This is a genomic window from Streptomyces sp. NPDC051104 (assembly GCF_040682835.1).
Classification (GTDB): Bacteria; Actinomycetota; Actinomycetes; order Streptomycetales; family Streptomycetaceae; genus Streptomyces; species Streptomyces cynarae.
Genome location: NZ_JBFBBS010000009.1, coordinates 1 through 43,828 on the forward strand (window position 1 = coordinate 1; position 43,828 = coordinate 43,828).

Consider the following 43,828-nt stretch of genomic DNA (forward strand, 5'->3'; position numbering starts at 1 on the left):
CCCCCCCCCCCCCCCCCCCACCCCCCCCCCCCCCCCCCACGCCCCCTTTCCACGTCACTTCCATGGCCCGGCCCTCACCCGCCTGTTTGAATGGGCGACGGATGGGAGGGTCGCGCATGGTGTCCACAGACCGCTTTCTGGCCTTCGCCGCGATGTCCCTGTTGGTGATCGTGATCCCCGGTCCCAGCGTGCTGTTCGTGATCGGCAGGGCGCTCGCGCACGGCCGCCGCACCGCCGTGGCGACCGCGCTCGGCAACGTCTTCGGTTCGTATCTGCTGGTGGTGGCGGTCGCGGTCGGCATCGGCTCGCTGGTCGAGCGGTCGGTCGCCCTCTACATGGCGGTGAAGCTGGCGGGGGCGGCGTACCTGGTCCTCCTGGGTGTGCAGGCCTTCCGGCACCGGAAGGAGCTGAAGGCGTCGGCGATCAGGACCGTGCCGACGGGCCCGGCGCGCGGCGATCTCCGTACGGTCCTGGACGGAGTCCTGGTGGGCGCGACCAACCCCAAGGGGGTGGTGTTCTTCGCCGCGGTACTCCCCCAGTTCGTGAACCACTCGGCGGGTCATGTGCCGTTGCAGATGCTCCCGCTGGGCCTGGTCCCGATCCCGATCGCGATCGGCCTGGTCACGGACACCCTGTGGGGGCTGACGGCGTCCGCTGCCCGCACCTGGTTCGCCGGCTCGGACCGCCGCTTGTCCCTGATCGGCGGCGCGGGCGGGTTCACGATGATCGGGCTGGGGCTGACGGTGGCGGTGACCGGGCGGGCGGATTGAGGCGCCGCGGGACCGCGACGCGGACCGGGCGTCAGGGGCGTGGGGGGACGACGGTACCGAACCGGACGTCGTACGACGTGCCCTCGTGCATCACCTTCAGCATCCGCGCCCCTTCCTCGGCCACCTCGTCCCGCTCGGCCCTGGTCATCCCGCGGAACGGCTCGATGACGAGCGAGTCCTCCTCCAGCTTCCACACGCCCGCGAGGAAGCCGTCGACGAGCAGGGTGCGGTAGGCCTGGTTGCCCGCCGCGTTGCGGCCCTTGAGGCCCGGGGGCACGACGCGGGCGCGGTCGGCGTGGGAGAGGAGCAGGTTGTCGTACTCGGGCAGGAAGCGCGGCGGGGCCGGGGTGTCCGGGTCGGGGCGGGGGGCGTCGGGCAGATCGAAGAGTTCGGCGCCGTGCTCGTCGCGGAAGGTGACGAGCCGCGGGCGCAGCCGCTCGAAGGCGTCCCGCAGCCGCGTGAGGCCCGCCCAGGTCTGCATGTCCTTCACCGAGGCCGGGCCGAAGACGGCGAGGTAGCGCAGGACGACGGAGTCGGGTGCCGGGGCGGGCTCGGCGGGGCGCCCGAGCCAGTGCCCGGCGGTGGTGAGAGCGACCTGGCCGCTCAAGCCCCACAGGCCGCGTGGGGTGACCTGGACGAGGGGCAGCCGGCAGCGGGCGGCGAGTGCGAGGGCCTGCGGGTCGGCGTCCGGCCACTCGACGAGCAGCGCGTCCCGCAGTTGGGTCATGGTGCGCGGTTCGGTCTCCACGAGGTCGCGGGCGAGGGCGGCGAGCCGGTCGAGGTCGACGCCGGCAAGACCCTTGCGGAAGGCGGTGAGTTCCCGGTCGCGGGCGGGCTGGACGAGCGGCCGCAGGGTGAGGCAGTCGTCGGCGGTGTGGGTGTGGATGGTGGACCGCAGGGTCACGATTCGGACGACCTCGCGGTCGGCCATGAGCCGCGACAGACGCTCGGGCGCGAAGCCCTCCAGTCGTGCCGCGAGCGCGTAGTACGGCGGCTTGACGTTCTGCGCCTGGAGGCCGACCAGGTGCGCGACGGCCGCCTTCGCGGACAGCGGCGAGCGGCGGAGCAGCAGCTGACGGGCGAGGGTGGCGCGGTTGAGGGCGCGGGGAGGGAGGACGGGAGCGGTGGGTGTGGACCGGTCGGCCTTCCGCGCCGCTGGGCTCGTCTTCGTCATGCCAGGACGGTATCGGGGCTTGCGGACATCCGCTGTCCGCAAGGGCCGAGCGGCGCACCACCGGGCTTCCGGCGGGGCCGCGCCCTGCCGCTACGGGGCGACGGCGGACGCCGAGGCGTCGCCGATCCGCCTCTACGGCGCGCCGCCTCCTTGCTTCTTCGCGCCCTCGATCGCCTTGAGGTAGTCGTCCGGCGACAGTTTCGCGCACTGGGGCAGGCCGTTGTCCGCGGTGTCGTCCTTCGCGGCGACGATCGCCTTGGTGCACGTGGCGATCAGCTCCGCGTGGGCGGCGTCGTCGGCCGCTCCGACTGTCGCGGAGGGGCTCGGCGCCGAGGATTTGTCGCTGCCCGAGCCCAGGTTGGAGCATCCGGTCAGCACGAGCACGGCTGCGGCGAGTAGGGAGATGGTGTGGCGGCGCATGGGTCTCCTTGGAGGCCGAGTGGTGGCCGAAATCATGCACCCGAAGGCGCACTTTGAGTGATCTTCGAGTGACGCTGTGTCCGTGTTGTGATCTGCGGCTGGGGCTCTCACCGGCGCCGCCTCCTCGGGTGTGCGTCCGTGTGCTCGCGGATCTCGACGTTGCAGTCCGAGACCTTCGAGTAGTCCGCAGCCGCCTGCGCCTGGTCGCGCTGGACGGCGAGCGCCTGGCACACCTGGCACCCGGGGTGCGGGGTCGGCCACTCCGGCGGCGGCAGAACGTGAACGGGCTCGCTCATCGCCTTGTTGCTCATGACCGGCGCACCGCCACCCATGCTCGCCGCAGCCGCGTGCCATCCGCGCACGGAGCGGTGGCGTGGGCACAGGCGTGGCAGTCGCCGTCGTGCTCCAAGTCACCGGCTCGCTGACCACCAGCCGCACATTGCCCATCCCCCGCACTGACACGGGCAACCAATGCAAGGCCGGTAGATCCTGCAGGAACGACCGGGCGTAATCACGAGCCTCAGCGATCGCCTCCGCGCCCTCGAAGGCGGCAGACACTGAGATCGACTCATCGGACGGAGCATCCCGCCACGAACGTGGCCAATGGGTGATCTTGGTCATTACTCACCGTTGTCGCAGGAGCGGTCAACGGTGGATCGGATGCCGCGCGTCGTACTCCGTGGTGACAGGATCGACGCATGGACACCGAGACGGACTGGGTGTACCGGGTGTTCGAGCCGCACGGCTCGGAGGGGTGGCGTCCCTACGGCAGGGACCCCGAGCGGTGGCGGGGCATGATCACCACCGATGACTTGAGCGAGGGCCCTCGATACGCCGTCTCCCTCGTCGTCGCCGACCTGATGACCGAGTGGCAGGCGCTCGGCCTCCCTCGGGCGAGGCACGTACGGGTCTTCCTCTGGCGCGACGAAGAGGGCGACGAAGCGGACGCGGACATCATCGTGGAGGTCCGGCCGAGCATCCACGGTGAGTTACCGGCGAGCGACCGAATCGGCACACAGACGGGATACGCCCGGGTCCACGCCGAGGTGATGCAGCACGTCGTCGATGCTCCCGCCCGTCCTTCCGCAGTCACCCCGGGGCATCCGCAGCGAGCACGCCTACCTCGCAGGCATGGCCTCCACAGGGCTCAGCATCGCCTCCTGGATCACCAGCCTCCAAGCCGAACCCGGCAAGGGCATCGATCGTGCCGACCGCTGGGGAATCTTCATGGTCCACCCGGCGACGTCGGGCTGCCGAGCATCTGCCGGCCGCCGTTGAGGCGGGCGAGGTGGTCCGCCGCCGAGGGGCGCACGGGGACCTTGCCGGTGAAGATCCGGGAGAAGGAGATGGCCGGGGTGCCCTTCGGCGCGCGCCGGCCGTACTTGCGGGCTGCGCTGGGCACGGGGCTCCCGGGTGTGCGAAAGCCCCCGGGCCCGGTGGCGCGGGAGCGGTGGAGGGTGCTGGTGCGAAGTGAAGTTACGCGAGGTCAGTTGAGCTGTGAGGGCAGAGCGGTGATCCTGTAGCGGTGCCCGTCATATCCGACAGACCCTCAGCCGTCCACCGAGTCACGCCCCTCCACCGGATACGGGCGGGCGATCCGGTGCTGTGGGCGATCGTCACCGTGGTGTTCGGCCTGTACACGACGCTGTCCGTGGCCCGGTACCTGACCGGCAACCCGGCCTCCTGGGACCTGGGAATCTTCACCGAGGCCGTGGCCCACTACGCCAAGGGCGACGCGCCCATGGTGGCGATCAAGGACATGGACCAGCGGGGCGACCATTACTCGCCCGTCCTCATGGTCCTCGCACCGTTCTTCCGCGTGTTCCCGTCTGCGGTGACGCTGCTTGTTGCCCAAGCCGCGCTGGCCGCCGCCTCCGTGGTGCCGGTATACCGGGCGGCTGAGCAACTACTGACGCGGAACGAAGCCCGGCTGATCGCCGCGACCTACGGCCTGTCGTGGGGCCTGGCCGACATGGTGTGGTACGACTTCCACGAGATCGCCTTCGCCGTGCCGCTGCTGGCCTGCTCGATGTCCGCCCTGGCCCGCCGCCTTCCGTGGGCAGCCTTCTGGTGGGCCGTCCCTCTGGTGTGGGTCAAAGAGGACCAGGGCTGGACGCTCGCCACGATCGGCCTGATCGTGGCGCTGCTCCACCGGCAGAGGCTCGCAGGAGGGCTGCTCGCCGCGTGGGGAGTCGGCTGGGCCCTGCTCGCCACCTACATGCTCGTACCAGCGATGAACCCGAGCGGCACCTACCCGTACTGGAAGGACAGCCCTCACCACCTTGGTGTCCTCGCGACCAGCTGGGAGGCAAAGGGCCCGCTGCTCGCGCTGCTCCTGCTGCCTACGGCCGGTCTTGCTCTGCGTTCGCCGCTGGCGCTCGCCGCCGTGCCCGCCGTGGCCCTGCGGCTCGTCTCCTCCAACCAGGCCTACTGGGGTACCAGCTGGCATTACAGCGCGACCGTCATGCCGATCCTGTTCGTCGCGGCCATCGACGGTCTCCACCGTTTGCGCGCCCGGCCGTCGTGGGCGCGGCGCAGCTTGTCGCCCTGGCTTGGCGCGCACGGTCCGGCGCTGATGGTGGCCGTGGCCGCCGCCATGGTGTTCCAGTCGCCCCTGCATGAGCTGTGGCAGCCGGGCACCTACCGCACTCCTCAGCACATCGAAGCGGCGGCGCAGGCTGAGCGGATGATCCCGTCGGGCCAGACAGTGGCCGCGACCATGGGCCAGTTGGCGTCGCTGGGTGCCCGGAACGACGTGTGCTGGAACCAATGCCCGGCAGCACCTCAGTGGATCCTTCTGGACCAGGCGAAGGGCACCTGGTGGCAGTGGCAGGTGGAGCCCTCCGCGGTGACCGGCAACTATCGGCACGCCACGTACCGGACGGTGTTCCACGCGGACCAGGTCTGGCTGCTCAAGAGGGTTCGTTGACGCCGGCGGGCTCCGCTCCCCATCCGGCACCTCCCAGCCGGGGCGGCGGAACGCGCGCGGCAGACGCCGTGCCCGGAGTGCGGCATCGCATGACGGCGGCCCCACCCGGAAACTTCTGGCGGGGCCGCTCTGGTCCCGGCTCAGCCCGGGTAGTCGTCGCCGAGCACCTCACGCCGCGCTGCGTCCCCGCGCCTGTTCAGTGCGCTCGTCATCCGAAACACCGCGACCGTCAGCGCCACGAACACGACGAGGAGCAGGAGCTGCGTGAGCACGGAGACGATGGGGATGTGCTTCGTCGTGTTGGCGAAGAACGCCATGATGACGTTCCCCGCCAGCCAGCCGAACCACAGCCTGAACTTCTCCACGCGCACGGCCTTCTGCGCGTCGCTGTAGCTCGGCATCGCGTCCCCCAGGGGGTTGGTGTGCTACCGGCAGCATGCAGGTCCGCACGGGCCTTGTGGAGGTGTTGTGTCCACGCTGTTACCGAAATTACTCATTCCGCTTGCCTGTGCCATTCCACCGGCGAAGACCCCGTCCGGGAACAGCCGGCGCCCTCTGGTGCCCGACTAGCCGAGTGTGCCGCCGAACTGGCCGTTCTCTGCTTCCTCGGCGGAAAGCTGCAGCGTGCCCCGATGCGAGACCTCCACTTTGTAGAACTTCTCGCCGTTGGGGACGTCCTGGACGGCGACATCGAAGGAGCAGTTGTAGGTGTCCTCGTCGTAGCTGGAGTTGCTTAGCGCTCCAGTGGCGACGACGCTTCCGGCGGCGTCGTAGACGGTGACGGAAGTGCCGTCACGAATGTCGTCATAGCCGCGGGTTCCAGCGCAGCCTCCGTCCCCGTCCGGCACGGCGCTGTCGGTAAAGGACCCGTATGGTTGCACGGTTCACGTAAAAAAGCGGAGGGGGTGAAGCAACCCACGCTGCCGAACTTGCGTCCGCTCTCGCATGGTACGTCCGCTCCGGCTACGCCAGCCTGCGTTCGGCGAGCACGACCGCCGGCTCCTCCGGTGAAAGAGCCGCATCCCGCAGCTGCGCCCGCCAGACAGCCACCTCCCGCAAGTGGGCGCGCAGAGCGGACTCGTCGAGCCACCCCTCCTCGGCCACCAGCAGCTTTGGGCGGTGCGGGACTCCCGGCGGGAGCTCGGGGCGCGGCCGTCCATCGCCGAGCCCACCCCAGGCTTCACCGTTGTGCAGGGGCAGCTCGGCGCGCACAGGCCGTCTGAGGACTGACCCAGGCGGGCAGCGTGGCGCCGATCAAGACGTGCTCCATTCGGTGGCATTTCGGTTACGGGCGGTGCGGTGGCGCGTTGGTGCTGCATGAGCAGAAGTCGCAGGCTGCGGGATCTGTCAGGGGCGCCGGCATTCGACCAGTTGAGGGCCGAGCTGGCTCGTGCTGCCGACTCGGTTGCCGGGGCACGGCCGCCTCGGCGGAAGGCGATCGACAAATCGCTTCGCCCGGCGAGTGCGGAACCGGACGACGACGGCAGCGAGACGGCGCCGCCCGGCTCGAGCTGAGGTCACCCGCCCGCCTGGGCCTGAGCCGGGTGGTCATGAGGCGTGGTAGGCCCCGCCGGCGAAGGGACCGAACACGGCGGACACGATGGCGGCGAGAAGTGACGCGCTCGCTCCGAAGGCGAACCGGATGACCAGGTCCTTGCGTGGCATCTGCCACGCGGCGCCGGCTTCTGGGCTACTGGCGGGCTATTTCAGCAGTCCGTGCCGCTTCGCGTATGCGTTCGCCACGTCCTCGGGGTCCTTCTTGTCGTTGTCGACCAGACTGTTGAGTTCGGTGAGGTCGGCGGTGGTCAGGACGTTGCCGAGCCTGGCGAGGGCCTTGCGAACGGTGTCGTCGGCCTTGCGGTCGGCGATGAGCGGGACGATGTGCTGGCTGGGGATCAGATGCTGGGGGTCGGACAGCACCACCCAGTCGTTGGCCTTGATGTCGGTGTCGGTGGTGAAGAGGTTCGCCACGTCCACGTCGCCCTTCTTCAGGGCGCCCTTGACCAGCGGGCCGTCGGAGTCCAGCGACTTGAACTCCTTGAACTCCACGCCGTACACGTCCTTCAGGCCGACCGCGCCGACCTGGCGCTTCTTCACCTCGGGGGCGGCGCCGATGACCAGTTTGCCGTTCTGCTTCTTCAGGTCGGCGAGGGAGGCCAGGCCGTACTTGTCGGCGGTCTCGCGGGTGACGACGAAGGCGTCCGAGTCCTCCGCCATGCCGTACGGCAGGACCTGGAGGCCGGCCGGCAGGGCGAGGGTGAGGGCGTTCTGCATCGCGCCCTCCTCGGTGGGCGTGGCCTTCGGGTCGAGGTAGTTGAGCAGGGCGCCCTGGTACTCGGGGAGCAGGTCGATGTCGCCGGCCTTCAGGGCGGGGATGACGATCTCGCGCGTGCCGAGGTTGGGGCGGACCTTGGTCGTGACGCCGGCCGCCTCCAGGACGGCCGCGTAGAGGTAGCCGAGCACCTGGTTCTCGGTGAAGTTGGCGGTGCCGATGGTGACCCCGCCCTTGCTGGAGCCGCCGCCGGCGGTGGAGTTGCCCTGGCCGTTGAGGGACGTGATGCCGCTGGCGCACGCGGAGAGGGCGGGGACGGAGGCAGCAGCGAAGAGGCCGCCGAGGAGAGCACGACGATTCATGGTTCGGGTTCCTAGGCAGTGCGGGTGGGGGTCCCCCCGCTCGAGCGAGGTCGAGAGTGGGGGAGGAAGAGGAAACGCTGGAGACCGGCGAGGGCGATGTCCAGGACGACGGCGACCACGGCGACCAGCACCGCGCCGCCGAGCACCTGCACGAGGTCGCGCTGGGCGAGTCCGTCGAAGACGTAGCGGCCCAGGCCGCCGAAGGAGACGTAGGCGGCGATGGTCGCCGTGGCGACGACCTGGATCAGGGCCAGGCGCAGGCCCGTCGTGATCAGGGGGAGCGCGAGCGGCACCTCCACCTGGAACAGCACCTGGTGGCCGCGCATGCCCTGCCCACGCGCCGCGTCCTTCACGTCCGCGTCGACGGCCGTCATGCCGGCGTAGGTGTTGGTGACGATCGCCGGGACGGCGAGGGCGACCAACACCCCGTACACCGGCAGCATCGACAGGCCGCCGGCCAGGAACACCAGGACGACCAGGCCGACGGTCGGGAGCGCCCGGCCGAAGGACGCCAGGTTGATGGCGATGAACGCGCCCTTGCCGGTGTGGCCGATGAGCAGGCCGAGCGGGAGGCCGATGGCGGCCGCGATGAGCGTGGCCAGCAGGGAGTACTGGAGGTGCTCGGCGAGGCGGTGGGCGATGCCGTCGGGGCCGGACCACTGGGAGGCGCTGGTCAGCCAGGTGCCGAGGTTCTTGAAGAGTTCGTACATGTCAGGCTCGCCGCCTCCGCCACGGGGTCAGGACGTACTGAAGGGCGACCAGCAGGGCGTCCGCGACGACGGCGAGCAGGAGGGTGAGGACCACTCCGACGATCACCGGGGTCGGGAAGTTGCGCTGGAAGCCGTCGGTGAAGAGCTGGCCGAGACCGCCGTCGCCGATGTAGGTCGCGACGGACACCAGAGAGATCGACATCACCGTCGCGATGCGGACTCCCGCCATGATCACGGGCAGTGCGAGCGGGAACTCGACCGTGAGCAGCGGGCGCGTGCCCATCGCCTTCGCGGCCTCCTTCGTCCTCGCGGGCACCGAGTCGAGGCCCTCGACCGTGTTCCGCAGCAGCACGACCAGCGTGTAGACCGTCAGGCCGATCACGGTCGTGGTGCGGGTCAGTCCGCTCACCGGCAGCAGCAGGACGAAGATCGCGATCGATGGGATCGTGAACAGCACGTTGGAGACGCCGAGGAGGAAACCGCGCAGGGGGCGGATCCGGTGGGCGACCACCGCGAGCGGCAGCGAGATCAGCAGGCCGAGGAAGACGGCGGTCAGGGCGGCCTGGAGGTGGGAGAGGGTGAGACTCACGAGGTCGCCGGTGTGGCCGGATATCCAGGACCAGTCGGTCGTCATGCGGCCACGCTCACTTCGGCGTGCGCACGGCTCGCGTGCGCGTGGATGTCGTCCCGTGACGAGACGCCGGTGAGGACGCCGTCCGCGTCGACGCGGACGACCAGACCGGTGGGGGAGGCGACCGACTCGTTGAGGGCCGACAGCAGGGAGTCGGTGTCCTTGAGCGGGCGGACGGGAAGTATGGCGCCCCCGGCGTCCTTGGAGGCCCAGTGCAGGGGCCTGAGGGCCGCGTCCAGGGCCAGGGTCCAGGTGCCGCCCTCCGGGGCCGGGCCCTGCGGGACGTCCGCCAGGGTCTTCAGCGAGAGCAGCTTCAGCCCGCGCTCGGCGCCGAGGAAGTCGGCGACGAAGTCGTCGGCGGGGCGGGCGAGCAGTTCCGCGGGGGAGGCGCACTGGACGAGGTGGCCGCCAGTGCGGAAGACCGCGATCTGGTCGCCGAGGCGGACGGCCTCGTCGATGTCGTGGGTGACGAAGACGATGGTCTTGCTCAACTCCTTCTGCAGCCTCAGCAGTTCGTCCTGGAGCTGAGTGCGCACGACAGGGTCGACCGCTCCGAACGGCTCGTCCATCAGCAGCACCGGCGGATCGGCGGCCAGCGCGCGGGCGACGCCGACCCGCTGCTGCTGGCCACCGGAGAGCTGGTGCGGGTAGCGCTTGCCGGCGTCGGCGGCGAGACCGACCGTCTCCAGGAGTTCGGCGGCGCGCGCCCGTGCCTTCCGACGGTTCCAGCCGAGCAGCAGCGGGACGGTGGCGATGTTGTCGAGCACCGTGCGGTACGGGAAGAGACCGGCCTGCTGGATGACATAGCCGATGGACCGGCGCAGCTCGGCGGCGTCCTGCCGGGTGCGGCCGACGCGGTCCGGGAATCCTGACCAGGCGACGTTCGCGGCGGCCCGCCGCACGCGGACGCCGCCGCACCGGTACCGGCAACCGCCCCGCATCTCGGCGGGATCGGCTCCGAGCAATCCATGGGCAAGCGGCTAGGCTGCGAAGCCGGAGCATCGGCGCCGGGCGGAGGGACTGGTTCGATGCGTGAACACAGGACGCGGGTCCGCGAGGTACGCCGTCGGCTCGCACAGGAGGGGCCTGCGTGGACGCGGGACCGCGAGGCGGACTTCGAGACGGTCACGGTGCCCGAACGTCAGTGCGACCAGCTGCGCGACCTGCTGATCTCCGAGAGCGCGCAGACGGTTGTCGAGATCGGTCTCGCGTACGCCAGTTCCGCGCTCGCGATCGGCGAGGCCCTGATCACTGTGAATCCGCCGCACCCCCGGCACATCATCATCGACCCGTTTCAAGAACGCGACTGGTCCAACGCCGGCTGGGATCTGCTGTGCTCTGCCGGGCTGGATTCCATCGCCTCGCTCATGCCCACCCCTTCATCGATCGCGCTCCCGCAACTCCTCACCGAAGGTCTCCGCGCCGACGCGGCGTTCGTGGACGGCAGTCACCGGTTCCATGAAGTCTTCGTCGATCTCTACTTCCTGCGAAAGATCGTTCGGCCCGGCGGGCTGATCGTGATCGACGACGACTGGGCGCCGTCCGTGCGAACCGCCGTGCGCTACTACGAGCGGAACCTGGGATGGACGGTGGTTCCGGACGCCTTCCCCGGCGAAACCGTGACGACGGTCGGCGCCGACCCCCGGTCCGAACCGAGGACTCGCTGCAAGGCCCTTCGCTTGCCTGATCCCTCGTTCGAGCCGCCCTTCGAGGAGTTCCACGCATTCTGAGGCACCCACCCACCACTGAGCGGTCGTACGCCCCCAGGCACGGCGCAAGCCAGGTTGACACTGTCGGATGTGAGTGGTTAATTACTTCTATGGAAACGAGGACACGGCAGCGTTCCACGGCCGAGGAGCGCCGGGCGACCGTCATGCGCACGGCGATCAAGACATTCGCCGAGCGCGGTTACTACGGCACCTCGACGATGGACGTGGCCAAGGCCGCCGGCATCTCGCAGGGTTACCTGTACCGGCTGTTCAAGGACAAGGAGACGCTGTTCGCGGCCCTGGTCGACTACTGTTCCGACCGGCTTCGGGAGGCTGCCGCATCGGCGGCGGCGTCAGTGCGCAGCACCGATCCGGAAGCGGTTCTGAAGGCGATGACGGCCTCGTACGACGACGTCATCGCCGACCGGGACGTCCTCATGATCCTCATGCACGCCCAGTGCAGCACGGGCGAGCCGGTCATCGCCGAGGCGGTGCGCACCTGCTACGCCAAGCAGGTCGAGTACGTCCGCGCCGCCTCCGGCGCCTCGGACGAGCAGATCCGCCGCCACTTCGCCGACGGCCTGCTCAGCAATGTCATGGTGGCGATCGACGCCGCCTCCGTCGACGCCCCCTGGGCGCGCACGCTGCGCAGCTGAGGGCAGGCGTCCACCGGGCCGCTCCGGGCGGCCCGTTTCTTTCGCCCAACATGTAAGCGGTCAACCGCATACTAACGAGAGGCTGATTCCTCATGCCGTCCCCCTCCCCACGCCGCGGGACCGGGCCGCTGCTGGCCCTGCTGGCGTTCGCCCAGTTCATCAGCGCCATCGACTACAACATCGTCTACGTCGCACTGCCGGAGATCGGCCGCGAGGTCGGCTTCGACGCGCACAGCCTGCAGTGGGTCGTCAGCGGCTACGCGGTCGCCTTCGGCGGTTTCCTGCTGCTGGGCGGCCGGACGGCCGACATCCTCGGCCGGCGCCGCATGTTCGCCACCGCCCTGACCCTCTACGGCCTGTCCTCGCTGGCCGGCGCCCTCGCCACGGACCCCGGGCTGCTCGTGGCCGCCCGTGGCGTCCAGGGCCTGGGCGGCGCCCTCCTGCTGCCCGCCACCCTCTCCCTGATCGCCACCACCTTCACCGAGGGCGCCGCACGCAACCGGGCACTGGCGATCTGGGGCGGCGCGGGGGCCGTCGGCCTGGCGCTCGGCTCCCTGCTGGGCGGCATCCTGACCAACTACTTCGGCTGGGAAGCCGTCTTCTACGTCAACGTCCCCCTCACCCTGGGCGCCGCCGCGGCAGCCTTCGCCATCATCCCCAAGGACGCGCAGCGCGAGCGGGGCCGCAGCTTCGACCTGGCGGGTTCTCTCACCGCCACGATCGGCTTCACCGCCCTCGTCTTCGCCATCGTGCAGGGCCCCGAAGCCGGCTGGACCTCCGCCCGGACCATCGTCTCGCTCGCGGCCGGCGTGCTGTTCATCGGCCTGTTCCTGCTGATCGAGGCCCGCACCGCCCACCCGTTGATGCCGCTTCGCCTCTTCCGCAACCGCAGCCTTCTCGCCGCGATGGGCATCACCTTCGTCTTCATGGGCACCTTCGGCGCCCAGTACTACTTCTTCACCGTCTACCTGCAGAACGTCCGCGGCTTCGACGCCCTGGCCACCGGCCTGGCGTTCCTGCCCTCGGCACTGGTGGGCATGGTCGGCACCAAGGCGAGCGAGAAACTGCTCGGCATCGCCGGTACCCGCTCGACCATCGTCACCGGCCTGCTCCTGGGCGCCGTCGGGATGACCGCCCTGGCACTGGCGATGTCCCCGGGCGGCGCTTACCCGGCCCTGCTGCCCGGCGTGATCCTGCTCAGCCTCGGCCAGGGCATCGCCTGGACCGCGATGTTCGCCGCGGCCGGAACCGGAGCCGACGCCCAGCACCAGGGCATCGCCTCGGCCATGGCCTCCACCACCCAGCAGATCGGCTCCGCGGTCGGCCTGGCGATCCTGGTCGCCATCGCCAACGCCGGCGTCCACACCACCACCGGTCCGGCCCTCGTACCCGGCCTGCGCACCGCGGGCTTCACCGCCGCCGCCCTCACCCTCCTCGGCGTCGGTATCGCCCTCACCCTGCGGCGACCCGCGACCACGTCTCCCGCACCCACCCTCGATCCCACGGAGCAGCGGACCGAATCCGGCATCTCCGCCTGAGCCGCACCACCGCCGGTCGCCCTCCCCTTCGCGAGAGCGGCCGGCGACGCTCGGTGACCTCGATGGGCCAAGTAGAAACACTCAGTCGAAGACCAGCTCGGAGGCCCAGCTCAAAGACCCAGGTCGGCGGCCAGACAGGAGAAGGACATCCACGATCCTTCGGGGTCGTAGGCGTCCCTCGCCGGGTCGTTCGACGTCGCCTGCTTTTCTTCGACCGTGTCCTCGAAGCGAATACGCTCCGGCAACGTGCCGAACCGTGCCCGACGTGCTGCCGCAGCACTGTCCAGGGCGCTCTGGCTTTCCATGGCCAACCTCCGCTCAGTCGGTGGCTTCTCGCCTTGCGGATGTCAGACTCACATCCCGCCTCGTCACCTGTCAAGACGGTGACGCGATGGGTTATCGCCAGGCCGTCCCCCTGAACGAGTCCGGGCGGGTCGGCATCACCTCTTGACGATGACGACACAGCAAGGCGCGTCGCACCTTCTCGCCGGACGCCCGCGCCCTCGGGTGATCAGCGGCGCCGCAGTGACGGGTCGAGGAGCGCGGGCGGAGTGTCGTGCTTCTCGTGCGGGGCCAGGTCGGCGTCGGCAACCTCTGCATCGGCGCGGACAACGACCCCCGCTACGACGCCCGCCGACTGGTCGAGCTCCTCGTCGAAGGACTACGCCGGCCGCACTGAGCTCTGGCCTCCTAGGGCCTGATCTCGAAGCCGCCACGCCCGTCGAAGCGCACCTCCCGGACCGCGTCGAACCCGTCCGCCGGGGACGGCCTGCGCAACCGCTTCAGGGTCGCGAACACGCCGACGTCCGGGACGCGCGCGCGGTCCTCGCGGGCGGCGTTGCGGCGGAGCGAGCCGGTCAGGTCCGGCGGGAACCAGTACGCCGTGACCGTCGCGCCGTGGGCGTGGCCCGCTTCCACCAGCGGGCCCCACTCCTGTGGTGAGGGGTTGGTGTTGTCCACCGCCACCGGTCGCCCCGCCGCGAGGGCCTCCTGCACCCGCCGCATCTGCCGCTGCTGCTTGTTGCGGGCGCGCCGGGGGAACAGGTCCTTGCTGACCAGCGCGTACCGGCCGGACAGGTGCTGCGTGTAGAAGGTGGACTTCCCCGACGCCTGCAGCCCGACGAGCACGGCCATGTCCAGTCCTGTCCCCATACGGGTCACGATGGCACGAGGCCGGCGGACGGGCGAAACCCCGTGCGGCTCGGCGTTCCAGCGGACCGGGCGGACGATGGAGAGTGCGGAGGAGTCATCTCCGCTGGAGAGCGTCGTGACGAGAGCGGCGCGCGCCCGGCGGCCGCCCGGGCGGGATCGCGGCCGACGGGCCGGGCGCCGGGAAGGCGGGGCGTTCGGTGAAGGAGACACTGTCTCTCGGGCGCATCGTCGGCGTGCGCGTCGGCCTGCACTGGAGTGTGCTGGTCATCATCGTGCTGGTCGCCGTCGGCCTGGCCCGCGGGCGGCTTCCCGCGGCCCACCCCGGGCACCCGGCCTGGGCCTACTGGGTGGCGGCGCTGCTGACCTCACTGGTGTTCCTGGCGTCGCTGCTCGCCCACGAACTCGCCCACGCGCTCGTCGCACGCCGCAACGGCGTGCAGGTCGAGGGCATCACACTGTGGATGCTGGGCGGTGCCGCCCGGCTGCGCAGCGAGGCGCCGACGCCCGGTGTGGAGCTGCGCATCGCCGTGGTGGGGCCGCTGACCAGTCTGGTCGCGGGCGGGGTGTGCATCGGTCTGGCCGAGGGGCTCGACGCCCTGCACGTCTCGGGTCTCGTGGTGGAGGCCGTCGCCTGGCTCGCCGCCATCAACATCGTGCTGGCCGTGTTCAACGCCCTGCCGGCGGCCCCGCTGGACGGCGGACGGCTGCTGCGGTCGTTCCTGTGGCACCGCACCGGTGACCGGGTGCGGGCGACCCGGGGCGCCTCGGCCGCGGGCCGCGCTCTGGGCTGGTTGCTGGTGGCCGGCGGGTTCGCGGCGGTGTTCTTCGCGGGCAACCTGTCGGGACTGTGGTCGGCGTTGATCGGCTGGTTCCTGATCAGCACGGCGACCGCGGAGGCCCGCCAGGCGGAGCTGCGCAGCGCCCTGCACGGCGTCCCGGTGAGCCGGGTGATGACCTGGGATCCGGTCACCGTGCCCACCGCGATGACCATCGGCCAGTTCCTCGCGGACACGCCCTTCGACCGGTTCCGTCACTCCGCCTTCCCGGTCCTGGCGCCCGACGGCGGCGTGGCCGGGCTGGTCACCGCCGGCGCCGTCCGCGACGTCCCGCCGCACGCCCGGCCGACCACCACGATCGGCGAGGTGATGCGCCCGCTCCCGGACATCGAGACGGCCGCACCCGGCGACATGGTCGTGGATCTGCTGCCCCGCCTCCAGGAGAGCCGGGAGCGCAGGGCGCTCGTGCTCGACGACGGGCGCCTGGTCGGCATCGTCACGCTCGCCGACATCAGCCGTGTCGTGACCTGGCTGACCGGCGCACCCCGCCGCGAGGGTTGAGCCATCCGCGCAATCGGGGTCAGACCGCGGTGGTCAGGTCGGCCCAGTGGATGGCGCGACCCGTCTCCAGACGGTCGCCGTGCGCGGCGGCGACGCGGTCGACGATATCCAGGCCGCGCCCGTGCTCCTCGTCGCCGCAACTGGCCGCCCACTCCCCTTCCGTGGCGGCGGGCCCTCCGTCGGTGACCTCCACCCGCACCCGTCCGGTGCCGGGATCCCGGCTCAGCCGGAGGGTGAGCGGCGGCCGGGCGTGCTCCACGGCGTTGGTCACGAGCTCGGACACCACCAGCAGCACCGGATCGGCGATCTCCGGCGCCACCTGCCAGCGCGCCAGGGTCCGTTCGGTCATCTTCCGCGCTTCTCCGGCGGCCTCGGGGCGGTGGGCCAGAATCCAGGTGGGAGGGAGACCGCGGGTGTCGGCGATGGTCTCCATGCCGATCACACTCTCCTCACGGCGATCGGTTCCACAGGTGGGAACAAGGACTTCCCCGGCACCATTCCTCGGCGCCGTCCCTGGCGCCCGAGCGTCGTCCGTCGTCCCGGCCCGCGGCCCCCTCTGCCCGCCGCAGCACCCGCAGGCGCCCTCAGTTCAGCACGGCTGCCTCTCCCGCCTCCCGGCCCCTCCCGTCCACAGCTGTCCCGGCCATCACCAGCGGGCCGGGAGCCAGGAACGCCAGGGGCAGCAGCATCCACGCGCACAGCGCCGCCGTCGCCAGGGCGAGCAGGATCAGGGCGCTGCCCGCCGCGTCCCGGGCGGCGGTGCGCGCCGCCGTGCGCAGCGCCGTAGAAGGCGGAGCGGTAGAAGCCCTTGGCGCGGCGCAGGGACTTCAGCGCGAGGGCGACGACGAGGGCGAGCCCGAGTTGCAGGGGGACGGCGATGACGACGTACGTCAGCGTGGCGACGACCGAGCGCCAATAGCGCGGGTCCTCGGTGAACATCTGCGTGTGGTTGCGCAGCCCCACCCAGTGCGGCGGGTTGAACAGGTCGTAGTCGGTGAAGGAGAGGTAGAGCGAGACGGCCATCGGGAGCAGGGTGAGCACGGTCGCGCCGAGCACCCACGGTGGTGCGGTACGCGTCCGGCGCGACCCTGACGTACCACCTCACCGCGTACGCGCCCTGGGAGGGCTACCGCATCGCCTTCAACGGCAGCGAGGGGCGGCTGGAGCTGCTGGTCGAGGAGTCCACGTGGTCACCGCGCCGGACGCGGGACGGCGCCACCGGCCCGGTGCTGCACGGAGCCGAGACCGACGCGCGGGCGGGGCGGACCGAGCTGCTGCTGCGCCGGTTCTGGGAGCGGCCGCGCCCAGGTGGAGGTGGCGACCGGCGAGGGCGGGCACGGCGGTGGGGACGTGCGGATGCTGACGGAGCTGTTCGGCGAGCGCGCCGAGGACCCGCTGGGGCGGGCGGCGGACGCCACGGACGGGGCGCGCTCCCTGGTGACGGGGCTGGCCGCGAACCGGTCGTTCGAGACCGGACTGCCGTACGCGCACGGGAGTTGCTTGACGTCTGAGCCGAAATCCGAGCCGAATCCCCGACCGTCCATGCCTTCGACGGGGAAGGTGAACAAACGTGCGGCCGGGTTGCGTACGGCGGCGGTTACACGGTAGGGCCCCGACGCGTCGCCCGGCGGTCACGGACCCGCGCCCGTACGATCTCCCGGTGGTCCTCTTCCGGCTCGAACGCCTCACCCCGCTCCCGGTCGAGCAGGCGTGGCTCCGGCTGACGGACTGGCCGCGCCACGCCGGCGTGGTGCCGCTGACCCGCGTCACGGTGCTGACACCCGGACCGACGGGCGTGGGCACGGTGTTCGTGGCCCGCTCGGGCGTCGGACCACTGGCCTTCGACGACCCGATGGAAGTGGTCGACTGGCGGCCGCCGACCCGGTGCCGCATGGTCAAGCGGGGTGGCGTCGTCACCGGCTGGGCGGAGTTCGAGGTGCGTCCGCACGGGGACACGGGATCGCACGTGGTGTGGCGGGAGGAGATCGCCGTACGCCGCCTGCCGGGGCTCTTCGACCCGCCGCTCGGGTGGCTGGCCCGACGGATGTTCGGGCGTGCGGTGGACGGCCTGCTCCGGCCGGATCCGGACCCCGGTGCCGGTGGCGGCGTCTACAGTCCCCCGTCATGACCGATGCCACGCACCTGGAGACCACCCGGGCGTCGTACGACACCGTCGCCGCGGACTACGACCGACTGCTCAGGAACGCCCTGGACGAAAGCCCGTTCGACCGGGCCATGCTGGGCGTGTTCGCCGAGCGGGTGCTGGCCGCCGGTGGCGGGCCCGTCGGGGACCTGGGGTGCGGGCCGGGTCGGGTGACGACCTATCTGGACAAGCTCGGGCTCGACGCCTTCGGGGTCGACCTGTCCCCCGGGATGGTCGCCGTGGCCCGGCGCGCCCACCCCGCACTACGGTTCGAGGTGGGATCGATGACCGGCCTCGACCTCCCGGACGGCACACTCGCGGGCGCTCTCGCCTGGTACTCCACGGTGCACACACCACCCCGGGAGCTGCCTGCGGTGTTCCGGGAGTTCCACCGGGTGCTGGCTCCCGGTGGCCACCTCCTGATGGCCTTCAAGGTCGGCGACGAACGCAGGCACCTGGACCACGCGTACGGGCACGACCTGTCCCTCGACGTCTACCACTTCCGGCCCGAGCACGTCTCCGAACTGCTGACCGACACCGGTTTCGAGGAGATCGCCCGGCTCGTACGCGCCGCCGAAGGCTGGGAGAAGTCCCCGCAGGGGTACCTCCTCGCCCGTAAGAGCGCCGGGTAACGGGAAGGTCGGGAACATGTCCGACTTCTCCGTGCGGGACTTCTACGACCGGCTGCCCCCGACTACCACCTGGTCTTCGCGGACTGGGACACGAGCATGGCACACCAGGCCGAGGCACTGGACGGGCTGCTCCGCCGGCACCTCGGAGCGGGGCCGTACCGGGTCCTGGACTGCTCCTGCGGGATCGGGACCCAGGCGATCGGGCTGGCCCTGGCCGGGCACCGGGTCGTCGGCAGCGACCTGAGCCCCGTCGCCGCCGCACGCGCGGCCACCGAGGCGGCCACCCGTGGTGCCGGTCTCGCGGCGGCTGCCGCGGACATGCGTCTGTTGCCCTTCCGGCCGTCGGTCTTCGACGTCGTCGTCTGCGCCGACAACTCGCTCCCGCACCTGCTCACCGCTGAGGACGTCGAGGCCGCGCTCCTCCGCATGCGACGGGTGCTCCGGGACGACGGGCTGTTGGTGATCATGGTCCGGGACTACGACGAGGCCCGCGGGGACAGACCCACGGCGACACCGGCCCGCGTCACAAAGACCCCCGACGGCCAGGTGATCACCTTTCAGCTCTGGCACTGGCACGAGGACGGCGAGCGCTACGACCTGGAGCACTTCCAGCTGGTCCCCGAAGGGAGCACCTGGGACGTCCGAGTCCGCCGGACCACCTACTGGGCGCTGACCCGCGCACAGCTCACGGAGTTCGCCGCCGAAGCCGGCTTCACCGGCGTCACCTGGCACACCCCGGCCCTCAGCGGGTACTACCAGCCCGTGCTCACCGCACGGTGCGCGCCCTGCGGCTGATGACCAGGGACGCGCGGCCGGTCAGGCCACCGACCCGACCCACCCGGTCGGCGCCGGTGCCGTGTCGTGGTGGATCGGTGTGTGGGCGCCGGTGAGGGAGACACCGCTGCCGCCCCGCCGGTTCGCGACGATCTCCGCCGCGATCGACAGGGCCGTCTCCTCGGGTGTGCGGGCGCCGAGGTCCAGGCCTATGGGGGATCTCAGACGCGCCAGCTCCAGTTCGGTGACGCCGACCGCGCGCAGGCGCTTGTTGCGGTCCAGATGGGTGCGGCGGGAGCCCATCGCGCCGACGTACGCGACCGGGAGGCGCAGTGCCAGCTTCAGCAGCGGTACGTCGAACTTGGCGTCGTGGGTCAGGACGCACAGGACCGTGCGGGCGTCGACCTCCGTGCGCTCCAGGTACCGGTGCGGCCACTCGACGACGATCTCGTCGGCCTCGGGGAAGCGGGTGCGGGTGGCGAACACGGGCCGGGCGTCGCACACGGTGACCCGGTAGCCGAGGAACTTTCCGATGCGGACCAGTGCGGAGGCGAAGTCGATCGCTCCGAACACGATCATCCGGGGCGGCGGAACGGACGACTCCACCAGGACCGTGAGCGGCGCTCCACAGCGTGACCCCCGCTCTCCGATCTCCAGGGTGCCGGTGCGTCCGGCCTCCAGGAAGGCGCCCGCCTCGGCCGCCACCGCGCGGTCCAGCTCCGGGTGGGCGTCGAAGCCGCCCTCGTACCTGCCGTCGGGGTGGACGAGCAGCGCCTTGCCGAGCAGTTCCGCCGGGCCCGACGCGATCCGTGCCACCGCCGCCGCCCGCCCCTGCGCCGCGGCGGCCAGCGCGGCGGCGAGCACCGGGCGGGCGGGGTCGGCCGCCCGGAGGGGGGTGACCAGGACGTCGATGACGCCGCCGCAGGTCAGGCCCACGGCGAAGGCGTCCTCGTCGCTGTATCCGAAGCGCTCCAGAACGGTTCCGCCGTCCTCGAGCGCCTGTCGGCACAGCTCGTACACCGCGCCCTCCACGCAACCGCCGGAGACCGAGCCGATCGCCGTGCCATCGGCGTCCACCGCGAGGGCCGCGCCCGGCTGCCGGGGGGCGCTGCCGCCGACCGCCACCACGGTGGCCACGGCGAAGTCGCGGCCCTGCTCGACCCACCGGGTCAGCTCCTCGGCGATGTCCAACATCTCTCGGTCTCCTTGGCAGTGGTTGCGAAAAGGGTCCCTCGGGGAAGCGGCTAGCGCACGCCCAGCCAGCCCTCGATCGGATGGAGGGCGAAGTAGATCAAGAACACCACCGTCAGGCCCCACATGAAGGCGCCGATCTCCCGCGCCCTGCCCTGGGCGGCCTTGATGGCGACGTACGAGACGACACCCGCGGCGACACCGGTGGTGATGGTGTACGTGAACGGCATCAGGACCACGGTCAGGAAGACCGGGATGGCGGTGGCGCGGTCGGCCCAGTCCACATGGCGGGCGTTCATCAGCATCATCGCGCCGATCACCACCAGGGCGGCGGAGGCCACCTCCTGGGGGACGATCGCCGTCAGCGGGGTGAAGAACAGGCACGCCGCGAAGAGCAGGCCGGTGACGACGGAGGCGAGGCCCGTGCGGGCGCCCTCGCCCACGCCCGTGGCGGACTCGATGAACACGGTCTGGCCCGAGCCGCCCGCCACGCCGCCGATCGCACCGCCCGCGCCGTCGATGAACAGCGCCTTGGACAGGCCCGGCATCCGGCCCCTGTCGTCGGCGAGCCCGGCCTGGGTGCCGACGCCGATGATGGTGGCCATCGCGTCGAAGAAACCGGCCAGCACGAGGGTGAAGACGATCATCCCGACCGTCATGGCGCCGACCTTGTCCCAGCCGCCGAACTCCACGTGCCCGAAGAGCGAGAAGTCGGGTATCGAGACCGCGCCGCCGTGCAGTTCGGGCGCTCCGCTCGCCCAGGCGTCGGCCTTGATGACGCCCGCCGCGTTCAGCACGGCCGCCACGACGGTGCCGCCGACGATGCCGATGAGGATGGCGCCCGGGACGCCCCGGGCCTGGAGCATGAAGACGAGGAGGAGGGTGCCGGCGAACAGCAGGACCGGCCAGCCGGTCAGCTGGCCCGCCGGGCCGAGGGTGACCGGGGTGGCCTTGCCCTGGTGCACGAAGCCGGACTTGTAGAAGCCGATCAGGGCGATGAACAGGCCGATCCCCATCGTGATCCCGTGCTTCAGCGCCGGCGGGATCGCGTTCATGATCATCTCCCGCAGGCCGGTGACGACCAGGAGCATGATGACCACGCCGTAGGTCACGCACATGCCCATGGCCTGCGGCCAGGTCATCTGCGGGGCGACCTGGGAGGAGAGGACACCGGAGACGGAGAGGCCGGCGGCGAGGGCGAGCGGCACCTTGCCGACGAGACCCATCAGCAGCGTGGTGAGGGCCGCCGCGAACGCGGTCGCGGTGATCACGGCCTTCTGCCCGAGGGTGTCCCCCGCGGCGTCCTTGCCGGACAGGACGAGCGGGTTGAGCAGGAGGATGTACGCCATCGCCATGAAGGTGGTGATGCCGCCGCGGACCTCGCGGGCGAGCGTGGATCCCCGCGTGGATATGTGGAAGTACCGATCGAGCCAGGGCCCGCTGCCGACCGGGACGGGGGGTTCCGTGCCGGCGTCTTCGGCTGTGGACCTGGGCTCGACTGAGGGGTGGGTCATGGGGCCGTCTCCCAAGTTTCATAGGGGGTTGGGATGTGCACGACGCGGGGGACGGCCCGAGACGAACGGGGGTGTTGCGGTGGTGCGACCGGCGCCGGGGTGGCCGTTGGTTGAGCTGTTGCCCGGCGCCGGGGTGCCTCCCCCAAGCTCTTCCAGCAGGGGGGACCCCAGCGCCCACCCGCGCCGTCGTGCGGCACGACTGCCCGCCACGGCGGCGGGGGGACGGATTACGCCGTGCCCGTGAGGTGTTCGGGACGTACCGGCGTCCTGTTCAGCTCCAACCCCGTCGCGTTGCGGATCGCCGCGAGCACGGCCGGAGTTGATGACAGCGTCGGGGCCTCGCCCACGCCGCGCAGGCCGTACGGGGCGTGGTCGTCGGCCAGTTCGAGGACGTCCACCGGGATCGTCGGCGTGTCCAGGATCGTGGGGATCAGGTAGTCCGTGAACGACGGGTTCTTCACCTTCGCCGTCTTCGGGTCGACGACGATCTCCTCCATGACCGCGATGCCCAGTCCCTGGGTCGTACCGCCCTGGATCTGACCGGTCACGGACAGCGGGTTGAGCGCCTTGCCGACGTCCTGGGCGCAGGCCAGTTCGATGACCTTGACCAGGCCCAGCTCGGTGTCGACCTCCACCACGGCGCGGTGCGCGGCGAAGGAGTACTGGACGTGGCCGTTGCCCTGGCCGGTGCGCAGGTCGAAGGGCTCGGTCGGGCGGTGCCGCCACTCGCGCTCGATCTCCACGACCTCGTCGCCCAGGACGTCCACCAGGTCGGCGAGCACCTCTCCCCCGTCGGTGACGACCTTGCCGCCCTCCAGCAGCAGCTCCGCCGTCGCCCAAGCCGGGTGGTACGAGCCGAACTTGCGGCGCCCGATCTCCAGGACCTTCTCGCGGACCAGCTCGCAGGCGTTCTTCACGGCGCCCCCGGTGACGTACGTCTGCCGGGACGCGGACGTCGAACCGGCCGACCCGACCTGCGTGTCCGCCGGGTTGATCGTCACCTGGGCGATGCCCAGCTCGGTCCGGGCGATCTGCGCGTGGACGGTGACGCCGCCCTGGCCGACCTCCGCCATCGCCGTGTGCACGGTGGCGACGGGTTCCCCCGCGATGACCTCCATGCGGACCCTGGCGGTGGAGTAGTCGTCGAAGCCCTCGGAGAAGCCGACGTTCTTGATGCCGACCGCGTAGCCCACACCGCGTACGACGCCTTCGCCGTGCGTGGTGTTGGACAGGCCGCCGGGCAGTTGCCGTACGTCCACGCCCTCGGAGCTCTCCCACTGGCGCTCCGGCGGCAGGGGCATCGCCTTGACGCGGCGCAGGAGTTCGGCGACCGGCGCCGGGGAGTCGACCACCTGGCCGGTGGGCATGACCGCGCCCTGGGACATCGCGTTGCGCTGCCGGAACTCCACCGGGTCCATGCCGAGCCTCTTGGCGAGCTCGTCCATCTGCGCCTCGTAGGCGAAGCACGCCTGGACCGCGCCGAAGCCGCGCATGGCGCCACAGGGCGGGTTGTTGGTGTAGAGGGCGATGGCCTCGATGTCGACGTCGTCGACGACGTAGGGGCCGACCCCGAGCGAGGAGGCGTTGCCGACCACCGCCGGGGAGGAGGACGCGTAGGCGCCGCCGTCGAGGACGATCCGGCACTTCACATGGGTGAGCTTGCCGTCCTTCGTCGCTCCGTGCTCGTAGTACAGCTTCGCCGGGTGGCGGTGGACGTGCCCGAAGAAGGACTCGAACCGGTTGTAGACGATCTTGACCGGCTTCCCGGTGCGCAGGGCGAGCAGACAGGCGTGGATCTGCATCGACAGGTCCTCGCGACCGCCGAAGGCGCCGCCGACACCGGCCAGGGTCATCCGGACCTTGTCCTCGGGCAGGCCGAGGACGGGTGCGATCTGGCGGAGGTCGGCGTGCAGCCACTGGGTGGCGATGTAGAGGTCCACGCCGCCGTCCTCGGCGGGGACGGCGAGACCGGACTCGGGGCCGAGGAAGGCCTGGTCCTGCATGCCGAAGTGGTATTCGCCCTCGACGATGACGTCGGCCCGCTCGCGTGCCGTCGCCACGTCGCCGCGGACGATGGGCTGGCGGTGGACGATGTTCGGGTGCGGGACGTGGGCGGCGATGGGGGTCCCCCCTGGACCGGAGCCTGTCGTAGGTCCTTGGGGGAGATCCGTGCGGTTGTCGTGGACGAGGATCGCGTCCGGGGCGAGCGCGGACGCCTCGTCCGTGATGACCGGGAGTTCGCGGTACTCCACCTTGATCTTGGCGGCGGCGCGACGGGCGGTCTCCGGGTGGTCGGCGGCGACGATCGCGACGGGCTCGCCGTGGTGACGTACCTTGCCGTGGGCGAGGACCGGGGTGTCCTGGATCTCCAGGCCGTAGTTCCTCACATCGGTCGGCAGGTCGTCGTAGGTCATGACGGCGTGGACGCCGGGTGTGGCCAGGGCCTCGCTCGTGTCGATCGACACGATCTCGGCGTGAGCGACCGTGGAGCGCAGGATGTGGCCCCAGAGCATGTCCTCGTGCCACATGTCGGACGAGTACGCGAACTCGCCGGTGACCTTGAGCGTACCGTCCGGGCGGAGCGTGGACTCGCCGATGCCGCCCTTGGTCCGCGAGCCCTGCGTGATCTTCGTGGGAACGCCGATGGCCGCCATGGTCAGGCCCCCTCGGACTGCCGGGCGGCCGCCAGGCGGACCGCGTCCATGATCTTCTCGTAGCCGGTGCAGCGGCACAGGTTGCCGGACAGGGCCTCGCGGATGTCCGCGTCGGTCGGGTTCGGGTTGCGCTCCAGCATCTCGTCGGCGGCGACCAGCAGGCCGGGCGTGCAGAAGCCGCACTGGACTGCGCCGGCGTCGATGAACGCCTGCTGGACGGGAGAGAGCGCTGCGCGCGGGGACGAGCCGGTTCCCTCGCCGGTCTGCGGGTCGGTGCCCTTGGCCTGCCACCGTTTGGCCTCGTCCAGAGACGTGCCGCACGCCCCGGTCCCGCAGGACCGCTGCTCGGCGTGGTCCGCGAGCCCCTCGACCGTGACCACCTCGCGGCCCTCCACCTGCCCGGCCGCGACCAGACACGAACACACCGGCACGCCGTCCAGACGGACCGTGCACGAGCCGCACTCGCCCTGTTCGCAGGCGTTCTTGGAGCCCGGCAGGCCCAGCCGTTCGCGCAGCACGTACAGCAGGGACTCGCCCTCCCAGACGTCGTCGGCCTCCTGCGGGCGTCCGTTGACCGTGAAGTTGACGCGCATCACGCAGCTCCCTTCGAGGTGCGGCGGGTGCCGCGGTACGACTCCCAGGTCCAGGTCAGCGTGCGGCGCGCCATGACCCCGACCGCGTGGCGGCGGTAGCCGGCGGTGCCCCGGACGTCGTCGATCGGGTTGCAGGCGGCGGCGCACAGCTGCGCGAACTGCTGGGTGACGGAAGGGGTGATGATGCTGCCGTTGTCCCAGAAGCCGCCCTCCTCCAGGGCCGCGTTCAGGAACTCCTCGGCGGCCTTGGCCCGCACGGGCGTGGGCGCGGCGGAGCCGATGCCGGTGCGGACCGTGCGGGACTCGGGGTGCAGGGCGAGCCCGAAGGCGCACACCGCGATCACCATGGCGTTGCGGGTGCCGACCTTCGAGTACTGCTGGGGGCCGTCGGCCTTCTTGATGTGGACGGCGCGGATCAGCTCGTCGGGGGCGAGCGCGTTGCGCTTGACGCCGGTGTAGAAGGCGTCGATCGGGATGAGGCGGGTGCCGCGGGCCGCGGACTCCACCTCGACCTCGGCGCCCGCCGCGAGCAGGGCCGGGTGGGCGTCGCCGGCCGGGGAGGCCGTGCCGAGGTTGCCGCCGACGCCGCCGCGGTTGCGGATCTGCGGGGAGGCCACCGTGTGGGAGGCGAGGGCCAGGCCCGGCAGTTCGGCCCGCAGGTCCTCCATGATCTTGGTGTAGGGGACCGAGGCGCCGAGGCGCACGCTGTCCTCACCGACCTCCCACTCGTAGAGATCGCCGATGCGAGTGAGGTCCATCAGATGCTCGGGCCGGCGGTGGTCGAAGTTGATCTCGACCATCACATCGGTGCCACCCGCAATCGGTACGGCGCTGGGGTGCTCGGCCTTGGCGGCGAGCGCCTCGTCCCAGCTTGCGGGGCGAAGGAAGTCCATGACCGGCTCTCTTCTTCGTCTCGTGGGCGGTACGGATCGAGCCATATCCGGTGCGGCGGGCCCGGCTCGTTCAAGTGCTGTTTTTTCACGGGGAGTGGAGTCAGTACACCGCCGGGTACTCCAACGGGGTCAGTCACCGAAAACATGAAGGAGTTGGCTGGTGAGGGCGACCATCTTGTAGATTCATATGAACGGAGGCCATCCGTAACCTCTCCGGTTTCCCCTGGAAACACGACGCACCGGCGGCGGCAACCGTGAGCACGGCTTCCGAAAAGCCCAGGCCAACGCCCTGGCCGACCGACCATGGATTTCCGGACAAGAACGGCGGCAACGACACATGCGGCTGCGCGCACTGCTGAACACCGACGCGCTGGGGCTGCGGCTGCTCGGCGGCGAGGACGAGCTCGACCGTACCGTGCGCGGTGTGATGACCACGGACCTGAAGGACCCCAGCCGGTACCTCTCCGGCGGTGAACTGGTCCTCACGGGCCTGGCGTGGCGGCACGACCCCGCCGACTCCGAGCCCTTCGTGCGCATCCTGACGAGCGCCGGCGTGGCCGCGCTCGCCGCGGGCGAGGCGGAGCTGGGCGACGTCCCGGACGACCTGATCGTGGCCTGCGCCCGGCACCGGCTGCCGCTGTTCGCCGTCCATGAGTCGGTGGCGTTCGCCACGATCACCGAGCACGTCGTACGGCAGGTGTCCGGCGAGCGGGCCGGGGACCTGGCGGCCGTGGTGGACCGGCACCGGCGGATGATGACCCCCGGCCCGGCGGGCGGCGGCCCGGACGTCGTCCTGGACCTGCTCCACTCCGACCTGGACCTGCGGGCCTGGGTGCTCTCCCCCACCGGCCTGACCATCGCCGGGCCGACGCCCGGTCTCGCCGCGGACGTGTGCGCCAGGCTGGCGGCCGAGCATCTGGCGGCGACGCGCACCGGGCGCCGGGGACCGCACCGGGTGACGCTGGGCGCGACGACGTACTCCCTCTTCCCGATCCGCGGCAGCGGCAGCGGCCGGACCGGCGGCGCCTCGCGGGACGTGCGCGAGACGGTGCTGTCCGACTGGCTGCTCGCGGTCGAGGCGGACGCCGGGGACTGGGCCGAGGAGCGGCTCGACCTGCTGCACGGCGTCACCCAGCTGATCGCGGTCGAACGGGACCGGCGCGACGCGGCGCGCACCGTGCGGCGGCGGCTCGCGCAGGAGGTCCTGGAGCTGGTGCAGACGGGAGCCGCGCCCGCCGAGATAGCGGCCCGGCTGCGGGTCGCCGCGCCCGTGCTGCTGCCGGGGCTGGGGTCGGCGCCCCACTGGCAGGTCGTGGTGGCCCGGGTCGAGTGGGACGGCGGGGAGGTCGAGAGCGGGCCGGTCGCCCAGGCACTGCTGGAGGAGATCCTCGTCGACGCCCTCCCCGGCTCTTCGAACAAGGGGTACCTCGGGTCCACCGGCCCGGAGCACTCCGACCGCATCGCGGTGGCCCACACCGGGGACGAGGCGATCGCGCTCGTGCCGCTTCCGTCCGTGTCCTCCGAGCAGGACGGTTCCGAGCAGGGCGTCCTGGCCGACGCCCTGCTTCAGGCCGTACGGGAGCCGCTGTCCGCGGGCCTCGCCGACGACGGCCGGCTCACGCTGGGCGTCAGCGCCGCGGTGCACTCGGCGGAGGGGCTGCGCGGCGCCCTGGAGGAGGCGCGGCACGCCCGCCGGGTCGCCGCCGCCCGCCCGGGCCGGGTGTGCGCGGCCGGCCACCAGGAGCTGGCTTCGCACGTGCTGCTGCTGCCGTTCGTCCCGGACGACGTGCGCCGGGCCTTCACGGCCCGTCTGCTGGATCCGTTGCGCGACTACGACCGCCGGCACCGCGCCGAGCTGATCCCCACCCTGGAGGCGTTCCTGGAGTGCGACGGCTCCTGGACCCGTTGCGCGACCCGGCTCCACCTGCACGTCAACACGCTGCGATACCGGGTAGGGCGTATCGAGCAGTTGACGAGCCGGGACCTCTCGCGCCTGGAGGACAAGCTCGATTTCTTCCTCGCGTTGCGCATGAGCTGAGGTCAGGGCGGTGGTGCACCGGTGGCCCCACCGCCCGCCGGTGCCCACGACTTTGTGAAATCCTTCACCCACCCTCTTGGCCCCGTGCCGCAGTTGGTGCTGGAATGCCGCCACCACCTAAAGCTCGATGGCGTGCTCGGGAGGGCAACGTGGCGCATACCGCCATGTCTGGTACCGGAACGACCGCAGCAGACGATCCACTCCAGACCGCGGTATGGCGGCTGCGCTCGCGCGCCTGCTGGGCCGACGCGGCGGCCCTCCTCCACCCGGAGACGGCCGAGGCGTCCCTCCAGCGGGCCGCGCTGCTGGTCGAGCGGTGCCTGTACACGGAGCAGGGCTGGGAGGAGGCCGAGGACGCGCTGCGCACGGCCGAGGCACAGGCCCACAGCGACGAGGAACGGGGCGCGGCCGCTTGTGAACGCGGGCAGCTTGCGTACGCGGCCACGCTGCACGGTGTGCGGGACCGTGCGGACGAGGCGCGGGCGGCGCTGGGCCGGGCCGCCGCGCTGCTGCCGCCGGGTGCGCCGGGACGGGCGCTGCTGGACTTCCGGCGCGGACTGCTCTCCGAGAACCTGGCCCGCTCCCCGCAGGCGGCTCGTGCGGCCTACCGGCGCGCCCACGCGGGCGCCGCCGCGTACGGCGACGCGCTGCTGCTCTCCTTCACCTGGCGGCACCTGGCGGGGCTCGCCCTGCGGGACGGCGAGGTGGCGGAGGCGCGGCACGGCTTCGCCGAGTCGCTGCGGATCCGCGAGGAGCTCGGGTACCTCGTCGGTACGGCACCGGCGCTGGCGTCGCTCGCGGACGCGGAGTCCGAACCGGAGGCGTCCCGACTGCGCGCGGAGGCCGGGAGGCTGTTCCGGCTGCTGGGGGGCGTGCCGACGTGGCTGGCGCGGCAGCTGACGCCGATGAACCCGGCCACACCGTAGGGGTTTGCCCACTTCCGTCCCGTTCTGTCCTCAGAAGAAGCTGAGAAATTGCTGTGCCAGGCTGGCGCGCCGACCCCTTGGCCACCCCCTGGAGGAGCACCCCGATGACCGTCGTCAACGGCTTGCCCGCGCACGTGTTGTTCGTCCACTTCGTCGTCGTCCTCGTCCCGCTGAGCGCACTGGCGCTCGTCGTCAGCGCACTGTGGCCGAAGGCCGCGCGGCGGCTGGGGCTGATCCTGCCCGTGCTCGCCTTCGTCACACTGGTGACCGTTCCTCTGACCTCCCACGCGGGTGAGTGGCTGGAGCGGCACGTCGACAGCGACCCTCTGGTGCGCAAGCACGCCGAGCTCGGGGACGGTCTGCTGCCGTGGGCCCTGGGCCTGTTCCTGCTGGCGACGGCCGTGTGGTGGACCGCCCGCCGGACGCCGGCGCCGCAGGGCGGCACGGCCGGGCCTCGCGGCGGCGCGGTCGTCCGGATGGCCGCGGCCGTGCTGTCCCTGGTCGTGGCCGTGGGCGCGGTGGTCGACGTGTACCGCATAGGCGACTCCGGCGCGAAGGCGGCCTGGCACGACGCCTTCTCGAAGACCGCCACCGGTCACGGGGACTGAGATCAGCCGCTCACAGGCTCCGGACGAACGTCCACAGGGCGTCGTGGAACGCGGGGTCGCGGGCCAGGAGGACGACGGCGGCGAGGAGGACGACGGCGGCGAGGAGGACGACGGCGGCGGCGGGGGCGACGAACGCCGCCCGCCCGCCGAGGCCGGCCCGGCCCGCCGGCCCGGCCGGTCCCGGTACCGCCGCCCGGCCCGCTGCCCTGTTTCGAACATCACCATCGGTCACCCCCGTGGGACGGTCGCCCCCTCTCCGGCCGACACGCAGGGGAACGCCGGAGCGGTTCCCTCATCCTGCGACCGCAAGGAGGCCCCCGTCAGGAGGACCCCGTGAAGTGCTCCCGTACGAGTGACTGCACCACTGTCAGGTCCTGGGCGGCCAGCGCGTCGAGCAGGGCCGTGTGCTCGGCGGCGTCGGCGAGCAGGTCGGCGCGGCCGCGGAAGGAGGGGGCTTCGATCAGGGGCCACTGGGCGCGGCGGTGCAGGTCGTCGGCGATCCGCAGGAGTTGCTCGTTGCCGGCGAGGGCGAGGACCGCGCGGTGGAAGGCGCGGTCCGACTCGGCGTAGGTCGCCCGGCACCCGGAGGACGCCGCGCGGACGGTGGCCTCGGCCAGCGGGCGCAGCTCCGCCCAGCGCTCGGCGGGGACCGTGCGGGCGAGCCGCAGCATCACCGGGACCTCGATCAGGGCCCGGATCTCGGCGAGTTCGGCCAGTTCACGGGCGCTGCGCACGACGACACGGAAGCCCCGGTTGGGCACGACCTCGACCGCGCCCTCCAGGGCCAGCTGCTGCATCGCCTCGCGCACCGGTGTGGCGGACACCCCGAACCGTTCGGCGAGCGCGGGCGCCGAGTAGACCTCACCGGGAGTGAGCTCGCCCCTGACCAGCACGGTGCGCAGGGCGTCGAGTATCTGCCCGCGGACGGAGGCCCGCTGGACGACGGGACGCCCGTCCTCCACGGGCCACCCGGCGGCCACGTCCTCCCGTACGCGCGGACGCGGGATCGGCGGCTCGCTGTGGGTGTGCTCACCGCGCGTGGCGCCCGTGGCGGCGGCCCGCTCGCGGACCTCGTCCCCCGGCCGCAGCTGGTGCGGCACCCGTGCGGCCTGCGTACGGGGTGCCGCTCCCCCCGTCTCGGTAGAGCCCTCCGCGCGGCGGGAACGGGCCTGCTCCACGGGCTCCTCCTCCGGTCTTGCGGCGTCCTGCCCTCTGCGATTCGTTCACGACGGTTGTTTACCGCTCGTAAAGCACGTTAGGCACCTTACGCTCCGGTTCCCCCACAGACCACCTCCGATAAGGAGAGCCTCCTTCGTACACCTGGTCCAGCGAGGCGTTCCCGGGGGCTGACGGTCACCGAACTCGGCCCGAGCGAGACGGCTCCCGAAGGTGGCGGCCCGACATCCCTGCCGTCAGGCTCCCCGGAGGCATCCGCACGCCTGTGACGCCGACCACGTCACCAAGCCGACCCGCATCGCGGTCACTAGAGCGGGCTTCAGGGGACCCTGGCGACCAACTACGGTCGCAGTACCGTAAGATCCAGCCACGGATGAGGCCCCGCGCGACCCACACGCGTTTCACACGTTCCTCACTTGTCGCAGGAACTTTCCGTGGAACCACCGGTACGGGTAGTCTTGTTCGAACTCAACTCCCGCCCCTCAAGCGGCAGTTCGAGCAGAACGCCGTCCAGGGCATTCCCTTGCACATCCTTGGCGGCCTCTTGCCCCGAAACCCCCTGAGGGGCGGCGGAATTGGGCCACTATGGCGGGCGTTACGCCCTATCCCAATGCAAGGGACCCCAGATGAGACTGACCGACATATCGCTGAACTGGCTGCTTCCGGGCGCCGTACTGCTCCTGGGCACGCTGGTGGCGGTGGCGGTGCTCGCGCGTGGCAAGCGCTCCTCCGGGGGGAACGCGAGCGCGGACGACTCGTGGGAACGCGCCGAGGAGCGCCGCAGGCGCAAGGAGACCATCTACGCCACCGCCTCCTATGCACTCCTCTTCTGCTGTGCGGCCGTCGCCGCGGCGCTCTCCTTCCACGGCCTGGTCGGCTTCGGCCAGCAGAACCTCGGCCTGACCGACGGCTGGGAGTACCTGGTCCCGTTCGGCCTGGACGGTGCGGCCATGTTCTGCTCCGTGCTCGCCGTCCGCGAGGCCAGCCACGGCGACGCGGCGCTCGGCTCCCGGATCCTGGTGTGGACGTTCGCGGCGGCGTCCGCCTGGTTCAACTGGGTGCACGCGCCCAGGGGCGTCGACCACGCGGGCGCCCCGCAGTTCTTCGCCGGCATGTCGCTGTCCGCCGCTGTGCTGTTCGACCGCGCACTGAAGCAGACCCGCCGCGCCGCACTGCGCGAGCAGGGCCTGGTGCCGCGTCCGCTGCCGCAGATCCGTATCGTCCGCTGGCTGCGGGCGCCCCGTGAGACGTACAGGGCCTGGTCGCTGATGCTCCTCGAGGGTGTGCGCAGCCTGGACGAGGCCGTCGAGGAGGTCCGCGAGGACCGGCGCCAGAAGGAGCTGAACAAGGCGCGCCGCCGCGAGCAGCAGCGGGCCGAGCGCGCGCAGTTGAAGGCGCTCAGCCGCGGCCACCGCGCGCTGACCGGCGGCAACGGCGGACGTCAGGTCGAGGTGCAGACCGTCGAGCGGGCCCCCGCACCGGTCTCCTCGGAGCCTGCCATACCCGCGGGGGAACTGCCCTCACGTACCCGCCCCTCGCTCCAGCCCGTCCGGAACTCCGCCGCTGACCCGATCACGGTCGACCTCACCGCCGAGGACGACACCATGGCCCTGCCGCGGCTCGACTCCCTGGAGCGCAAACTCAAGGATCTTGAACAGCAGTTCGGCTGAGACCGGACACCATCCCGGGAAGGGGGCGCGGCTCAATGCCGCGCCCCCTTCCCGTTGTTGACCTCTTCCCTTCGGCGCGCGCCCTGCCGGCGCCGCCTCAGGCGGCGTCCGCACCGAGGTCGAACCACACCGCTTTTCCCACGCCGTGCGCCCGCACGCCCCACGCGTCCGCCAGTGACTGCACGAGGACCAGTCCCCTGCCGTGCGTACCGTCGTCGCCGCTCGGTGCGTGCAGCCTCGGCCTGCGTCCCACGAAGTCCCTCACCTCCACGTGGAGTCCGCGGGACGAGACGGTCGCGGTGAGGACCGCGTCGCGGTCGGTGTGGATGAGCGCGTTGGTCACCAGCTCACTCGTGAGCAGTTCGGCTATCTCCGAGCGTCCCGGCCTTCCCCAGTGCCGCAGCAACTCCCTGAGCGCTCTGCGCACTTCGGGTACCGCCCGTAAGTCCGCCCGCCCCAGCCGGCGCCTGAGCTGGGCGGCCGCCGACCGGTCCGTCAGCGTGTCGGTCGCTTCCTCCGTCGTCTTCGCCGAGGAGGCCCCGATCACCACGGGACCGCCCCCTCGTGCTCGCCTCTTCATGACCCCCGCCCCGTAGGTGGATGCCGGTTCCCCTCTACTCGAACACCTCCACGGACATGCATGCCCCGCCTCCGGATCGGCAGTCATGGTGACGGCGTTTCTCCTCGACTTCCGGACACGGGGACGTCCCTGGGTGACGCCGTATCAGTCGCCATTACTCCAAACGAATTATTATTCATATTGTCGGTATGTCGGATATGACACAGATCAGGATGGTCTGTACGTTCAATCACGCATCGGCTTTCAGCCGACGTCTCTCAGACAGGAGAAGTGTCATGGCAACGCGTTCCACCGTTGTAACCGCCGCGATCGCGGCTGCCGCGGCCCTGGCGGCCACCGGCATCACCTACGCCAACGCGGCTTCCGAGCCGGCCCAGGCGGCCCCCGTCGCCCCGGTCGCCGCGGCCCCCGCTGCCGCCCCCGCCCTCCCGCAGGGCGGCAACGGCGACAACAACAACAGCAAGGGCAACGAGGGCCGTGAGGACCACGACCGGGGCGAGGATGAGGACCGCAACCGCGACCGCGACCGCGACCGCGACCGCGACCGCGACCGCGACCGCGGCTTCGAGCACGAGTACTACGGCAAGGTCCGCATCAACGAGCGTGAGTACCCGGCCATCCCGGACGGCTGCGTCACGATCGTCAGCGGTCTCGGCTCCAAGAGCCTCAACATCCGCAATGACAGCAAGAAGACCGTCGAGGTCTTCTCCGGGGCCACCTGCGACAACGGCGCTCCCATCGCCGTCGTCGGCCCCTGGAGCCAGAGCGACGGGGTGCACCCCCGTCACGTCAGGGGCGGCGTGAAGGTCAAGCACGGCGTCGTGGGCAGCTTCCGCGTGATCCGTCACCACCACGAGGACCACGACAAGGGCGACCGCGGCGAACGCGACTGACCGAAACCGTCCGCATGACACACAACGAGAACCCCGGCCCGCCGGAATCGGGCCGGGGTTCCGGTCTCGGAGCCTCGCACAGCGAGGCGCGCCGCGTCAGGGCCGTGGCACGTTGCGCAGGTTGGAGCGAGCCATCTGCACCATGCGGCCGACACCGCCCTCCAGCACGATCTTCGAGGCGGACAGGGCGAAGCCCGTCACCATCTCGGCGCTGATCTTCGGCGGGATGGACAGGGCGTGCGGATCGGTGACGACATCGACCAGCGCCGGACCCTTGTGCCTGAAGGCGTCCTTCAGGGCGCCCGCGAGCTGCTTGGGCTTCTCCACCCGTATGCCGTACGCGCCGCACGCGCGCGCCACGGCCGCGAAGTCGGGGTTCTTGGTGGCGGTGCCGTACGAGGGCAGTCCGGAGACCATCATCTCCAACTCCACCATGCTGAGCGAGGAGTTGTTGAACACGACCACCTTCACCGGCAGATCGTACTGCACCAGGGTGAGGAAGTCGCCCATCAGCATGGAGAACCCGCCGTCACCGGACATCGACACCACCTGCCGGCGCCGGTCGGTGAACTGGGCCCCGATCGCCATCGGCAGTGCGTTCGCCATCGAGCCGTGGGAGAACGAACCGATGATGCGGCGGCGGCCGTTGGGCGAGATGTAGCGGGCGCCCCACACGTTGCACATCCCGGTGTCGATCGTGAACACGGCGTCGTCATCGGCCACTTCGTCCAGGACTGAGGCCACGTACTCCGGGTGGATCGGAACGTGCTTGTCGACCTTGCGCGTGTACGCCTTGACGACGCCTTCCAGCGCGTCGGCGTGCTTCTTGAGCATCTTGTCGAGGAAGCGCCGGTTCTCCTTGGTCCGCACGCGCGGGATGAGACAGCGCAGGGTCTCCTTGGCATCGCCCCACACCGCGAGATCCAGCTTGGAGCGGCGGCCCAGGTTCTCCGGACGGACGTCGATCTGGGCGATCTTCACGTCCTTCGGCAGGAAGGCGTTGTACGGGAAGTCGGTGCCCAGCAGGATCAGCAGATCGCACTCGTGGGTGGCCTCGTAGGCGGCGCCGTAGCCGAGCAGGCCGCTCATGCCGACGTCGTACGGGTTGTCGTACTGGATCCACTCCTTGCCGCGCAAGGCGTGCCCCACCGGGGACTTGATCTTCCCGGCGAACTCCATCACCTCGGCGTGCGCACCCCGGGTGCCGCTGCCGCAGAAGAGGGTGACCTTCTCCGCCTCGTCGATCATCGCCACGAGCCGGTCGATCTCGGCGTCACCCGGGCGGACGCTGGGCCGGGAGGTGACGAGGGCGGTCTCGGCGGACCGGTCGGGGGCGGGCTGGGCGGCGATGTCGCCGGGGAGCGAGACGACGCTCACGCCGCTGCGGCCGATCGCGTGCTGGATGGCCGTCTGCAGCAGGCGGGGCATCTGCTGGGGGTTGGATATCAGCTCGCTGTAGTGGGAGCACTCGCGGAACAGCTGGTCGGGGTGGGTCTCCTGGAAGTACCCGAGGCCGATCTCGCTGGAGGGTATGTGCGAGGCGAGGGCGAGCACCGGGGCCATCGAGCGGTGGGCGTCGTACAGGCCGTTGATGAGGTGGAGGTTGCCGGGCCCGCAGGAGCCGGCGCAGGCGGTCAGCCCGCCGGATATCTGGGCCTCGGCGCCGGCCGCGAAGGCGGCGGTCTCCTCGTGCCGTACGTGCACCCAGTCGATCGCGGAGTTGCGGCGCACGGCGTCCACGATCGGGTTGAGGCTGTCGCCGACCACCCCGTACAGGCGTTTGACCCCCGCCCGCACGAGGATGTCGACGAACTGGTCCGCGACGTTCTGCTTGGCCATGAATCCACGCACCCCTTCGCTGTCCCTGGATCCATGTATCCACACGGACCGCGATCACGCCTCCCAGACGGCGACCGCCGTACGGTCATCGGCGTAGCCCTTCACCCTCACCAGCGTGTCGGCGAGGAAGGCCGTCAGACCCGGCGCCTCGCCCGTGGACCAGCGGGCCGTCAGGTGTTCGGCGAGTTCGGGTTCGTCGCGCAGCGGGTCGGCGAGGCCGCCGGAGCACAGCAGGAGCGTGTCCCCCGGCTGGGCGACGGAGGCACGGAACAGAAAGGGTGAACGGGGCGGCTCGAGGGCCGGTTCGTACGGGCTCGGGGGTGTGGTGATGCCGAGGTCCATGGTGAGCCGGTCGCCCTCGGGGGCGGAGGGCAGGGAGCCGAAGCCGACCACCGGCTCGCCGGCGGTGTCGGCGGCGCACGGTTCGATGTCCTGCCACTCGCCGTCCCGCAGCCGGAACAGTCCGCCGGCGCCGACACCGAAGAAGACGCGGATACGGCAGACGGGGTCGGCGGGCAGCAGCAGACAGCGCAGGTCGGCGGTGTACTCGTCCGGGTCGGCGCCCTGGGCGGCGGCGCCGGCGCGGAGTTTGCCGAGGCTTCGGTCGGTGAGCCGTTGCAGGCCTGACTTCAGTTCGCCGCGCCGGGCGGACCGGATGTCCTCGCCGAGGCGGAGGTGACTGCGCCCGACGGCACGGCCGATCCAGTGACACGCCTCGGCGGCTGCACGGTGGGCGCCGGGCGTGCCGCGTCGGCCGGTGGCCACGGCGACGAGCACGAGGGCCTGGTCCCCCGTACCGAAGCGGGCGGTGAGCAGGCAGTCGCGTCGCGGCTCGCCCCGAAAGCGGGCCGAGTCCCCGCGCGCGGAGACCGCCCGCAGGGTGCAGGACCCGAACCGGGCCCCGTCCAGCGCGGTGTCGGGGACCAGGTCGGCGAGATGGTCGGGGTCGGCCGGCGGGAGGGCGTTGGGCTCCGGGTCGTAGGTGGGCGGGCCGGAGCCGATGTAGTCCACCGGGGGCGGGGTGCGCGGGAGGGGCGGCGGAGGCGGGGCGTCCGACGGCGCGTCAGGGCGCGACGGTTTCGGCGCGGTCACGCCGGACGCGGGCTGCGGGGTGTCGGCCGGTGGCTTCGGCGGGTCGGCCGGTGTCCTCGGCGGGTCGGCCGGTGGCTTCAGGGGGTCGGCCGGTGGCTTCGGCGGGTCGGCCGGTGGCTTCGGGGTGGACGGGAAGGTGACCGGGCCCGGTGGGAGGGTGGACGGGTGCTCCCAGGGTGCGCGGGCCTCGGGCCGGGCACTGGGGCCGGGGGCGTCCTTCTCCTGGGGGCCGCTTCCCCGCGCCGCATCCTGCCCCACCGTCCCCGCGGCGGAGGCGAAGCGGTCGTCGAGGCTGTCGGGCGCGGGAGCCGGTCCCGTGTCCCCGGTGGAGTCGTCGTACAACTGCCCCCACCAGTCGTCCTGGTGGCCGGTGGACCTGTCCCCCTGCTGACTCATGCCGCCAATTGTCCACCGCCGGAGGCGGTTGAAAACGGGGCATCAGGAAATTCCGGCCGGGCGACCGTCCCGTGCTCGGCGTGTCGGACGACGCCTCGAACGGTGATACGGACCGGCCGGGAACGAAGGTCGCCGCCGGACGGTCCCACCCCCCACAGGGGAACCGTCCGGCGGCACCACGGTGACGGGCCGGCACGCCTCCGGAGCCCCGTCACGTCTTGTGGGCTGCACCGACGTCACCTTGGCAGAGGGGCGGGGGCTGCCGCGATGATGTCGGCAGGCGGGTTTGCGCCGTGGCCGTTACCCGCCACGGCGCTCGCCGCCGGACTTGTCGTCGGGGAGGGACGGACGGTTGATGCTGGCAGCGATAGGCCTGGACGAGACGCACGAGTCCGCGTACCGGGCACTGGTGTCCGTGGGGGCCGCGGACGTGCCCGATCTGGCGCGGCGGCTGATGCTCGGTGAGCAGGACACCGAGCGCGCCCTGCGCGGACTGGAGCGGCGGGGACTCGCCGCCCAGTCGTCGGGGCGGCCCGGCCGCTGGGTCGCGGCACCGCCCGGCGTGGCGCTGGGCGCGCTGCTCGCCCAGCAGCGGCACGAGCTGGAGCAGGCCGAACTCGCTGCCGCGCTGCTGGCCGAGGAGTACCGGGCGGCGGCCTCCGAGCCCGCGGTGCACGACCTGGTCGAGGTGGTGATCGGCGCGTCCGCGGTCACCCAGCGGTTCCTGCAGCTCCAGCTCGGCGCGGCCGAGGAGGTGTGCGCCCTGGTCACCGGCAACCCGGTCGCCGTGACCGGCACGGAGAACGACGCGGAGGAGCAGGCGGCCGAACGCGGGGTCCGTTACCGGGTGGTGGTGGAGCGGGCGGTGCTCGACCGGCCCGACGGCATCAGCGAGCTGACCTCCGCGCTCGGCCGCGACGAGCAGGTGCGGGTCGTCGAGACGGTGCCGACCAAGCTGGTGGTCGCCGACCGGTCGCTGGCCATGGTGCCGCTCACCTCGCACACGTCGGAGCCGGCCGCGCTCGTCGTCCATGCCAGCGGGCTGCTGGAGCTGCTGTCCGGGCTGTTCGAGTCGGTGTGGCGGGACGCGCTGCCGCTCAGGCTCGGCGCGTCCGGCGTCACCGAGCAGGGCCCGGACGGTCCCGACGGCACCGATCTGGAGGTGCTGTCCCTGCTGCTGGCGGGCCTGACCGACGCGAGCGTCGCCAAACAGCTCGACCTGGGCCTGAGGACGGTACAGCGCCGGGTGAAACGGCTGATGGAACTGACCGGGGTGACGACCCGTCTGCAACTGGGCTGGCAGGCGTACGAGCGGGGCTGGGTGGCCCGGAGCTGAGCCGACACATCGGATCTCTTCCTTCCTATTGACCCTCCGACGCCTCCTCTTTACGTTTTCACGCGGGACAGATCCGATGACTGCCGAGCCGCCGGGAGGCAACCGTGCCCAGTCCGTCCAGACGTACCGTCCTGGCCACCGGATCCGCCCTCGGCGGTGCGCTGTTCGCCGGGGGCCTGCCCGCGCAGGCGACAGCAGCCGACCGCTCGGGCGGCACGGGCGGCACCACCGACCCCTGGCGCACCGTCCTGGACGACGCCGACCTCGTCTGGCAGCGGATGCCGGCGACCTGGTACGAGGGCCCATTCCTGGGCAACGGCTTCCTCGGCTCGGGCATCTACGCCGAGCCCGGCGGCGAGACACGGGCCGTCCGCTTCAACGTCCAGCACTCCCAGGTGCAGGACCACCGCCCCGAGTTCGGCTCGCTGTTCGGCCTTGCGCGGCTGCCGATCGGGTACTTCACGCTGGAGCCGGTGGGCACGATCACCGCCGTGGACTGGCGGCTCGGGCTGCACGACGCCGAACTGACCGGCACCCTCACCACCGACCGGGGCACGCTCACCCTGCGGGTTCTGGTGCACACCTCCCGCTCGCTGCTCGCCGTGGAGGTCACGCCGAGCGCGGGCGAACGCGGCTTCCGCTGGGTCTTCCACCCGGCGGACGCGATCAGTCCGCGCGCCGCCTTCAAGCCCCTGCCGGACGGTTACCAGGGCAACCCGCCCGCGGAGGTCGGCGAACACGACGGTGTCCACACCTCCGTACAGCCGCTGCTGTCGGGCGGTCAGCATGTGACGGCCTGGCGGGAGACGGAAAGGGGCGGGCGGCGCACGCTGTACGCGTACGTCGCGCACTCCTACCCGCGGACCACGGCTCTGAGCACGGCGCTGCGGGCGGTCCGCGACGGGTCCCCGCTGCCGTACGACGCCCTCGCGGTGACCCATCGCGCGTGGTGGCACGCCTACTACCGCAAGAGTTTCCTGTCCCTGCCCGACGCGCGTATCCAGCGCTTCTACTGGATCCAGCTCTACAAGGTCGCCTCGGCGGCCCGCCGCGACGCGCCCGTGATGGCGACGAGCGGCCCCTGGCTGGAGCCCACGCCCTTGGCCCAACACCTGGTGGAACCTCAATGTCCAGCTGGAGTACTGGCTGATCCACGGCTCCAACCACCTGGGATTCGACGCCGTGACGCGGGCCCTCGGCGAGTTCCGCGACAACCTGGCCAAGGAGGTGGCGGCCCCGTACCGCTCGGACTCGCTCGGCATCCCGCGCACCACGGACCCGCACCTGGTGAACGGCGCGGCGGGCACCCTCACCGGCTACGGCGTCGGCATCCCGGGCCAGGACCCGCCGACGCCCGAGGTCGGCAACCTCACCTGGGCCCTGCACAACGTCTGGCTGAGCTACCGCCACACCATGGACGAGTCCGTCCTGCGGGACGTCCTCCATCCCCTGCTGCGCAAGGCGATCAACTACTACCTGCACTTCCTTCAGCCGGGCCCGGACGGCAAGCTGCACCTGCCGGCCACCTTCTCACCGGAGTACGGCGGCAACGGCCGAGACTGCAACTACGACCTCATGCTGCTCACCTGGGGCTGCCGCACGCTGCTCGAGTCGGCCGAACTCCTCGGCATCGACGACGAGTTGGCGCCCCGCTGGCAGGAGGTGCCGGCCCGGCGGGTGCCGTATCCCACCGACGACAACGGTTTCATGATCGGTGCGGACATCCCGTTCGCGAAGTCGCACCGCCACTACTCGCACCTGCTGGCGATCTACCCGCTGTACGAGCTGACCGGCCGCACGCCCGAGGAACACGCCCTCATCGAGAAGTCGCTGGCGCACTGGGTCGGCTTCGAGGGCGCCCTCCAGGGCTACACCTTCACGGGGGCCGCCTCGATGTCCGCGCTGCTCGGCAAGGGCGAGGACGCGCTGAAGTACCTCGGTGAGCTCATGGCCCGCTTCATCCAGGCCAACACCATGTACAAGGAGTCGGGCCCGGTCATCGAGACGCCCCTGTCGGCTGCCCAGTCCCTGCACGACATGGCGTGCCAGTCCTGGGGCGGGGTCGTCCGCGTGTTCCCCGCGCTGCCGGCCGCCTGGGCGGATCTCACTGTGCACGACTTCCGTACGCAGGGCGCCTTCCTGCTGTCCGCCGTGCGCAGGGGCGGAGTGACGCGCTGGGTGCGGCTGGTCAGCGAGGCGGGCGCGCCCTGCGTCGTACGGCACGGTCTGCCGGGCGCGATCGAGGTGCGGGACGGCCGGGGGCACCCGCTGCGGTACGAGACGGTGGACGACGGCACGATCCGTATCCCGCTGCCCAAGGGCGAGTCGGCGCTGATCACCGCGAAGGGCGACCGCCCGGACCTGACGATCGCACCCGTCACGCCGAACGGAACCGCTCCTCGCTGGGGCCTGCCGGCCTGACGGCCGGTCACCTGCGTGGGGGTCGTCCCTCCCTCCAGGCCGTCAAGGCTCTGGGGGGAGGCACGATTGCCGCGGCTAGGACGACCAGCGCCCCCGCTTGGCCTCCATCGCCGCCCTGCCCTGTGCCCCCTTCCTCTTCCAGTCCCGCCGCAGCTCCGCCCGTACGCGCGCGTCCGTCTTCGCCACGATCCACTGGTTCTCCCGCAGCAGCTTCCGGTAGCTCTCCAGGCGCCGCTCCGGCAACTCCCCCGCCTCGACCGCCGCCAGCACCGCGCAGCCCGGCTCCGCCGCGTGCGCGCAGTCGTGGAAGCGGCACCGGTCGGCCAGTTCCTCGATCTCGGAGAAGACCTGCCCGACCCCGCTCTCGGCGTCCCAGAGACCGACCCCGCGCAGCCCCGGCGTGTCGATCAGCACTCCCCCGCCCGGCAGCGCGAGCAGGTTGCGCGTGGTCGTCGTATGGCGGCCCTTCTCGTCCACCTCCCGCGTGGCCTGGACGTGCATGACGTCCTCGCCGAGGAGTGCGTTGGCCAGGGTGGACTTGCCCGCGCCGGACTGCCCGAGCAGCACGGACGTACCGCCGGACAGGATCGCGGTCAGCACGTCGAGCCCTTCGCCCTGCCGCGCGCTGACCGGCAGCACCGGCACGCCGGGCGCGGTGGTCTCCACGTCCTGGACGAAGTACGAGAGCGTCGTCACGTCCGGCACCACGTCGGCCTTGGTGAGTACCACGACCGGCTGCGCCCCGGACTCCCAGGAGAGTGCCGACTTATGCAGCAGTGCCTCACCACTCGAACAGGACATGGCCAGCGCCAGGAACCGCTCGATGCGCCCGAGGTCCAGTTCGGCCGCGAGCGACACACAGATGACGACGTGATCGATGTTAGTGGCCAGCACCTGGCCCTCGGAACGCTTGGAGGACGTGGAGCGCACAAAAGCGGTGCGGCGCGGCAGCAGCGTCCGCACGTACCGCGGATCGCTGCCTTCCGGGTCGACGGCGACCCAGTCCCCCGTGCACACGACCTTCATCGGATCGCGGGGGACGACGAACTCGGTGTCGGCACGGATGATGCCGACCGGGCTGATCACGTCGCACAGGCCACGGTCGACACGCGCGACACGGCCGGGCAGGAGGCCCTGCTCGGCATACGGAGCGAACTCCGCTTCCCATCGCCCGTCCCAGCCGTACGGGGCCAGAGGGTGCAACGAAGCCGAAGAAGTCGAAAGAGAAGAGAGATTCAAGGGGAACCCTTCACAGGGCGGCCCCGGCCGCGCGCACTCACAGGCGCGAAGAAACAGGAAAGATCAGCCGGAGACGACGGAGGTGGAGTGGATGAACTTCTGGTTGCGGGCAGCGCCCATCACAGAGACAGCCATCGGTCACACCTCCCGTTTCTCACTCGGCCGACAGCAGCGGCCAACGGCCACCGCGTGAAGCGGACTTCACCTTAGAGGCGCCCGCATTCGGGCGCCACCGATTTTTCGGCAGGGTCACAGGCCGTGCCGGTCCAGGGCCCCGGCGTTCAGGTCGGATGTCCGGGTTGTGATCATGTGAGTACGTGGAGCGCGAGGACGCGGTGCCGGTCGGCGTGGGCGCGTCGGGCGGCGGCGATGTTGGCCCAGCCGACGAGCTTGAGGACGGAACGGATCAGGTCGCGCAGGACAGGCAGGACGGCGGGGGTGTGGTGGCGGCGAACCTGGCCGGCGTCGGGGATGCGGGCGAACTCGGCCAGCAGCGCGGCGACTTCCCCGCCCTGTGCACGGCGTGGCTCCGGAGGCGGGGCCGCTGCCAGCACGGCAGCGGACGTGGGAGATGATGGAGGAACGGACACGGCATCCTTGCAGATCGTGAAGCTTCAACACCTCCATGATCCGTAAGGGGCCGTGTCTGCTTGCTTCCCGCTCTCCCGCCCGCCGATCACCGTGAACCGGAACAACCCGCCTGAATGCCGGGGCCCTGGCTCCCGCCTCTCCTGCTCGGCGGCCGTCAGCTCGCCCCCTTGCGCACACAGTCGTACTCTGAGAAAAGACGCGTGGTTTTCTGTTCTGGCGGCCACTGCCACTGTTCAGGAGACCAGGATTGCGCTAAGGGGACGGGCAGGGGATCGAGGCGGGACTGGCCGCGAAGTCCGGTGAGATCTTTCCACGCCTGGATGAACGGCAGCGGCGGTTGCTGATAGGGACGGAAGATCCATCGGCCAGCCCCTTTCCGCTGCGGTCGAGGGAGGCGTTGCGCGTAAGCAATGTTGTCGATCTAGTCGGCCGGATCAGACCGTTGAGTAGGGCCAGCCAAAACCGCCACGGTCAAGGTGGGCGATCATTCAGCTGTGTTCCGGCCCCAGCTCCCATAGCAGTCCAGGCAAGTGCGTGAATTTCGATCATGTAGTTCAGCGCGCCTGCATCGACACTCTGATTTTTCAAGGGACCCAGCTGATGGGGAACTCTCACGACGTCTTGACCGCTGATCCGGCTGACGATCGGACCACTCTCGCCAAATGCGAACAACGCTTCGCGGCGGTGCTGGCCGATATCGTCGGCAGCGAGCACGTGTCAGTTGACAGCCACTTCTTCGATGACCTCGGTGCCGACTCGATGACGATGGCCCGTTTCTGCGCCCGGGCGCGCAAGCAGGCCGACCTGCCCTCCGTGTCGATGCCGGACGTCTACAAGCACCCGACGATTCGAAGACTTGCAGCCGCCCTCGCCAACGACGTCTTGACCGCTGATCCGGCTGACGATCGGACCACTCTCGCCAAATGCGAACAACGCTTCGCGGCGGTGCTGGCCGATATCGTCGGCAGC

Annotated in this window: 43 protein-coding genes and 4 pseudogenes; 20 read left to right on the plus strand and 27 right to left on the minus strand. The window is 71.2% G+C overall.

The window, feature by feature from the left end; translation table 11 throughout:
• Nucleotides 1-116: 116 nt before the first annotated feature.
• On the plus strand, nucleotides 117-770 hold the full coding sequence (locus AB0N14_RS15590) for a LysE family translocator (RefSeq protein ID WP_366026185.1): 654 nt from the start codon (nucleotides 117-119) through the stop codon (nucleotides 768-770).
• 31 nt (nucleotides 771-801) lie between these two features.
• On the opposite strand, the gene AB0N14_RS15595 is transcribed toward AB0N14_RS15590, so the two are convergent.
• From AB0N14_RS15595 to AB0N14_RS15605, 3 genes are all read right to left on the minus strand, one after another.
• Nucleotides 802-1,944 (minus strand): winged helix DNA-binding domain-containing protein, encoded by a 1,143-nt coding sequence (locus tag AB0N14_RS15595; protein ID WP_366026186.1) that lies wholly within the window; start codon nucleotides 1,942-1,944, stop codon nucleotides 802-804.
• Between the two features lie 132 nt (nucleotides 1,945-2,076).
• The gene (locus tag AB0N14_RS15600) at nucleotides 2,077-2,364 is read right to left on the minus strand and encodes a hypothetical protein (protein WP_366026187.1); all 288 of its coding nucleotides are present in this window, start codon (nucleotides 2,362-2,364) and stop codon (nucleotides 2,077-2,079) included.
• 107 nt (nucleotides 2,365-2,471) lie between these two features.
• Nucleotides 2,472-2,675: a hypothetical protein gene (locus AB0N14_RS15605; protein WP_366026188.1), complete on the minus strand. Its 204-nt coding sequence runs from the start codon at nucleotides 2,673-2,675 to the stop codon at nucleotides 2,472-2,474.
• Between the two features lie 754 nt (nucleotides 2,676-3,429).
• On the opposite strand from AB0N14_RS15605, the gene AB0N14_RS15610 reads away from it, so the two are divergent.
• A complete protein-coding gene (locus AB0N14_RS15610; RefSeq protein WP_366026189.1) occupies nucleotides 3,430-3,642 on the plus strand; it encodes a hypothetical protein in 213 nt (70 codons plus the stop codon).
• Here AB0N14_RS15610 and AB0N14_RS15615 read toward each other — a convergent pair.
• Complete coding sequence (locus AB0N14_RS15615; protein ID WP_366026422.1) at nucleotides 3,590-3,766, minus strand: hypothetical protein; 177 nt, start codon at nucleotides 3,764-3,766, stop codon at nucleotides 3,590-3,592. The two genes, AB0N14_RS15610 and AB0N14_RS15615, sit on opposite strands and share 53 nt — an antisense overlap.
• 123 nt (nucleotides 3,767-3,889) lie before the next feature.
• Between AB0N14_RS15615 and AB0N14_RS15620 the strand changes: the two genes are divergently transcribed.
• Entirely contained in the window at nucleotides 3,890-5,293 is a 1,404-nt protein-coding gene (locus AB0N14_RS15620) for a DUF2079 domain-containing protein (protein WP_366026190.1), read from the plus strand.
• Nucleotides 5,294-5,433: 140 nt separating this feature from the next.
• Here the strand turns inward: AB0N14_RS15620 and AB0N14_RS15625 are convergent, their stop codons facing one another.
• The 7 genes from AB0N14_RS15625 to AB0N14_RS15655 form a co-directional block, all read right to left on the minus strand.
• Nucleotides 5,434-5,694 carry a hypothetical protein gene (locus AB0N14_RS15625; RefSeq protein WP_366026191.1) on the minus strand — a complete coding sequence of 87 codons (261 nt, stop codon included), beginning with the start codon at nucleotides 5,692-5,694 and terminating at the stop codon, nucleotides 5,434-5,436.
• A 165-nt stretch (nucleotides 5,695-5,859) separates the two neighbouring features.
• Nucleotides 5,860-6,141 carry a hypothetical protein gene (locus AB0N14_RS15630; protein WP_366026192.1) on the minus strand — a complete coding sequence of 94 codons (282 nt, stop codon included), beginning with the start codon at nucleotides 6,139-6,141 and terminating at the stop codon, nucleotides 5,860-5,862.
• A 115-nt stretch (nucleotides 6,142-6,256) separates the two neighbouring features.
• On the minus strand, nucleotides 6,257-6,397 hold the full coding sequence (locus AB0N14_RS15635; protein WP_366026193.1) for a hypothetical protein: 141 nt from the start codon (nucleotides 6,395-6,397) through the stop codon (nucleotides 6,257-6,259).
• Between the two features lie 597 nt (nucleotides 6,398-6,994).
• The gene (locus tag AB0N14_RS15640) at nucleotides 6,995-7,927 is read right to left on the minus strand and encodes an ABC transporter substrate-binding protein (protein ID WP_366026194.1); all 933 of its coding nucleotides are present in this window, start codon (nucleotides 7,925-7,927) and stop codon (nucleotides 6,995-6,997) included.
• Between the two features lie 11 nt (nucleotides 7,928-7,938).
• A complete protein-coding gene (locus AB0N14_RS15645) occupies nucleotides 7,939-8,637 on the minus strand; it encodes an ABC transporter permease (protein WP_366026195.1) in 699 nt (232 codons plus the stop codon).
• A gap of 1 nt (nucleotide 8,638) precedes the next feature.
• Complete coding sequence (locus AB0N14_RS15650) at nucleotides 8,639-9,271, minus strand: ABC transporter permease (RefSeq protein ID WP_366026196.1); 633 nt, start codon at nucleotides 9,269-9,271, stop codon at nucleotides 8,639-8,641.
• The gene (locus AB0N14_RS15655; RefSeq protein ID WP_366026197.1) at nucleotides 9,268-10,233 is read right to left on the minus strand and encodes an ABC transporter ATP-binding protein; all 966 of its coding nucleotides are present in this window, start codon (nucleotides 10,231-10,233) and stop codon (nucleotides 9,268-9,270) included. Before AB0N14_RS15655 ends, AB0N14_RS15650 begins: the two co-directional genes overlap by 4 nt.
• 63 nt (nucleotides 10,234-10,296) lie before the next feature.
• On the opposite strand from AB0N14_RS15655, the gene AB0N14_RS15660 reads away from it, so the two are divergent.
• From AB0N14_RS15660 to AB0N14_RS15670, 3 genes are all read left to right on the plus strand, one after another.
• Nucleotides 10,297-10,998 carry a class I SAM-dependent methyltransferase gene (locus tag AB0N14_RS15660; RefSeq protein WP_366026198.1) on the plus strand — a complete coding sequence of 234 codons (702 nt, stop codon included), beginning with the start codon at nucleotides 10,297-10,299 and terminating at the stop codon, nucleotides 10,996-10,998.
• A gap of 89 nt (nucleotides 10,999-11,087) precedes the next feature.
• Nucleotides 11,088-11,633: a TetR/AcrR family transcriptional regulator gene (locus tag AB0N14_RS15665; RefSeq protein WP_366026199.1), complete on the plus strand. Its 546-nt coding sequence runs from the start codon at nucleotides 11,088-11,090 to the stop codon at nucleotides 11,631-11,633.
• A 92-nt stretch (nucleotides 11,634-11,725) separates the two neighbouring features.
• Nucleotides 11,726-13,171 carry an MFS transporter gene (locus AB0N14_RS15670; RefSeq protein ID WP_366026200.1) on the plus strand — a complete coding sequence of 482 codons (1,446 nt, stop codon included), beginning with the start codon at nucleotides 11,726-11,728 and terminating at the stop codon, nucleotides 13,169-13,171.
• A gap of 110 nt (nucleotides 13,172-13,281) precedes the next feature.
• Here AB0N14_RS15670 and AB0N14_RS15675 read toward each other — a convergent pair whose 3' ends face one another.
• Nucleotides 13,282-13,476: a hypothetical protein gene (locus tag AB0N14_RS15675; RefSeq protein WP_366026201.1), complete on the minus strand. Its 195-nt coding sequence runs from the start codon at nucleotides 13,474-13,476 to the stop codon at nucleotides 13,282-13,284.
• A 275-nt stretch (nucleotides 13,477-13,751) separates the two neighbouring features.
• On the opposite strand from AB0N14_RS15675, the pseudogene AB0N14_RS15680 reads away from it, so the two are divergent.
• A pseudogene (locus AB0N14_RS15680) lies at nucleotides 13,752-13,850 on the plus strand (TetR family transcriptional regulator); the annotation flags it as partial.
• Between the two features lie 11 nt (nucleotides 13,851-13,861).
• Here AB0N14_RS15680 and AB0N14_RS15685 read toward each other — a convergent pair.
• Nucleotides 13,862-14,323: an ATP-binding protein gene (locus AB0N14_RS15685; RefSeq protein WP_366026202.1), complete on the minus strand. Its 462-nt coding sequence runs from the start codon at nucleotides 14,321-14,323 to the stop codon at nucleotides 13,862-13,864.
• 197 nt (nucleotides 14,324-14,520) lie between these two features.
• On the opposite strand from AB0N14_RS15685, the gene AB0N14_RS15690 reads away from it, so the two are divergent.
• Nucleotides 14,521-15,660, plus strand: coding sequence for a site-2 protease family protein (locus AB0N14_RS15690; protein WP_366026204.1), 1,140 nt, complete (start codon nucleotides 14,521-14,523; stop codon nucleotides 15,658-15,660).
• Nucleotides 15,661-15,679: 19 nt separating this feature from the next.
• Here the strand turns inward: AB0N14_RS15690 and AB0N14_RS15695 are convergent, their stop codons facing one another.
• Both AB0N14_RS15695 and AB0N14_RS15700 read right to left on the minus strand, forming a co-directional pair.
• Nucleotides 15,680-16,093 carry an ATP-binding protein gene (locus AB0N14_RS15695; protein ID WP_366026205.1) on the minus strand — a complete coding sequence of 138 codons (414 nt, stop codon included), beginning with the start codon at nucleotides 16,091-16,093 and terminating at the stop codon, nucleotides 15,680-15,682.
• Nucleotides 16,094-16,443: 350 nt separating this feature from the next.
• A pseudogene (locus AB0N14_RS15700) lies at nucleotides 16,444-16,722 on the minus strand (ABC transporter permease); the annotation flags it as partial.
• 2 nt (nucleotides 16,723-16,724) lie between these two features.
• Here AB0N14_RS15700 and AB0N14_RS15705 point away from each other — a divergent pair.
• From AB0N14_RS15705 to AB0N14_RS15720, 4 genes and pseudogenes are all read left to right on the plus strand, one after another.
• Nucleotides 16,725-17,171 carry a hypothetical protein gene (locus AB0N14_RS15705; protein ID WP_366026206.1) on the plus strand — a complete coding sequence of 149 codons (447 nt, stop codon included), beginning with the start codon at nucleotides 16,725-16,727 and terminating at the stop codon, nucleotides 17,169-17,171.
• A gap of 149 nt (nucleotides 17,172-17,320) precedes the next feature.
• Nucleotides 17,321-17,788 carry an SRPBCC family protein gene (locus AB0N14_RS15710; protein WP_366026207.1) on the plus strand — a complete coding sequence of 156 codons (468 nt, stop codon included), beginning with the start codon at nucleotides 17,321-17,323 and terminating at the stop codon, nucleotides 17,786-17,788.
• Complete coding sequence (locus AB0N14_RS15715; protein ID WP_366026208.1) at nucleotides 17,785-18,435, plus strand: class I SAM-dependent methyltransferase; 651 nt, start codon at nucleotides 17,785-17,787, stop codon at nucleotides 18,433-18,435. The genes AB0N14_RS15710 and AB0N14_RS15715 overlap by 4 nt, the downstream gene beginning before the upstream one ends.
• 16 nt (nucleotides 18,436-18,451) lie before the next feature.
• Nucleotides 18,452-19,230 (plus strand): annotated as a pseudogene (locus AB0N14_RS15720) (class I SAM-dependent methyltransferase).
• Nucleotides 19,231-19,251: 21 nt separating this feature from the next.
• On the opposite strand, the gene AB0N14_RS15725 reads toward AB0N14_RS15720, so the two are convergent.
• From AB0N14_RS15725 to AB0N14_RS15745, 5 genes are all read right to left on the minus strand, one after another.
• The gene (locus AB0N14_RS15725) at nucleotides 19,252-20,403 is read right to left on the minus strand and encodes an XdhC/CoxI family protein (RefSeq protein WP_366026209.1); all 1,152 of its coding nucleotides are present in this window, start codon (nucleotides 20,401-20,403) and stop codon (nucleotides 19,252-19,254) included.
• Nucleotides 20,404-20,453: 50 nt separating this feature from the next.
• Entirely contained in the window at nucleotides 20,454-21,914 is a 1,461-nt protein-coding gene (locus tag AB0N14_RS15730) for an NCS2 family permease (protein WP_366026210.1), read from the minus strand.
• A 227-nt stretch (nucleotides 21,915-22,141) separates the two neighbouring features.
• Nucleotides 22,142-24,568: a molybdopterin cofactor-binding domain-containing protein gene (locus tag AB0N14_RS15735; RefSeq protein ID WP_366026211.1), complete on the minus strand. Its 2,427-nt coding sequence runs from the start codon at nucleotides 24,566-24,568 to the stop codon at nucleotides 22,142-22,144.
• A 2-nt stretch (nucleotides 24,569-24,570) separates the two neighbouring features.
• Nucleotides 24,571-25,161: a (2Fe-2S)-binding protein gene (locus AB0N14_RS15740; RefSeq protein WP_366026212.1), complete on the minus strand. Its 591-nt coding sequence runs from the start codon at nucleotides 25,159-25,161 to the stop codon at nucleotides 24,571-24,573.
• The gene (locus AB0N14_RS15745) at nucleotides 25,161-26,054 is read right to left on the minus strand and encodes a xanthine dehydrogenase family protein subunit M (RefSeq protein WP_366026213.1); all 894 of its coding nucleotides are present in this window, start codon (nucleotides 26,052-26,054) and stop codon (nucleotides 25,161-25,163) included. Before AB0N14_RS15745 ends, AB0N14_RS15740 begins: the two co-directional genes overlap by 1 nt.
• 337 nt (nucleotides 26,055-26,391) lie before the next feature.
• Here AB0N14_RS15745 and AB0N14_RS15750 point away from each other — a divergent pair, with 337 nt between their 5' ends.
• From AB0N14_RS15750 to AB0N14_RS15760, 3 genes are all read left to right on the plus strand, one after another.
• A complete protein-coding gene (locus AB0N14_RS15750) occupies nucleotides 26,392-28,092 on the plus strand; it encodes a PucR family transcriptional regulator ligand-binding domain-containing protein (RefSeq protein WP_366026214.1) in 1,701 nt (566 codons plus the stop codon).
• Nucleotides 28,093-28,241: 149 nt separating this feature from the next.
• On the plus strand, nucleotides 28,242-29,018 hold the full coding sequence (locus tag AB0N14_RS15755) for a hypothetical protein (RefSeq protein WP_366026215.1): 777 nt from the start codon (nucleotides 28,242-28,244) through the stop codon (nucleotides 29,016-29,018).
• Between the two features lie 104 nt (nucleotides 29,019-29,122).
• Entirely contained in the window at nucleotides 29,123-29,626 is a 504-nt protein-coding gene (locus AB0N14_RS15760; protein WP_366026216.1) for a DUF2231 domain-containing protein, read from the plus strand.
• A gap of 10 nt (nucleotides 29,627-29,636) precedes the next feature.
• Here AB0N14_RS15760 and AB0N14_RS15765 read toward each other — a convergent pair whose 3' ends face one another.
• Together AB0N14_RS15765 and AB0N14_RS15770 are read right to left on the minus strand one after the other, a co-directional pair.
• Nucleotides 29,637-29,858, minus strand: coding sequence for a hypothetical protein (locus AB0N14_RS15765; protein WP_366026217.1), 222 nt, complete (start codon nucleotides 29,856-29,858; stop codon nucleotides 29,637-29,639).
• A gap of 88 nt (nucleotides 29,859-29,946) precedes the next feature.
• Complete coding sequence (locus tag AB0N14_RS15770) at nucleotides 29,947-30,714, minus strand: GntR family transcriptional regulator (protein ID WP_366026414.1); 768 nt, start codon at nucleotides 30,712-30,714, stop codon at nucleotides 29,947-29,949.
• A 714-nt stretch (nucleotides 30,715-31,428) separates the two neighbouring features.
• On the opposite strand from AB0N14_RS15770, the gene AB0N14_RS15775 reads away from it, so the two are divergent.
• Entirely contained in the window at nucleotides 31,429-32,472 is a 1,044-nt protein-coding gene (locus tag AB0N14_RS15775) for a DUF2637 domain-containing protein (protein WP_366026218.1), read from the plus strand.
• Between the two features lie 97 nt (nucleotides 32,473-32,569).
• Here AB0N14_RS15775 and AB0N14_RS15780 read toward each other — a convergent pair whose 3' ends face one another.
• On the minus strand, nucleotides 32,570-33,022 hold the full coding sequence (locus AB0N14_RS15780; protein ID WP_366026219.1) for an ATP-binding protein: 453 nt from the start codon (nucleotides 33,020-33,022) through the stop codon (nucleotides 32,570-32,572).
• Nucleotides 33,023-33,327: 305 nt separating this feature from the next.
• Here AB0N14_RS15780 and AB0N14_RS15785 point away from each other — a divergent pair, with 305 nt between their 5' ends.
• The gene (locus tag AB0N14_RS15785; protein ID WP_366026220.1) at nucleotides 33,328-33,945 is read left to right on the plus strand and encodes a hypothetical protein; all 618 of its coding nucleotides are present in this window, start codon (nucleotides 33,328-33,330) and stop codon (nucleotides 33,943-33,945) included.
• Between the two features lie 96 nt (nucleotides 33,946-34,041).
• Here AB0N14_RS15785 and AB0N14_RS15790 read toward each other — a convergent pair whose 3' ends face one another.
• Both AB0N14_RS15790 and AB0N14_RS15795 read right to left on the minus strand, forming a co-directional pair.
• On the minus strand, nucleotides 34,042-35,784 hold the full coding sequence (locus AB0N14_RS15790) for a pyruvate dehydrogenase (protein ID WP_366026221.1): 1,743 nt from the start codon (nucleotides 35,782-35,784) through the stop codon (nucleotides 34,042-34,044).
• Between the two features lie 54 nt (nucleotides 35,785-35,838).
• Nucleotides 35,839-37,272 (minus strand): protein phosphatase 2C domain-containing protein, encoded by a 1,434-nt coding sequence (locus AB0N14_RS15795; RefSeq protein WP_366026222.1) that lies wholly within the window; start codon nucleotides 37,270-37,272, stop codon nucleotides 35,839-35,841.
• Nucleotides 37,273-37,627: 355 nt separating this feature from the next.
• On the opposite strand from AB0N14_RS15795, the gene AB0N14_RS15800 reads away from it, so the two are divergent.
• Entirely contained in the window at nucleotides 37,628-38,608 is a 981-nt protein-coding gene (locus tag AB0N14_RS15800) for a helix-turn-helix domain-containing protein (RefSeq protein WP_366026223.1), read from the plus strand.
• Between the two features lie 104 nt (nucleotides 38,609-38,712).
• Nucleotides 38,713-41,029: pseudogene (locus tag AB0N14_RS15805) on the plus strand (glycoside hydrolase family 95-like protein).
• Between the two features lie 75 nt (nucleotides 41,030-41,104).
• Here the strand turns inward: AB0N14_RS15805 and rsgA are convergent.
• A complete protein-coding gene (rsgA, locus tag AB0N14_RS15810) occupies nucleotides 41,105-42,268 on the minus strand; it encodes a ribosome small subunit-dependent GTPase A (RefSeq protein WP_366026224.1) in 1,164 nt (387 codons plus the stop codon).
• A 305-nt stretch (nucleotides 42,269-42,573) separates the two neighbouring features.
• Complete coding sequence (locus AB0N14_RS15815; RefSeq protein ID WP_366026225.1) at nucleotides 42,574-42,822, minus strand: hypothetical protein; 249 nt, start codon at nucleotides 42,820-42,822, stop codon at nucleotides 42,574-42,576.
• Between the two features lie 571 nt (nucleotides 42,823-43,393).
• Between AB0N14_RS15815 and AB0N14_RS15820 the strand changes: the two genes are divergently transcribed.
• The coding region (locus AB0N14_RS15820) for a phosphopantetheine-binding protein (protein ID WP_366026226.1) at nucleotides 43,394-43,828 on the plus strand (435 nt) is incomplete at its 3' end.

Coding starts and splice junctions, on each gene's coding strand:
- AB0N14_RS15590 (WP_366026185.1), top strand. CDS start 117: ATGGTGTCCACAGACCGCTTTCTGGCCTTCGCCGCGATGTCCCTGTTG.
- AB0N14_RS15595 (WP_366026186.1), bottom strand. CDS start 1,944: ATGACGAAGACGAGCCCAGCGGCGCGGAAGGCCGACCGGTCCACACCC.
- AB0N14_RS15600 (WP_366026187.1), bottom strand. CDS start 2,364: ATGCGCCGCCACACCATCTCCCTACTCGCCGCAGCCGTGCTCGTGCTG.
- AB0N14_RS15605 (WP_366026188.1), bottom strand. CDS start 2,675: ATGAGCAACAAGGCGATGAGCGAGCCCGTTCACGTTCTGCCGCCGCCG.
- AB0N14_RS15610 (WP_366026189.1), top strand. CDS start 3,430: ATGCTCCCGCCCGTCCTTCCGCAGTCACCCCGGGGCATCCGCAGCGAG.
- AB0N14_RS15625 (WP_366026191.1), bottom strand. CDS start 5,694: ATGCCGAGCTACAGCGACGCGCAGAAGGCCGTGCGCGTGGAGAAGTTC.
- AB0N14_RS15640 (WP_366026194.1), bottom strand. CDS start 7,927: ATGAATCGTCGTGCTCTCCTCGGCGGCCTCTTCGCTGCTGCCTCCGTC.
- AB0N14_RS15645 (WP_366026195.1), bottom strand. CDS start 8,637: ATGTACGAACTCTTCAAGAACCTCGGCACCTGGCTGACCAGCGCCTCC.
- AB0N14_RS15650 (WP_366026196.1), bottom strand. CDS start 9,271: ATGACGACCGACTGGTCCTGGATATCCGGCCACACCGGCGACCTCGTG.
- AB0N14_RS15660 (WP_366026198.1), top strand. CDS start 10,297: ATGCGTGAACACAGGACGCGGGTCCGCGAGGTACGCCGTCGGCTCGCA.
- AB0N14_RS15665 (WP_366026199.1), top strand. CDS start 11,088: ATGGAAACGAGGACACGGCAGCGTTCCACGGCCGAGGAGCGCCGGGCG.
- AB0N14_RS15670 (WP_366026200.1), top strand. CDS start 11,726: ATGCCGTCCCCCTCCCCACGCCGCGGGACCGGGCCGCTGCTGGCCCTG.
- AB0N14_RS15675 (WP_366026201.1), bottom strand. CDS start 13,476: ATGGAAAGCCAGAGCGCCCTGGACAGTGCTGCGGCAGCACGTCGGGCA.
- AB0N14_RS15685 (WP_366026202.1), bottom strand. CDS start 14,323: ATGGGGACAGGACTGGACATGGCCGTGCTCGTCGGGCTGCAGGCGTCG.
- AB0N14_RS15695 (WP_366026205.1), bottom strand. CDS start 16,093: ATGGAGACCATCGCCGACACCCGCGGTCTCCCTCCCACCTGGATTCTG.
- AB0N14_RS15715 (WP_366026208.1), top strand. CDS start 17,785: ATGACCGATGCCACGCACCTGGAGACCACCCGGGCGTCGTACGACACC.
- AB0N14_RS15725 (WP_366026209.1), bottom strand. CDS start 20,403: ATGTTGGACATCGCCGAGGAGCTGACCCGGTGGGTCGAGCAGGGCCGC.
- AB0N14_RS15730 (WP_366026210.1), bottom strand. CDS start 21,914: ATGACCCACCCCTCAGTCGAGCCCAGGTCCACAGCCGAAGACGCCGGC.
- AB0N14_RS15735 (WP_366026211.1), bottom strand. CDS start 24,568: ATGGCGGCCATCGGCGTTCCCACGAAGATCACGCAGGGCTCGCGGACC.
- AB0N14_RS15740 (WP_366026212.1), bottom strand. CDS start 25,161: ATGCGCGTCAACTTCACGGTCAACGGACGCCCGCAGGAGGCCGACGAC.
- AB0N14_RS15745 (WP_366026213.1), bottom strand. CDS start 26,054: ATGGACTTCCTTCGCCCCGCAAGCTGGGACGAGGCGCTCGCCGCCAAG.
- AB0N14_RS15750 (WP_366026214.1), top strand. CDS start 26,392: ATGCGGCTGCGCGCACTGCTGAACACCGACGCGCTGGGGCTGCGGCTG.
- AB0N14_RS15760 (WP_366026216.1), top strand. CDS start 29,123: ATGACCGTCGTCAACGGCTTGCCCGCGCACGTGTTGTTCGTCCACTTC.
- AB0N14_RS15775 (WP_366026218.1), top strand. CDS start 31,429: ATGAGACTGACCGACATATCGCTGAACTGGCTGCTTCCGGGCGCCGTA.
- AB0N14_RS15785 (WP_366026220.1), top strand. CDS start 33,328: ATGGCAACGCGTTCCACCGTTGTAACCGCCGCGATCGCGGCTGCCGCG.
- AB0N14_RS15790 (WP_366026221.1), bottom strand. CDS start 35,784: ATGGCCAAGCAGAACGTCGCGGACCAGTTCGTCGACATCCTCGTGCGG.
- AB0N14_RS15795 (WP_366026222.1), bottom strand. CDS start 37,272: ATGAGTCAGCAGGGGGACAGGTCCACCGGCCACCAGGACGACTGGTGG.
- AB0N14_RS15800 (WP_366026223.1), top strand. CDS start 37,628: ATGCTGGCAGCGATAGGCCTGGACGAGACGCACGAGTCCGCGTACCGG.